The sequence below is a fragment of the Caballeronia telluris genome (assembly GCF_001544495.1).
GTDB lineage: Bacteria > Pseudomonadota > Gammaproteobacteria > Burkholderiales > Burkholderiaceae > Caballeronia > Caballeronia telluris.
The window spans coordinates 113,275-170,548 of sequence record NZ_FCNZ02000012.1; the positions used below are offsets into that span (position 1 = coordinate 113,275).

The 57,274-nt window shown below is 65.2% G+C and carries 51 protein-coding genes and 1 pseudogene (1 of these 52 cut by a window edge); 26 read left to right on the forward strand and 26 right to left on the reverse strand.

Going from position 1 to position 57,274, the window contains the following annotated elements; genetic code table 11:
- The first annotated feature begins 102 nt into the window (after positions 1-102).
- From AWB66_RS17155 to AWB66_RS17165, 3 genes are all read left to right on the forward strand, one after another.
- Entirely contained in the window at positions 103-864 is a 762-nt protein-coding gene (locus AWB66_RS17155) for an SDR family NAD(P)-dependent oxidoreductase (protein ID WP_087631376.1), read from the forward strand.
- A 75-nt stretch (positions 865-939) separates the two neighbouring features.
- On the forward strand, positions 940-2,673 hold the full coding sequence (gene ggt, locus AWB66_RS17160) for a gamma-glutamyltransferase (protein ID WP_087631377.1): 1,734 nt from the start codon (positions 940-942) through the stop codon (positions 2,671-2,673).
- A 319-nt stretch (positions 2,674-2,992) separates the two neighbouring features.
- On the forward strand, positions 2,993-4,396 hold the full coding sequence (locus AWB66_RS17165; RefSeq protein WP_087631378.1) for an NCS2 family permease: 1,404 nt from the start codon (positions 2,993-2,995) through the stop codon (positions 4,394-4,396).
- A gap of 74 nt (positions 4,397-4,470) precedes the next feature.
- Here AWB66_RS17165 and AWB66_RS17170 read toward each other — a convergent pair whose 3' ends face one another.
- The 5 genes from AWB66_RS17170 to AWB66_RS17185 all read right to left on the reverse strand — a co-directional run bounded on the left by AWB66_RS17170 (position 4,471) and on the right by AWB66_RS17185 (position 11,358).
- A complete protein-coding gene (locus AWB66_RS17170; RefSeq protein WP_087631379.1) occupies positions 4,471-5,658 on the reverse strand; it encodes a fumarylacetoacetate hydrolase family protein in 1,188 nt (395 codons plus the stop codon).
- Positions 5,659-5,683: 25 nt separating this feature from the next.
- Positions 5,684-7,480 carry an IlvD/Edd family dehydratase gene (locus AWB66_RS17175; protein WP_087631460.1) on the reverse strand — a complete coding sequence of 599 codons (1,797 nt, stop codon included), beginning with the start codon at positions 7,478-7,480 and terminating at the stop codon, positions 5,684-5,686.
- A gap of 124 nt (positions 7,481-7,604) precedes the next feature.
- On the reverse strand, positions 7,605-8,597 hold the full coding sequence (locus AWB66_RS17180; RefSeq protein ID WP_087631461.1) for a LacI family DNA-binding transcriptional regulator: 993 nt from the start codon (positions 8,595-8,597) through the stop codon (positions 7,605-7,607).
- Between the two features lie 254 nt (positions 8,598-8,851).
- Positions 8,852-9,001, reverse strand: coding sequence for a hypothetical protein (locus AWB66_RS33695; RefSeq protein WP_159462911.1), 150 nt, complete (start codon positions 8,999-9,001; stop codon positions 8,852-8,854).
- A 152-nt stretch (positions 9,002-9,153) separates the two neighbouring features.
- The gene (locus AWB66_RS17185) at positions 9,154-11,358 is read right to left on the reverse strand and encodes a DNA-binding protein (protein WP_087631380.1); all 2,205 of its coding nucleotides are present in this window, start codon (positions 11,356-11,358) and stop codon (positions 9,154-9,156) included.
- A 260-nt stretch (positions 11,359-11,618) separates the two neighbouring features.
- Here AWB66_RS17185 and AWB66_RS17190 point away from each other — a divergent pair, with 260 nt between their 5' ends.
- From AWB66_RS17190 to AWB66_RS17210, 5 genes are all read left to right on the forward strand, one after another.
- Positions 11,619-11,927, forward strand: a complete 309-nt coding sequence (locus AWB66_RS17190; RefSeq protein ID WP_087631381.1) for a DUF4148 domain-containing protein — start codon at positions 11,619-11,621, stop codon at positions 11,925-11,927.
- Positions 11,928-12,290: 363 nt separating this feature from the next.
- Positions 12,291-12,674 carry a nuclear transport factor 2 family protein gene (locus AWB66_RS17195; RefSeq protein ID WP_087631382.1) on the forward strand — a complete coding sequence of 128 codons (384 nt, stop codon included), beginning with the start codon at positions 12,291-12,293 and terminating at the stop codon, positions 12,672-12,674.
- 202 nt (positions 12,675-12,876) lie between these two features.
- Positions 12,877-15,225: a two-partner secretion domain-containing protein gene (locus AWB66_RS17200; protein WP_087631383.1), complete on the forward strand. Its 2,349-nt coding sequence runs from the start codon at positions 12,877-12,879 to the stop codon at positions 15,223-15,225.
- Between the two features lie 332 nt (positions 15,226-15,557).
- Entirely contained in the window at positions 15,558-16,436 is an 879-nt protein-coding gene (locus AWB66_RS17205) for an ATP-grasp fold amidoligase family protein (RefSeq protein ID WP_087631384.1), read from the forward strand.
- Positions 16,437-16,790: 354 nt separating this feature from the next.
- Positions 16,791-17,516, forward strand: coding sequence for a DeoR/GlpR family DNA-binding transcription regulator (locus AWB66_RS17210; protein ID WP_087631385.1), 726 nt, complete (start codon positions 16,791-16,793; stop codon positions 17,514-17,516).
- A 24-nt stretch (positions 17,517-17,540) separates the two neighbouring features.
- On the opposite strand, the gene AWB66_RS17215 is transcribed toward AWB66_RS17210, so the two are convergent.
- The gene (locus AWB66_RS17215; protein WP_087631386.1) at positions 17,541-18,458 is read right to left on the reverse strand and encodes an AraC family transcriptional regulator; all 918 of its coding nucleotides are present in this window, start codon (positions 18,456-18,458) and stop codon (positions 17,541-17,543) included.
- A 375-nt stretch (positions 18,459-18,833) separates the two neighbouring features.
- Between AWB66_RS17215 and AWB66_RS17220 the strand changes: the two genes are divergently transcribed.
- Positions 18,834-19,673: an EAL domain-containing protein gene (locus AWB66_RS17220; protein WP_159462912.1), complete on the forward strand. Its 840-nt coding sequence runs from the start codon at positions 18,834-18,836 to the stop codon at positions 19,671-19,673.
- Between the two features lie 54 nt (positions 19,674-19,727).
- Here AWB66_RS17220 and AWB66_RS17225 read toward each other — a convergent pair whose 3' ends face one another.
- The 10 genes from AWB66_RS17225 to gcvA form a co-directional block, all read right to left on the reverse strand.
- Positions 19,728-20,783, reverse strand: a complete 1,056-nt coding sequence (locus AWB66_RS17225) for an ABC transporter permease (RefSeq protein ID WP_087631388.1) — start codon at positions 20,781-20,783, stop codon at positions 19,728-19,730.
- Entirely contained in the window at positions 20,780-22,309 is a 1,530-nt protein-coding gene (locus tag AWB66_RS17230) for a sugar ABC transporter ATP-binding protein (protein ID WP_087631389.1), read from the reverse strand. Before AWB66_RS17230 ends, AWB66_RS17225 begins: the two co-directional genes overlap by 4 nt.
- Positions 22,310-22,382: 73 nt before the next feature.
- The gene (locus AWB66_RS17235) at positions 22,383-23,387 is read right to left on the reverse strand and encodes an autoinducer 2 ABC transporter substrate-binding protein (protein WP_087631390.1); all 1,005 of its coding nucleotides are present in this window, start codon (positions 23,385-23,387) and stop codon (positions 22,383-22,385) included.
- A 59-nt stretch (positions 23,388-23,446) separates the two neighbouring features.
- Positions 23,447-24,490 carry an ABC transporter permease gene (locus AWB66_RS17240; protein ID WP_087631391.1) on the reverse strand — a complete coding sequence of 348 codons (1,044 nt, stop codon included), beginning with the start codon at positions 24,488-24,490 and terminating at the stop codon, positions 23,447-23,449.
- Between the two features lie 3 nt (positions 24,491-24,493).
- A complete protein-coding gene (rbsK, locus tag AWB66_RS17245) occupies positions 24,494-25,444 on the reverse strand; it encodes a ribokinase (protein ID WP_087631392.1) in 951 nt (316 codons plus the stop codon).
- Positions 25,441-25,911: an RbsD/FucU family protein gene (locus AWB66_RS17250; RefSeq protein ID WP_087631393.1), complete on the reverse strand. Its 471-nt coding sequence runs from the start codon at positions 25,909-25,911 to the stop codon at positions 25,441-25,443. The genes rbsK and AWB66_RS17250 overlap by 4 nt, the downstream gene beginning before the upstream one ends.
- 63 nt (positions 25,912-25,974) lie before the next feature.
- The gene (locus AWB66_RS17255; protein WP_087631394.1) at positions 25,975-28,371 is read right to left on the reverse strand and encodes an aldehyde dehydrogenase family protein; all 2,397 of its coding nucleotides are present in this window, start codon (positions 28,369-28,371) and stop codon (positions 25,975-25,977) included.
- Between the two features lie 43 nt (positions 28,372-28,414).
- Positions 28,415-29,428, reverse strand: a complete 1,014-nt coding sequence (deoC, locus tag AWB66_RS17260; RefSeq protein WP_087631395.1) for a deoxyribose-phosphate aldolase — start codon at positions 29,426-29,428, stop codon at positions 28,415-28,417.
- A gap of 131 nt (positions 29,429-29,559) precedes the next feature.
- Positions 29,560-30,006 (reverse strand): hypothetical protein, encoded by a 447-nt coding sequence (locus tag AWB66_RS17265; protein ID WP_087631396.1) that lies wholly within the window; start codon positions 30,004-30,006, stop codon positions 29,560-29,562.
- A gap of 97 nt (positions 30,007-30,103) precedes the next feature.
- Positions 30,104-31,024: a transcriptional regulator GcvA gene (gene gcvA / locus AWB66_RS17270; protein WP_087631397.1), complete on the reverse strand. Its 921-nt coding sequence runs from the start codon at positions 31,022-31,024 to the stop codon at positions 30,104-30,106.
- Between the two features lie 102 nt (positions 31,025-31,126).
- On the opposite strand from gcvA, the gene AWB66_RS17275 reads away from it, so the two are divergent.
- The gene (locus AWB66_RS17275) at positions 31,127-31,969 is read left to right on the forward strand and encodes a DMT family transporter (RefSeq protein WP_087631398.1); all 843 of its coding nucleotides are present in this window, start codon (positions 31,127-31,129) and stop codon (positions 31,967-31,969) included.
- A 30-nt stretch (positions 31,970-31,999) separates the two neighbouring features.
- On the opposite strand, the gene AWB66_RS17280 is transcribed toward AWB66_RS17275, so the two are convergent.
- The gene (locus AWB66_RS17280; protein ID WP_087631399.1) at positions 32,000-32,680 is read right to left on the reverse strand and encodes a hypothetical protein; all 681 of its coding nucleotides are present in this window, start codon (positions 32,678-32,680) and stop codon (positions 32,000-32,002) included.
- Between the two features lie 182 nt (positions 32,681-32,862).
- Here AWB66_RS17280 and AWB66_RS17285 point away from each other — a divergent pair, with 182 nt between their 5' ends.
- The 8 genes from AWB66_RS17285 to AWB66_RS17320 all read left to right on the forward strand — a co-directional run bounded on the left by AWB66_RS17285 (position 32,863) and on the right by AWB66_RS17320 (position 45,770).
- A complete protein-coding gene (locus AWB66_RS17285; protein WP_087631400.1) occupies positions 32,863-34,284 on the forward strand; it encodes an MFS transporter in 1,422 nt (473 codons plus the stop codon).
- Positions 34,285-34,511: 227 nt separating this feature from the next.
- Positions 34,512-36,206: a TIR domain-containing protein gene (locus AWB66_RS17290; protein WP_159462913.1), complete on the forward strand. Its 1,695-nt coding sequence runs from the start codon at positions 34,512-34,514 to the stop codon at positions 36,204-36,206.
- Positions 36,193-37,047 carry a FecR domain-containing protein gene (locus tag AWB66_RS17295; RefSeq protein ID WP_087631402.1) on the forward strand — a complete coding sequence of 285 codons (855 nt, stop codon included), beginning with the start codon at positions 36,193-36,195 and terminating at the stop codon, positions 37,045-37,047. Before AWB66_RS17290 ends, AWB66_RS17295 begins: the two co-directional genes overlap by 14 nt.
- Positions 37,048-37,300: 253 nt before the next feature.
- Positions 37,301-37,972, forward strand: coding sequence for a glycoside hydrolase family 19 protein (locus AWB66_RS17300; RefSeq protein WP_087631403.1), 672 nt, complete (start codon positions 37,301-37,303; stop codon positions 37,970-37,972).
- Between the two features lie 171 nt (positions 37,973-38,143).
- Positions 38,144-39,796, forward strand: a complete 1,653-nt coding sequence (locus AWB66_RS17305; RefSeq protein ID WP_087631404.1) for an FAD-dependent oxidoreductase — start codon at positions 38,144-38,146, stop codon at positions 39,794-39,796.
- A 133-nt stretch (positions 39,797-39,929) separates the two neighbouring features.
- Entirely contained in the window at positions 39,930-43,115 is a 3,186-nt protein-coding gene (locus AWB66_RS17310) for an efflux RND transporter permease subunit (protein ID WP_087631462.1), read from the forward strand.
- Between the two features lie 22 nt (positions 43,116-43,137).
- Positions 43,138-44,331, forward strand: a complete 1,194-nt coding sequence (locus AWB66_RS17315) for an efflux RND transporter periplasmic adaptor subunit (protein ID WP_087631405.1) — start codon at positions 43,138-43,140, stop codon at positions 44,329-44,331.
- Positions 44,328-45,770, forward strand: coding sequence for an efflux transporter outer membrane subunit (locus AWB66_RS17320; protein WP_087631406.1), 1,443 nt, complete (start codon positions 44,328-44,330; stop codon positions 45,768-45,770). Before AWB66_RS17315 ends, AWB66_RS17320 begins: the two co-directional genes overlap by 4 nt.
- Positions 45,771-45,789: 19 nt before the next feature.
- Here AWB66_RS17320 and AWB66_RS17325 read toward each other — a convergent pair whose 3' ends face one another.
- Entirely contained in the window at positions 45,790-46,185 is a 396-nt protein-coding gene (locus AWB66_RS17325; RefSeq protein WP_125469742.1) for a hypothetical protein, read from the reverse strand.
- Positions 46,186-46,328: 143 nt separating this feature from the next.
- Between AWB66_RS17325 and AWB66_RS17330 the strand changes: the two genes are divergently transcribed.
- From AWB66_RS17330 to AWB66_RS17345, 4 genes are read left to right on the forward strand one after another with little or no spacing between them, the layout of a single operon-like run.
- Positions 46,329-47,108 carry a COG4705 family protein gene (locus AWB66_RS17330; protein ID WP_087631463.1) on the forward strand — a complete coding sequence of 260 codons (780 nt, stop codon included), beginning with the start codon at positions 46,329-46,331 and terminating at the stop codon, positions 47,106-47,108.
- Between the two features lie 19 nt (positions 47,109-47,127).
- Positions 47,128-47,547 carry a histidine kinase gene (locus AWB66_RS17335; protein WP_087631408.1) on the forward strand — a complete coding sequence of 140 codons (420 nt, stop codon included), beginning with the start codon at positions 47,128-47,130 and terminating at the stop codon, positions 47,545-47,547.
- A gap of 17 nt (positions 47,548-47,564) precedes the next feature.
- Positions 47,565-48,227 (forward strand): response regulator, encoded by a 663-nt coding sequence (locus tag AWB66_RS17340; RefSeq protein ID WP_087631409.1) that lies wholly within the window; start codon positions 47,565-47,567, stop codon positions 48,225-48,227.
- On the forward strand, positions 48,224-49,522 hold the full coding sequence (locus AWB66_RS17345; RefSeq protein ID WP_087631410.1) for a sensor histidine kinase: 1,299 nt from the start codon (positions 48,224-48,226) through the stop codon (positions 49,520-49,522). The genes AWB66_RS17340 and AWB66_RS17345 overlap by 4 nt, the downstream gene beginning before the upstream one ends.
- A gap of 30 nt (positions 49,523-49,552) precedes the next feature.
- Here AWB66_RS17345 and AWB66_RS17350 read toward each other — a convergent pair whose 3' ends face one another.
- The 5 genes from AWB66_RS17350 to AWB66_RS33700 form a co-directional block, all read right to left on the reverse strand.
- Positions 49,553-49,834 (reverse strand): DUF4148 domain-containing protein, encoded by a 282-nt coding sequence (locus AWB66_RS17350; protein WP_087631411.1) that lies wholly within the window; start codon positions 49,832-49,834, stop codon positions 49,553-49,555.
- A 61-nt stretch (positions 49,835-49,895) separates the two neighbouring features.
- Positions 49,896-50,291, reverse strand: a complete 396-nt coding sequence (locus AWB66_RS17355) for a DUF4148 domain-containing protein (RefSeq protein WP_327354719.1) — start codon at positions 50,289-50,291, stop codon at positions 49,896-49,898.
- A 108-nt stretch (positions 50,292-50,399) separates the two neighbouring features.
- Positions 50,400-51,803 carry a heavy metal sensor histidine kinase gene (locus AWB66_RS17360; RefSeq protein WP_087631412.1) on the reverse strand — a complete coding sequence of 468 codons (1,404 nt, stop codon included), beginning with the start codon at positions 51,801-51,803 and terminating at the stop codon, positions 50,400-50,402.
- Positions 51,803-52,480, reverse strand: a complete 678-nt coding sequence (locus tag AWB66_RS17365) for a heavy metal response regulator transcription factor (protein WP_087631413.1) — start codon at positions 52,478-52,480, stop codon at positions 51,803-51,805. The genes AWB66_RS17360 and AWB66_RS17365 overlap by 1 nt, the downstream gene beginning before the upstream one ends.
- 76 nt (positions 52,481-52,556) lie before the next feature.
- A complete protein-coding gene (locus AWB66_RS33700) occupies positions 52,557-52,715 on the reverse strand; it encodes a hypothetical protein (protein WP_159462914.1) in 159 nt (52 codons plus the stop codon).
- A gap of 297 nt (positions 52,716-53,012) precedes the next feature.
- Between AWB66_RS33700 and AWB66_RS17370 the strand changes: the two genes are divergently transcribed.
- Positions 53,013-53,849 (forward strand): FTR1 family iron permease, encoded by an 837-nt coding sequence (locus AWB66_RS17370; protein WP_087631414.1) that lies wholly within the window; start codon positions 53,013-53,015, stop codon positions 53,847-53,849.
- 15 nt (positions 53,850-53,864) lie between these two features.
- Here the strand turns inward: AWB66_RS17370 and AWB66_RS17375 are convergent, their stop codons facing one another.
- Entirely contained in the window at positions 53,865-54,656 is a 792-nt protein-coding gene (locus AWB66_RS17375) for a DUF2182 domain-containing protein (RefSeq protein ID WP_087631415.1), read from the reverse strand.
- 83 nt (positions 54,657-54,739) lie between these two features.
- Here AWB66_RS17375 and AWB66_RS17380 point away from each other — a divergent pair, with 83 nt between their 5' ends.
- A complete protein-coding gene (locus AWB66_RS17380; RefSeq protein ID WP_087631416.1) occupies positions 54,740-55,960 on the forward strand; it encodes a helix-turn-helix domain-containing protein in 1,221 nt (406 codons plus the stop codon).
- A 35-nt stretch (positions 55,961-55,995) separates the two neighbouring features.
- Positions 55,996-56,676 carry a Vgb family protein gene (locus AWB66_RS17385; protein ID WP_087631417.1) on the forward strand — a complete coding sequence of 227 codons (681 nt, stop codon included), beginning with the start codon at positions 55,996-55,998 and terminating at the stop codon, positions 56,674-56,676.
- Here the strand turns inward: AWB66_RS17385 and AWB66_RS34400 are convergent.
- A pseudogene (locus tag AWB66_RS34400) lies at positions 56,673-56,828 on the reverse strand (LysR family transcriptional regulator); the annotation flags it as partial. The gene AWB66_RS17385 and the pseudogene AWB66_RS34400 overlap by 4 nt on opposite strands.
- Before the next feature lie 43 nt (positions 56,829-56,871).
- Positions 56,872-57,048, reverse strand: coding sequence for a hypothetical protein (locus AWB66_RS33705; RefSeq protein WP_159462915.1), 177 nt, complete (start codon positions 57,046-57,048; stop codon positions 56,872-56,874).
- A gap of 163 nt (positions 57,049-57,211) precedes the next feature.
- Here AWB66_RS33705 and AWB66_RS17395 point away from each other — a divergent pair, with 163 nt between their 5' ends.
- A protein-coding gene (locus tag AWB66_RS17395; protein WP_087631418.1) for an isocitrate lyase/PEP mutase family protein crosses the window boundary here: on the forward strand, positions 57,212-57,274 show its start. It continues 762 nt past the right edge of the window; only the first 63 of its 825 coding nucleotides appear in the window; the start codon lies at positions 57,212-57,214; its stop codon lies beyond the right edge, outside the window.

The window sequence follows — 57,274 nt, forward strand, 5'->3', positions numbered from 1 at the left end:
GCAGAATAGGCAGCGACGACATTTCTAATCGCTCGTTCGCGCATCTCGGTCCGCTTCTCGCGCGGCGGGCTTCTTCTTCATCCACGCATCTCGGGAGCACTCATGCACGATCTGAAAGGCAAAACGGTTCTGATCACCGGAGCCAGCACCGGCATCGGCGCGGCGGCCGCGCGCGCATTCGGCCGCTACGGCGCGAACGTCGCGATTCACTACAACCAGTCTAAGGAAGCCGCCGACGCCGTCGCGCAGGAAGTGCGCGCGCTCGGCGTGAACGCGATCACCGTCGGCGCGGACGTGCGCGACACGAAGGCAATCGACGCCGCCGTCGCGCAAGTCGCCGACGAATTCGGCAAGCTCGACGTGCTCATCAACAACGCGGGCAGCCTCGTGAAGCGCGAGCCGCTGGAAAGCGTGACCGACGAACTCTTCGACGAAGTCCTGCACATCAACGCGCGCTCGGTCGTGGCATTCACGCGCGCGGCGTTGCCGTCGCTGCGCGCCAACGGCGGCGGTTCGATCATCAATGTGACGTCGGTGGCGGCGCGCAACGGCGGCGGCCCGGGCGCGCTGCTGTACGCGGCGTCGAAAGGCTTTGTCAGCACGCTCACGAAGGGCATGGCGAAGGAACTCATGGCCGACAAGATTCGCGTGAACGGCGTGGCGCCCGGCGTGATCCAGACGCCGTTCCAGGACCGCTTCACGTCGCCCGAGCAGCTCGAAGCGTTCCGCAAGTCGATTCCGATGGGCTTCATCGGCGAGCCCGACGATTGCAGCGGCGCGTTCCTGTATCTCGCCTCCGAGACGATGTCGCGCTACGTGACGGGTCAGATCATCGACGTGAACGGCGGGCAGCTGATGCCATAAGCCTCCCGCTTTTCCGACGGCGGCCGCGATCATGGTATAAGCCCATTTTCACCGCAAGCCAAGGAGACAGAAGGGATGTCGTCGAAACTGGAACAACGCATGCGCTCATCGGTGCTCGGCGCGTTCGCGGCCGCCGCGCTTTTCGTATCGACGGGCTTCGTCGAGAGCACGCCGGCCTACGCGAAAACCGATACCCAGCCGGCGGTACTCACCGCTTCGGCGGTGGCCGTCGCGGATAAATACGCGGCAGCAACCGCCGAGCAGATCTTCAGGCAGGGCGGCAATGCCGTCGATGCGGCCGTCGCCATCGCCTTCACGCTCGCCGTGACGTATCCGGAAGCGGGCAACATCGGCGGCGGCGGCTTCATGACGCTCTACGTGGACCATCGGCCGTACTTTCTCGACTATCGCGAGCGCGCGCCGCTCACCGCGACCAAGAACATGTATCTCGACGACAAGGGCGAGGTCATCAAGGGCATGAGCCTGTACGGCCATCGCGCGGTGGGCGTGCCGGGCACGGTCGCGGGCATGTGGGAGGCGCAGAAGCGCTTCGGCAAGCTGAAGTGGAAGCAGGTGCTCGCGCCCGCGATCGCGTATGCGCAGAACGGCTTCGAAGTGGACGACCAGTTGCAGGACCGGCGCGACAAGGCGTCGAAGGAGTTCGCGGGCAAGACCAACTTCGACCTCTACTTCGGCGGCATGAAACAGGGCGCGGTATTCAAGCAGCCGGATCTGGCGGCGACCTTGCAGCGCGTCGCCGACAACGGCGCGAAGGGCTTCTACGAAGGCCGGACGGCCGAACTGATCGCGGCGTCGATGAAGGGCCACGGCCTCATCACCGAGCGCGACCTGAAGGACTACAAGGCGGTGTGGCGTCAGCCGATTCTCGCGAGCTGGAACGGCTACCGGATCATCACCGCGCCGCCGCCCAGCTCGGGCGGCATCGGCCTCGTGCAGTTGCTGAAGATGAAGGCGGACTTGAAGGACAAGTTCGAGAACGTCCCGCTCGATTCGGCGCAGTACATCCACCTCGTCGCGGAAATCGAGAAGCGCGTGTTCGCCGATCGCGCGCAGTATCTCGGCGATCCCGACTTCTACAAGGTGCCGGTCGCGCAGCTCACCAACGACGACTACATCCTGAAGCGCGCGCAGGAAGTGAATCCCGAGACGCCTTCCGACACCAAGAGCGTGCTGCCGGGGCTCGGCACCACGATGCCCGAGAAGGCCGAGACGACGCACTACTCCGTCGTCGACAAATGGGGCAACGCGGTGTCGAACACGTACACGATCAACGGCTACTTCGGATCGGGCGTCGTCGCGGAAGGCACGGGCATCGTGCTGAACGACGAAATGGACGACTTCTCGTCGAAGCCGGGCGTCGCGAACATGTTCGGCGTGGTCGGCAGCGATGCCAACGCCATCGCGCCGAAGAAGCGCCCGCTCTCGTCGATGACGCCGACCATCCTCACGAAGGACGACAAGGTCGCGATGGTCATCGGCACGCCGGGCGGCTCGCGCATCTTCACGTCGATATTCCAGGTGCTCTCCAACGTGTACGACTTCTCGATGCCGCTGCCGGAAGCCGTCGGCGCGACGCGCTTTCATCATCAGCTCTTGCCGCCGAACACGATCTATCAGGAGCCGTACCACGCGCTCGATCCGGAAGTCGTGAAAGCGCTCGAAGCGAAGGGCTACACGTTCACGATGCAGGGATTCAACGGCGACATCCAGGCGATCCGCATCGACGGCGATACGCCCGAGCCGATGTCCGATCCGCGCGGACGAGGCGTATCGCGCGTGATTCAGTGATTTTGTCCACGTAAACCCCGACGTTTGCAGCAAGGCCAGGCCGCGCGCCTGGCCTTTTTTCATTGGGGTTTGCATCGGGGGCATCAGCCGCTATCGCCCGCCCCGCAAGACTTATAAGGATGCCGGCATGCGCGGCATGCCTTTTTTGAGATTGGATCGTGACTTGTGTTCCCCTAGTCTCTGTCCTGACCGAGTCCAGCCCCGCCGCTGGCGCGGATCGAACCCAAAACTACACAGACGAGACGACCCTGACGACGGCCCCGCGCGCTTGTCTGCGCCCGGAACCAGCCGTTTCAGCGTGCTGATAAAGGAGTAGCTCATGATGGAATCCCCTGCCCGGCCGCTGGCCGACATCACATCAATCGATCGCGAGGAATCCGTGGAGTCCGCCGAACGTGGCGGCTTCATCGACCGGTATTTCGGCATTTCCGCTCGCGGCAGCACGCAACGGCGCGAAGTCGTCGCCGGCGTGACGACGTTTCTCGCGATGGTCTATTCGGTGTTCGTCGTGCCGGGCATGCTCGGCAAGGCGGGTTTCGACACGAGCGCGGTGTTCGTCGCCGTGTGCCTCACGACTGCATTCGGCTCGCTCCTGATGGGCATCTGGGCGCGCCTGCCGATCGCGATTGGCTGCGCGATCTCGCTCACCGCGTTCACGGCGTTCGGCCTCGTGCTCGGCAAGGGACTCTCGCCGGCGGTCGCGCTGGGCGCGGTGTTCCTGATGGGCCTCGTGTTCACCGCGATCTCCGTCACCGGCGTGCGCTCGTGGATCCTGCGCAACCTGCCGACGGGCGTCGCGCATGGCACGGGCATCGGCATCGGCCTGTTCCTGCTGTTGATCGCGTCGAACGAAGTCGGGCTGATCGTCAAGAATCCCGCGCCGGGCATGCCGGTGTCGCTCGGGCACATCAACGCCTTCCCGGTGATGATGTCGATTCTCGGGCTCGCCGCGATCTTCGGTCTGGAGCGCCGGCGCGTGCCGGGCGGCATTCTGCTGGTGGTAGTCGGCCTCTCCGCGATCGGCCTCGCGTTCGATCCGTCCGTGCGCTTTCACGGCATCTTCGCGCTGCCTTCGCTGTCTGCACCGGGCCATGCTTCGCTGATCGGCGCGATGGACATCAAGGGCGCGCTGTCGATGGCGGTGCTGCCGAGCGTGCTCGCCCTCGTGATGACAGCGGTCTTCGATGCCACCGGCACGATCCGCGCGGTCGCGGGCCAGGCGGGCCAGATCGACGAAAACGGCCGCATCGTGAACGGCGGCCGCGCGCTGACGGCGGATTCGATCAGCTCGATCTTCTCGGCGTGCTTCGGCGGTGCGCCGGCGGCGGCTTACATCGAGTCGTCGGTGGGCGTGGCGGCGGGCGCGAAGACGGGGTTGGCGGCCGCGGTGGTCGGCGCGCTCTTTCTGGCGGTGATGTTCCTCTCGCCGCTCGCGGGCCTCGTGCCGTCCTACGCGACGGCGCCCGCGCTGATGTATGTCGGGCTGCTGATGCTCGGCAACGTGAGCAAGCTCCACATGGACGATACCGTCGATGCGATGTCGGGCCTCGTCTGCGCGGTGTTCATCGTGCTTTCGGCGAACATCGTGACGGGCATCATGCTCGGCTTCAGCACGCTCGTGATCGGGCGGATCGTGGCGGGCGAGTATCGCAAGCTGAACGTGGGGACCGTGCTGATCGCGCTCGTGCTCGCGGTGTTCTATCTCGGAGGCTGGGCCATCTAGGTGACGGGGCGCTCGTCGGGTGCGTTTGTTTGCACCTGACGAGCGCCCCATCGAAACGCGGTAAAGAACCCGCTTCACCCCACGCCGAGCAACCCGCGCTTCGCGAGATTTGCGTACAGCGCGCGCACGCCGAAGGTCCACGGTTCGATCTCGGTCGAGAGCCGCACAGTATTGACGAGCGCGCCCAGTTGCGGCGTCGAAATGACGACGCGGTCGCCGAGGTGGTGCGTAAATCCGCCGCCCGCCGTGTCGCGATCCTTGATCGGCGAGAACATCGTGCCGAGGAACAGCATAAATCCGTCCGGGTATTGATGATGAGCGCCGGAGGTCTGCGCGACGAGGTCGGCCGGGTCGCGGCTGATCTCGCTCATGTGGCTCACGCCGTCGAGCACGAAGTCGTCGTCCGTGCCCTCGACGCGCAGCGAAACGCTCGACGCGCGCACGGTATCGAGCGTGAACGCGTCGTCGAAGAGACGCACGAACGGGCCGATCGCGCACGAGCCGTTGTTGTCCTTGCACTTGCCGAGCAACAGCGCCGAGCGGCCTTCGATGTCGCGCAGGTTCACGTCGTTGCCGAGCGTCGCGCCGACGATCTCGCCGCGGCTGTTCACCGCGAGCACGATCTCCGGCTCGGGATTGTTCCAGGTCGACGCCGCGAGCAAACCGACATCGGCGCCGAAGCCGACGGCCGACATCGGCTGCGACTTCGAGAACACCTCGGCGTCCGGGCCGATGCCCACTTCCATGTATTGCGACCACGCGCCGCGCCGCTCCAGTTCGGCCTTGAGCTTCATCGCCGCTTCGGAGCCCGGTTCGATCTTCGAGAGATCAGTGCCGATCGTCGTGGCGATCATGTCGCGCACTTCGCGCGCCTTCGCCGGATCGCCGCCCGCCTGTTCCTCGATCACGCGCTCGATCAGACTCACCGCGAAGGTCACGCCGCACGCCTTGATCGCCTGCACGTCGCAGGGCGCGAGGAGCCGCACGGCGGGCGTCGCGGCGCCGGGCACGTTGGCGGCCATCAATGCGTCGACGCGTCCGAGCGACTCGCCGGGCGCCGTGCGCGCGATAAGTGCCGCATCCGCGCGTTCGAAGAGATCGGCGGTGGTCGGCACGGCCGACGTGATGTCGAACACCTCGCCGCCGCGCACGGCCACGACGCACGGGCCTTCGAAGCGGTCGGTCTTGCGCCATACGCGGCCGACCAAGAGCGCCTGGTCGAGATCATCAGGGAGGAAACCGGGTTCGGATGTCGCGGACATAAAGAGATATTCCGATGAAGTGGGTTCAGTGCGAATGGCGCGGGTTGCCGCGCTCGGCGATCACTTTCAGATAGAGCGTCGCGGGTTCGAGGCAGCCGCCCGTCGAAAGCTGGCCGACCGTCTGCCGGTACAGTTCCTGCCACGGCGTCTGCGCGGGCGGAAACTCGAAGTGCATCGTGGCGCGCCGCGCTGCAAGTTCGTCTTCGTCGATGAGCACGTTCACGCTGCGCGCGTTCAGGTCGACGCGAATGCGGTCGTTCGTGCGCAGCAGCGACAGCCCGCCGCCGACGGCCGCTTCCGGCGACATGTTGAGAATCGACGGACTCGCGGACGTGCCGCTTTGCCGGCCGTCGCCCATCGTCGGCAGCGAGATGATGCCCTGCTTCACGAGCGCGGCGGGCGGCGCCATGTTGACCACTTCCGCGCTGCCCGGATAGCCGACTGTGCCCGCGCCGCGAATCACGAGAATGCAATGCTGGTCGATGTCGAGCGACGGATCGTTGATGCGCGCATGATAGTCCTCGGGGCCGTCGAAGACGATGGCGCGCGCTTCGAAGGTGTTTTCCGCGCCCGGCTCGCTCAGATAAGTCTGCTGGAACGCCTCGCCGACGACCGACATCTTCATGATCGCGCTGTCGAAGAAATTGCCCGACAACACGATGAAACCCGCGCCGTGCTTGAGCGGCTCGGCGGCGGTCATGATGACATCGCCATCCGCCTCGGGCGCCGCGTCGGCAATTTCACCGATGCTTTTGCCCGACACGGTCAGGCAGTCGCGATGCACGAGACCGGCTTTCGCCAGTTCGCGCAGCACGGCGGGCACACCGCCCGCGCGATGGAAGCTTTCGCCGAGATACTCGCCGGCCGGCATGCAGTTCACGATCAGCGGCACGTCGACGCCGACGCGCTGCCAGTCGTCGAGACTCAGTTCGATGCCCATGTGCCGCGCAATCGCGATCAGATGCGGCGGGCAGTTGGTGGACGCACCGAGCGCCGACGCCACCACGATCGCGTTCTCGAAGGCCGCTTTCGTCATGATCCGCGACGGGCGCACGTCCTCGCGCACGAGGTCGACGATGCGCTTGCCGGTCGCGTACGCCATCTGCCCGCGCTCGCGATACGCCGCCGGAATGCTCGCGCATCCGGGCAGCGACATGCCGAGCGCTTCGGCGAGGCTGTTCATCGAGAGCGCGGTGCCCATCGTGTTGCAATGGCCGATGGAAGGCGACGAGGCCGTCGTCAGTTCCATGAAGCCTTCGTAGTCAATTTCGCCCGTCGCCAGCAGATTGCGCGCGTGCCAGATGACCGTGCCGGAGCCGACGCGCTTGCCCTGATGCCAGCCGTCGAGCATCGGACCGCCCGAGAGCACGATGGCCGGCATGTCGACGGTGGCCGCCGCCATCAGGCAGGCGGGCGTGGTCTTGTCGCAGCCGGTGGTCAGCACCACGCCGTCGAGCGGGAAGCCGTGCAGGATCTCCACGAGCCCGAGGTACGCGAGATTGCGATCGAGCGCGGCGGTCGGCCGGCGGCTCTGCTCGGCGAGCGGATGCATCGGGAATTCCATCGGAATGCCGCCCGCGTCGCGGATGCCCGCCTTCGTGCGCGCGGCGAGTTCGATGTGATGGCGGTTGCACGGCGCGAGATCGCTGCCCGTCTGCGCAATGCCGATGATCGGGCGGCCCGACTGCAATTCCTCGCGCGTCAGGCCGTAGTTCATGAAGCGCTCGACGTAGAGCGCGGTCATGTCGGCGTGGGCGGGATCGTCGAACCATTCCTGGCTGCGCAGGCGCCGGGCGCCGCGCGGTGTGCTGGGCTGGGACATCGTGCTCATCTCCATGAGTTGTTTTCCGACGACGCATCGAGTGCGTTCGTTCGACTCCGGCCGCTTTGCGTTACCGGTAACATTTTTCCAATGTTAGCACGCGGCGTCTCGCGGCTTCATCAGTTTAGGCGCTTTCCCGAGCGATCACCGTGTAGGCGATGTTCACTTTCGTGGACGCGCGCGCTTGGGCGCGATCGCCGTTCAGTGCGGCGAGCAGCGTTTCGCCGGTGCGAAAGCCGATGCCGTGCGCGTCCACCGAGACGGTCGTGATCGTCGGTTGCGAGCACGCGGACACTTCGAAGTTGCCGAATCCCGCGACGGCGATGTCGCCGGGCACGGAGAGGCCGCGCCGGTGGCACTGCATGATCGCGCCGAACGCGGACATGTCGCTCACGCACATGACGGCGTCCGTGTCGGGCCACTGGTCGAGGAGCGCATCGAGCGCGGGCGCGCCGTGACTCATCGTGACCGGCGAATCGCCCAGCCGCACGACGCGCGGTTCGCCGAGCGCGAGCGCCCGAATCTCCTGCCGATACCCCTTCAGGCGCTCCAGCCCGCGCCGGTCGAGATCGCCCGCCCCGCCGATGAAGCCGATTCGCCGGTAACCGCGCGCGGCGAGATAGCGCACCATCTCCCGCGCAGCTTTCGCGTTCGAGAAGCCCACGGCCGCGTCGATCGGATCGGCCGGCAGGTCCCACATTTCGACCACCGGAATGCCCGAGCGCACCAGGAGTGCGCGCGTCGCCGCGGTGTGCTGCGCGCCGGTAAGCGCGACGCAGCGCGGCTGATGCCGGAGCATCGAACGCACGAGCCGTTCTTCACGATCGAGGTCGTAATCGGTGTCGCCGAGCAGCAGCTGGAGACCCTTCGGTTCGAGCGCTGCGGTCAGGCCGCGGACGGTATCGGAGAAATTGGAACTGGCAAGCGACGGCACCAGTACGGCGACGAACTCCGAGCGCCCCGAGGAGAGCGCGCCGGCGGCGGCATCGGCGACGTATCCGAGTTCGTCGATGGCTTGCCGCACGCGCTCGCGCGTCGCGAGTGCGACGCTGTGTCCCGCGAGCACGCGCGAGACCGTCATCTTCGAGACGCCGGCGAGACGCGCGACGTCAGACATGCGCGCCGGCGCGCTCGGGACGACGGATTGACGCGCGGCGTCGACGGTGGTGCTGGAGTTGCCCATCGGGGAAATTCGGTCCGGATCGTGAGTGAAGGCCTGCCCGTCATGATACGGCAGGCCTCATTCGCGGCTCCTTCCGGGGTCCGCGCGAGCCAAAAAAAGGGCCGCAACGAACGTTGCCGCCCTTTCACGTCTCTCGACGATTTTTCTCGCGATCCAGCCAGCCAGCAGCGGCGCCAGGCCGCTACGGCTTACTTGCGACGATAAGCGTCGACGAGGATTTCGCAGTTCTGGACATGCAGGTCGAGCGCGCGGTTCCATTCGCGACGCGTGACGGCCATGGCGTTGCGCAGCCAGGAGCCGAAGGAAACGAGAATCGAGGTTTGAGCGGTGGTCTTCATGGCGGTTATCCGGGTAAGTAGCTAAGGGATAACCCTTATAATACACCTTTTATGCTGCAGTGCAACCTATCTTTAAAAAACAACAGTCTGCAATGGGTTGTTTTGCAACGAAATTTTGGGCCTTTCGTCTGCCGAACGAGGGCCGCGAACTCTCACTTCATCTTCAAAATGACCGCCGTCGCCGGGTCGTATCGGTATCCCTTTTGAGCGAGTTGTTGCGCCATCTTCTCGCCGATCAGACTCTGCTGCGCCTCCCGGAACACCAGTTCGTGATCGGGTTTCAGCCGTTCGAGTTCGGAGGAGAGCTTTCGCATGAGCGCGACCTCGCCGACGCTTCGCGCGTTGATGATCAAGTTCTCCTCGTTCGCCTGTTCGAGCCGCTGCTTGAGATCCTTCGCATACGACACCCACTGTTCGGCCTTTGTGCGCAGATTGCCATACGCCTTCTCATGCGCCCTGGCCTGCGCCGTCACCTGACGCTGCAACGCGATGACTTCATCGGCACTCGCGCCGCCGGCCGCCCGAATCTCTACCTCGCGGCCAGGCACGCTTTTAAGCGCGGCATCGGCGTGCTCCTGCTTTGCGAGGCGATGTTCCAGTTCGGCGGCATGAAGCTCCGCCGCATCCGCGCGTTCCCGTGCAGCCGCGACCTCTTGCGCGACAGCCCTCAACTCGGCACCTGCCACCGCGTCGTGGCCGCTCAGCGCCGCGATCTGCTCGCGGGCCTGCCCGAGTTCGCGCGTGACGCGCTCCAGCTCCTCGATCCGAACCGATGCTTCTTCGAGCCGAGACGCGGTGGACTTGCGCTCTTCGGCAAGCGCCTCGCGCGACGCCTGAAGTTCCGCTGCCATTGCGCGATGAGCCGACGCGCGTTCGGTTTCCAGCACGGAGTGTTCGGCGAGTCTCTCTCCCGCCTGCGCGGCCGCCGCTTCCGCGGCTTGCGCGCGCGAAGCAGCCGCGCTTGCCTCGTGGCTCCATCGTTCGACCTCTTCCGACTTCGCCTGACACGCGGCGCCGAGCGCGGCAATTTGCTGCCGCGCCTCGTCGCGCTCCTGAAGGGCCGCTGCCAGTTCGTCATTCCTGCTCGCGGCGACTGCGTTCAATTCCTCATGCGCCCGGGTGAGGCGCGTTGCCGCCTCGTCGATGTGCGCAGCGTGCGCCACGCGTTCGGCTTCAAGCGCGCCGCGCGCGGCTTCCAATTGTGATTCGAGCTCGGAGACTTTCGCGAGTGCCTCGCTGACCTGCGCCGCGGCCGCCTCGGCGGCTTCCGCGCGGGAAATCGCCGCGCGCGCCTCGTGGCTCCATCGCTCGACCTCTTCCGACTTCGCCTGACACGCGGCGCCGAGCGTCGCAACTTCCTGCCGCGCTTCGTCGCGCTCCCGAAGGGCCGCTGCCAGTTCGTGGTTCCTGCTCGCGGCGACGGCGTTCAATTCCTCATACGCCTGCGTGAGGCGCTTTGTCGTTTCGTCGACGTGGGCGGCGTTCGTCACACGTTCGGCTTCAAGCGCGCTGCGTGCAGCGTCCAGTTCCGATTCGAGCGCGCGGATTCTCGCGAGTCCATCGCTCACCTGCGACGCCGCGGCCGCCTCGGCGGCTTCCGCGCGGGAAGTCGCGGCTCGCGCTTCGCGGCTCCATCGCTCGACCTCTTCCGACTTCACCTGACACGCGGCGCCCAGCGTGGCAAGCTCCTGTTGCAGGCGGTCGCATTGCTCGCTGACGCGCGCTACCTCGTCGTTCCTGTTCGAGATTTCGGCGATCAATCCCTCCCGCGCCCGGCCCTGTTCCTCGATCGACGCCCGGGCGGCCTGCAGGCCGTCTTCCGCCGAAACAACGCGCTGGAGCAGTTCAGCCGCCCGTGCCTCGGCGGCTTCTCCGCGCGCGTTGGCCGCCGCAAGCGCGTTTTCGAACGCGTGTACCGAGTCTTCGGAAGCACGCAAGCGCTCCGTCGCGAGGGCGAGATCGTGGCGATCCTTGGCCGCGTCCTCGTGCGTCTTCTGATACTCGCCGAGCGCTTCGTCTCGCTCGGCAAGGATCGACGCGAGTTGATCGCTCAATGCGTGCACGCGCTGATTCAGCACGCGCTCGGCGTCTTCGCGCGAAGCGGCCCACAGGCGTCTCGCGGCCTCCATGAGCGTTCCGGCGATCTCCTCCGGCACCTCGGCCGCCGGTTGGGCCTGCGACGCGGGACGCTGCTTCGCCGCTTGCCATCGCTGCAACGCCGCGGCGATCTCGACGATCGATCCGGTATTGAGTTCCGACCAAACAGTCACGGGCGATACCCGCCGCCCTTCGTCGATCATGCGATCCGCGATCGAAGCGATGTATTCGTCGGTCATGCTGGCTGCGTCTTCGGACATAGGCGCCTCGCAAATCAGTGTGGCAGACTTGAACTGAAGCTGGTCTATACGTTACTACACTGTCCGCACTCCCCGTTGTGCTGCGGGAGACCAGAGGGCGCTGCGCGCGGACGAGCGAAGTCCACGAAGCAGTAAGCATGGTCGGCAGAACGAGAGCGGCTTGCAGGGGCGCCGCACATGCGTCGGCGGTGGACTATGCTTGCACAGGTGCCGCCGGCGCAGGTGGCCGCGCGCGGCGCCTGATTCAGAGGAGAGCTACCATGACTACGCCGCTGAGAATGCGATCGCTGCTGCCCGTGTTCGGATTCCTGCTCGCTGGCTGCGCCGCCGGCGGCATGCAAGAGAGCGCGACGCACTTGAGCCCGACCGAGTGTCGCGACCTGACCGCGCTCAGGAGCAACGCGCCGCCCACGATGGAGCAACACCATAGCGAACTGTCCGCCCTCAGGAAGGCGGGCTACGACCCGTCGAGGTTTTTCGATCCGTATTACCCGGACGATCTGCAAGCGGCGCAGCGGCAAGTCGATCTTTGGTTTCAGGCAGATTGTCAGCCTGCGCGGCCCGGTTGACGGGCGGGGCATCACCGGTTAGTCGAACCGCTGACTACGCGGCACGATCGCGGCAATGGCGTCTCAACGTGGCCGTTTGCACGCACTCGGCCATGACGTCAGAGAAGCGGCCACTAGCCTCCAGGCGTTAGCTACGGCTTGAACGACGCGGTTGGACGTACCGACGTGCAGCGCGAATGGTAAGCCGCTGAAACGCTTGCGCGTAAGACCGATGCGAGCTAAACCTCCACTTTGTCCCGCTTCACGGCCGGCGCAAATTGCGCAGCGACAAGTGGGAAGCTTCGAGTCACCGTGCGGGACAGCCTAGGCTTTACCCCTCAACGAAGATGACGTTGCGTCGCAAACCGTATCCGGAGGCAATCGATGTCGGAACAAGAAATCCGTCAGGCCCTGAACGCGCACTGGGACGCGTCATCAAAGGGCAACCTCGACGCAGAACATGAAATCTACGATGACAATGCCGTCTGCGATTATCCGCAGTCGGGTGAGCGGATCCTCGGGCGAAGCAACTTGCAGGCGCTGCGGGGTCATCATCCGGACAAACCATCGGGCTTCGACGTGAGGCGAATTCTGGGCAAGGGCGAACTCTGGATCACCGAATACACGATCGCATATACGGGGCGCCCGTCGTGCGTCGTGAGCATCATGGAGTTCCGCAACGGCAAAGTCGTTCACGAGACGCAGTACTTTTCGGATCCCTTCGAGGCGCCGAAGTGGCGCAGTCAATGGGTCAACGCCGCCGCGTGATGCGGCGTAGTTCTGTCGTCGATCGCGTTGTCCGAAATTGCAGGTCGTATTCGCGGATCATCTTGGCGGATTTCGCGGACATGCGTCGCGTGCGGCTTTCGAATCGTCTGCTATAACCTTACGTGAGCCCATTGTCCGGCACGCGACGCGACCCGCTTCGCTGGTAAAAGCACCGCCTGCCTCATTCGCGGGAGAATCGAGAATGACGCACGTCCGACCAAATCCGGCACCGACCCGTCGCGCGCACCGTCTGCCCGACGCATCCCACCGGCTCTTCTTTCTCGCTCATTTCACGTTGATCAGCATCGCGGCGACCGCACACGCCGCAGGACCGCTTCCTCAAGATGGCAACTTCGTCGCGGGCGCCGGCACGATTCGCACACAAGGCGGCACGCTCGACATCAAGCAAAGTTCGCCACGCGCCGTCGTCGACTGGCGCAGCTTTTCCATCGGCAAAGGCAACAGCGTGAATGTCGACAACGGCTCGGGCGCCACGCTCAGCCGCGTGAGCGGCGCGGCCGGCTCGGTGATCGACGGCAAGCTCAGCGCGACAGGCAGTTTTTATCTCGTCAATCCGCAAGGCGTGCTCATCGGCCCGAGCGGCATTGTCACGACCGGCGGGCGCTTCGTCGCCTCTGCGCTCGACATCGACGGCAACGCATTCATGAAGGGCGGCGCGCTCATCCTCAACGGCGACGGGTGCGGCGCCGTCGTCAGTCTGGGCGCGATCAGTTCGAGCGGCGGCGACGTGTTCCTCATCTCGCGCACGACGACGGTCAACGCAGGCTCGATCGACGCGCCGCGCGGCACGGCCGAACTTGCCGCGGGCGGCGAAGTGCTGCTGAAGGATTCCGCGAGCGGCCCGCAAGTGTATGTGCAGGCCGGCAGCTACGGCAAAGTGATCGACAAGGGCACGATCGCTGCCGCACAGATCAGCCTGCAGGCCGCCGACGGCAACGTATTCGCGCTCGCAGGGAAGCACGGCGAGCTTCGCGCCACCGGAACGGCGCAACGCGACGGACATGTCTGGCTCGTCGCGGATCAAGGCGAAGTGGGTGCGCACGGGCATATCGTTGCGTCGAATGCGGATGGTGCAGGCGGCACGGTCGTGTTCCGGGCGCGCACACTCGATCTCGACTACGTGTCCGTCGACGCAGCACAGTGGCACTTGCGCACGCCTTCGTTCATCGCGGGTCCACATAAAGCGTCGACGATCGCGCGCAACCTGTCGCGCGGAACGTCGATCACGGTCGACGCCGCCGATCCGCATGGCGACATCGCCGTGCTGTCGGATCTCCGGTGGAGCGGCAACGCGTCTCTCGCGCTCAACGCCGGACACAGCGTGTGGATCGGCCGGGATGTCACGATCGCCAATGCCGGCGGCGGCAACCTGACCTTGCGCGCGGATGCAGCCGGCGCCGACCACGCAGGCAGTGCGATCAATCGTGGCCTGATCGACTGGTCGAAGAGCACGGGCACCGTCGCGGCGCTCTATGACATGAACGGCGGCTACGCGGCCGGCCGCGTACGCGTCAATCCGGACTGGCATGCGGCGCCTTATAGCGGTCTGCGGACGCAACTGACGGCCTACAAGCTGATCAACTCGATCGCCGACCTGAAGCGAATCTCGTCCGACCTCTCCGGCGTCTACGCGCTTGGCAAGGACATCGCGCCGGCCGAGGACGAAAGCGGACGCGTGCGTCTCGCCACGGCGACCGACTCGACGTTCAAGGGACAACTCGACGGCATGGGCCACGAGATCAGCGGGCTTTCGCTACAGCCGCTGCGGGACGACGGATCGCACGACGACTACGGCGCGCTGTTTCCCACGATCGGGAAAAGCGGGATCGTGCGCAACATTGGTATCGTGGATTCGGGCGCGGGTGCGATCAACTCACCGATCGCCCTGCTCGCCGGAGATAACCAGGGGCTGATCGTCAACGTGCATGCGACGGGGTCGGTCATCTCCGACGGCATCGCGACCTCAGGCGGCGGACTCGTGGTGAATAACGACGGCGTCATCGCGCGATCGTCGGTCAGTGCCAGCTTCGGCTATCAGGGATCGTTCGGCGGGATGGCGCAGAGCAACGGCGGGTTGATCGTTCAATCGTTCGCGGACAGCGACATTCTCGGCGGGACGCATTCGTATGGCGGCGGTCTCGTGAACAGCAACTCGGGAACCATCAGGCAATCGTACGCAACCGGTTCGATCGGTACGCTGGAGAACGGCGGCATCGCGGAATACAACTCGGGACGGATCGAGCAGTCGTTCGTCACCGCCAACGTGGGGCCAGGCGGGTATCCGTCGGGCGCCATCGCGGCGGGCAACTACGGAACGATCACCGCCGACGTGTTCTGGGACCGGACGGCAACAGGCCATGACAACGGCGTCGGCCGTGGCACGCTGATGCCCGCCGCCAATGGCTTGACGCCGGCGCAGATGCGCGATCCTGCTTCCTTCGGACCCACCTGGGACTTCGGTCCACATGGCGCCTGGGCCATGCCGGCAGGCGCGACGCATCCCGTCTTGCAATGGCAGCTCGCGCAGTGATCCGAACGGTTCCACGGCGAGACGCGCGTAAAACTCGCCGCCACCATTATTTGAAAGCCATATTCACTTGCCGCATTGCAGCATGGAAAATTCGGATCGACTAGGTACAAATCCGCGTTCGCATGGGTCCGAACTTAGCTATTCTTGTACTGCTTTCTGTATGCTTACATTGACTGTATTCTTCCAGCAGCCTCCTAACGGCCGGAGCCCGGCCAGGAGGCTGGAGAGCGTACGCAGGAAACGTAGCGTCGTCATGTCCGAGGGATTTCGTATGTGCCTACGTTCACTCTGCGCGTTTGCCCTCGCCGAATCGGCGCATAACGGAGTGCTGCATGTCATTATCTAAAACACTTATCGGCGTCGCAAAAGGCTTGTTGCCAGACTATGTTTATCTGAGCATGCATCACCGAAAGAAAGTCGGCCGCTTTCCGAATCTGATGAAGCCCACCACATACAACGAGAAGATCCTTTACCGCTGCCTCCATCCTGATCCGAGATACGCTGATCTAACCGACAAGCTCACTGTTCGCGACTACGTGCGATCCAAGATAGGCGAAGAATATCTGGTACCGCTGATTGCAGAACCCGAGTCGTTGACTAAAGAAATATTCGACGCGCTTCCACCGGCTTTTGTCATGAAGGCGAATCACGGCAGCAGCTTCGTCAAGGTCGTTAAAGACAAGTCGCAGGTCAGCTTCGAAGAATTGTCGGCCCTTGCCACTCAGTGGCTAGCGATCGACTTCTATCGGGTGGCACGCGAGCGGCATTACCGCGCGATCAAACATCGGATTTTTTTCGAAACCTTGCTCCTGGATGAATCCGACGCCGTCCCCGCTGACTACAAGATCTATTTCTTCAAAGATGAAAGCGGTCGCAAGAATGTGTTTATCGCCGTGATTTCGGATCGATTCGGAGAGCAGCCGCGCGGTGATTTCTACGACACTGAATGGAATCCGCTCGATATCGGTCTTGGACGCTTCGCGCGTAGCAAGTCTCCCAATCCGCGGCCTGAGAATCTCCCCATGCTTCTCGATATCGCAGAGCGGCTCGCGGAGGAATTCCAGTTTGTTCGAGTCGACCTGTACGCGCCGAAAGGCAAGATTTATTTCGGCGAGCTCACCTTTACGCCCGGCGCCGGTGTGTCTCGGCTTCGGCCCGATAGCGTCGATTATGAATGGGGCAAGTACCTTCAGGTCGAGCGCGCGCATTGAAGTAACGCTCCTCTTCCGGAGTCGACGGCCGCTCGCAGAGCACATTGGTCCTTCTTGCTCTTGGCCTTGCACGACAGCGCCTCTCTCCAATTGCCAGCGTCTGCTCAAGCCAGACGCATCGGCCTTGTGATTACGGCGGCGCAGGCCCAAGATGCGCCCTCGCGCCTCCGTACGCTTCGTTTCGGCACGGGCTTCTTTCGCAAGAAACCACCAAGACCATCCGACTCGGGATTTACCCCGTAGACGCCCGCTTCCGTCCTCATTCTCAACTTGCGTTGTTATAATTCTTTCATCATCCGACCAGAATCTAACACTGCGCGCGGCGCCTCTTGGTGTTCGACCGCAGACCCTCCGATGGCAAAAACCGATCGTCTGCGACTGCTTGCCAGTGCCCTCGAAAACCAGAGCGTGATGCGCCTGCGCGATGCCGCGGCGCTGCTCGGCGTGTCCGAGATGACCGTGCGGCGCGACATCGCCGCGAGCCCGGCGCAGTTCACGTATCTCGGCGGCTACATCGTGAGCGCCGCGGACGTGCCCAATGCCGCCGGCTACACCATCGAAGAAGAAAAGGACCACTTCGCGCAGGCGAAAGCGGAGGCTTCGGGCGTGGCGGCGCGCTTGCTGGTGGACAGCGAGACGGTTTTCATCGACTGCGGCACGACCCTCACTACGCTCGTGCGCCAGATTCCCGCCGACATGCACCTCACGGTCGTCTGCTATTCGCTGAACGTGGCGGAAATCCTGCGGCGCCGGCCGAACGTGCGGATGATCCTGCTGGGCGGCGTCTACGTGCCGTCGTCGGATTCGTTCGCGAGCGACGAGAGCGTCGAAACACTGCGCCGCATGGGCATCAACAAGGCGTTTCTCTCGGCGGGCGGCGTCGACGAAGCGCGCGGCGTGACCTGCTGGAACTTTCATGAGGTCGCGATCAAGCAGGCGGCGATGGCGAGCGCGGTGGAACGGCATCTCGTCGTCGATTCGAGCAAGTTCGGCAAGGTGAAGGCCGTGCGCTTCTCACAACTCGACGACTTCGATTCGATCATCACCGAGAGCGGGCAAGCCGTGCGACGCGCGAAGTGATGTCGCGCCGCGAGCAACGCCGCGTCACCTCACCCGAAACCGCGCTCTGAACGCACTCGGCAAGACCCCTTCGATACGCCGGAAGAACTTCACGAAGTTAGTGTCCTCCCCGAACCCGACCTCCTGGGCGATCACCTTGATCGAGAGGTCGGTGTGCACGAGCAGCCGCTTCGCTTCCAGCGTGACACGTTTCTCGATCAGCTTTTTGGGCGTCGACTGACTCGCCACCATACACGCGCGCGTCAAGGTTCGCGTGGTATAGCCGAGCGCTGCCGCATAGTCTTCGACGCGCCGCGTGTGCATGTAGCGCTGCTCGAGCGCTTCGATGAAGCGCACATAAGTGCGATGCGCGACATCGGGTACTAAAAGAGCGGCTTCCGCCTGATCCGAAATGCGGACGAGCCGAACAATCAGCGTCTGCAGTTGAAGCTGGAGCACCCTATCCGACAGCGCGGAACCGTCCGCCTCGCGATATTCCTCCGCGAGAAGGTAGATGTCCTCGATCGCCCGCCATTCCGGGCGCCGCGGCGGATGCAGCACCGTAGCGGGCCGCACGCGCCACGTCAGACTGCCGCAAGCGCTCCGGTCCGGCGCGCTCATGTCCGACGCCAGAAACATCGGCGTGAACAGGATGATCTTCGCCTCCATGCCGGGCTGCAGCCTGAACTGCTGCACTTGCCCCGGCCGGATGTGGAAGATCGTGTACGGCGTCCAGTCGTAGCGAACGAAATCGATCCAGTGCTTGCCGCTGCCTTCCAGGCAGAGAATCAGCAAGTGAAATTCGGGCCGCTGCGGATGATCGAAATGATCGGCCGGTACACGCGCGATCAGATCGGATAGCGACAGCACCTCGATCTGCATATCGGGACGATCGCGGTTGCTGTAGCGGATCTCAGGAATCGAGCCGGAATAGGGCAGCGCATCCATGGGATTCCGGCGCATGCTCACCTCCCGGCTTGCCGTGTCCTCATTTGACCATTCATCGGGACCATTTTGACATTTCCTGGACAGGCCAGGAAAGCGAACATAGTGTCGTAGCGTACATTTTTACAATTAAAGCGAGGAAGCCGATATTTTCGATACATCAATCAACGCAACGTTTCGAACTCCGAATTTATGATCGCGCGTGGGTGATACACGAACACGCGCAACTTCGGCAATGGGGTTTGGTATGAGCTTATAGCAAGACCGTTCAACAAAGCCGTACTGCATCGATGCCCGCGACGTAAGCAAATGCTTACGGTCCATGTCGCCTTGCGTTGTTGCGCATCGCGCATGCAGACGATCTCTTCACTTCACCGATTGCAGGGATGTCTCGTGAACGATAATCAACATCCAATGAACGGCAGGGAAAGGGTGGACATCCTGCGCACGATGGCTTCCACACATCCCGGGGGCAGCCTGTCGCCTCAACGCGCGCGTGAGGGATTGCGCAACGGCGAATTCGCGGTCGCCTATCAGCCCGTCGTGAAGGCAAAGACACTCGATCTCCTGGCCGTCGAATGTCTGATCCGGTGGCAACACCCGGAACTCGGCGTGCTGCTTCCCGGCAGCTTCATGACAGCGCTGGAAGACGCCGTTACCGCACGGGCAATCAGCTACTTCGTGCTGGAGACGGCCTGCCGCCAACTCGCCGGCCTGCAGCACAGCGGCGTATCGTCGGCGCGCGCCGCCATCAATATCCAGCCGTCGCAACTCGCTGACAAGGAACTCAGTGAACGCATCGTGGAGGCTTGTTCGCGTAACCAGATCGAGCCCTCGCTCATCGAGTTGGAGTTGCTCGAAACCGAAAATGCGTCACAGGTATTGAATGTCAGCGACTACACGCGCCCGTTCGAAAAGCTGGGCGTGCGCTTCGCACTTGACGATTTCGGCTCAGGGTATTCGTCACTTGCGATGCTGGGGTCCACGCGCATCCAGACGATCAAACTGGACCGCGCGTTCATTGCAGGCGTCCCGGCTTCGACGCGTGCGTGCACGTTGTTGACCAGCATCCTTCAGTTACTGGATCGAATGGGTTTTCTGGTGGTGGTCGAAGGCGTCGAGACGATGGAACAGCTACGCTGGCTTTCGGTGCATCCCGAGGTCTTCGTGCAGGGCTACTACATCGCGCGCCCGCAAACCGCCATTCTGCAGGCAGTGAGGCCCTTCAACTAGACGCCTGCACGCGTCGGCAAACCGTGGCACGTCTCCCGTGCCACGGTCGGGCCGCTAGCTCCTGCGGCCCAGCGCGAACAGCGTTCCCGCGATCAGAATGAACGCGCCGATGATCACTTTCTGCCACGTGCTCGGCACGCCGACGAGAATCAGCACGCTGTTGATGAGCGTCACGAGCACGACGCCGAGCAGCGTCCCCGCGACCGTCCCCGTGCCGCCGGTAATGCGCGCGCCGCCGAGGATCACGGCCGCGATCACATCGAGTTCGGTGCCGACGAGATCGAACGGGTTCGCGAGCCGGTTCGTCGATACATGCAGGATACCGGCGACGCCCGCGAGCATTCCCGTATAGCCGAACACGAAGAGGTGAATCGCGCGCAGGTTGTAGCCGAGCCGCTCGGCGATCGGCAGGCTGCCGCCCATCGCATAGACGCCGCGTCCCATCATCGTCCGGTTGAGTAACCACCAGGTCACGACGGCCGCGATCACGAGCGCGATCACAGAGACCGGTAACACCGCGCGCAAGCCGTCGCCCGTGTGATAGAAGAAGAGCGGCAAGCGCCCGAAGCTATCCATGCTGTGCGGGATGTTCATGAAGAACTGCGTGCCGACGAACGTCAGCAGCAAACCGCGGTAAAGATATTGCGTGCCGATCGTGACGATCAGCGAGGGCGCCTTCAGCCGATGCACGAGCAGCCCGTTGACGATGCCGAGCACGACGCCGCCCAGCGCGCCCGCCACCAGGATCAGCGCGAACGGCGCATCCGGCCACCACGCGAACACGGCCTTGGTGAGCGAATACATCGTGAGCGCGGCGATCGCGGTGAACGACACGTCGATGCCGCCCGATGCCAGCACGACCAGCGTGCCGAGCGCGAAAAGCGACACGGTCGTGCCGGAATGCAGCAGGTCGAAGAGCGTAGCGAACTGGAAGAAGCGCGGATTCAGCGTGCCGACGATCAAACACGTCACGAGAATCAGCGCGACCGTGAACCACTCGGGATTGCGCATCAGCCGTGCGGTCCAGCTCAGTTGCCGCACGCGCGGCGCCAGCTCCTGCACGGATTGCGGCATCGCTTCATGAGATACACGACGGACGGACTCGCTCATGCTGCCTCGGAAAGTAGAGCGTGATAAAGATCGGCTTCCGCCATCTGCTCGGCGCGATATTCGTTCGCGACGCGGCCTTTCTTCATCATCAGGATTCGGTCGCAGTTCTGCAGCAGTTCCGGAAGATCGTCGCTGATCAGGATGATGCCGATACCCGTCTGCGCGAGCCGCTGCATGATGCGATAAATGATGTCCTTCGATCCCACGTCGACGCCGACGGTTGGCCCGTGCAGGATCAGGACACGCGGATCGATCGCGAGCCAGCGGCCGATCAAGACGCGCTGCTGGTTGCCGCCCGAGAGCGATTGCACCGGCTTGTCGACATCGGGTGTCGCGATCTGCAAGTCCTTCACGGTGCTCTCGGCCAGTTCCTGCGCGCGCTTGCGGTCAATCTGTCCGAAGCGGTCGCGCAGACTCGAGATCATCGCGGTGATGACGTTGTCGCGGATCGGCTTGTCGAGGAAGAGCCCTTCGTTCAGGCGGTCTTCGGGCACATAGCCGATGCGCTGCCGCTTGGCATCGGCCGGGGAAGAGAGGCGCACGAGCGAACCGTCGAGCGTCACCGTGCCGTGGTCGGACGGCGCGACGCCAGCCAGCGCACGCGCGAGTTCGTTACGTCCGGAATCGAGCAGTCCCGTCACGCCGAGAATCTCGCCGCGATGCAACGCAAACGACACATCGGCGAACTGGCCCCGGCGACCGAGCGACTTCACGTCCAGCACGATCTCGCGCGCGGCTTCCGCACCCGCCTCGCGATAACGCTCGGTCGAAAGATGCTTGCCGGTCATCAGTTCGCTGATCTGCGCCTTGGTGTAATCCTGGATCGGACCTTGCGCCATTTTCTGGCCGTCGCGCAACACGATCACTTCACCGCCGATCGCGTAGCACTCGTCGAGCTTGTGGCTCACGAACAGCACCGCAACGCCGTCGGCGCGCAGCTTCGCGAGCACGGTGATGAGGTTGTCCACTTCCTTCTGTGTGAGCGAAGTCGTCGGCTCGTCCATGATGACGAATTTCGCCGCGCTCGCAATCGCGCGCGCGATGGCGACGAGCTGACGCGTCGCGAGCGGCAGTTGCTCGACGAGAGTCGCCTGGAAATCGGCGTCGCCGGGCAGGCCCACGGCTTCGAGCGCGCGCGCAGCGGTTGCCGCGAGCGCTCGGCGATCGAACGTGCGCGCGAGGCGCCCCGCGTGTTCCGCAAGTTCGGACGTCAGCGCGACATTCTCCGCGACGCTCATGTTCGGCAGCAGCGACAGGTCCTGATAAACCGTTTCGATACCCGCCGAAAGCGCTTCGAGCGGCGAAAGCCGCGCATGACGACGGCCTTCGATCACGAGTTCGCCTTCATCGGGCGGCTGCGCGCCCGAGATGATCTTGATGAGCGTGCTCTTGCCGCAGCCGTTCTCGCCGAGAAGATGGTAGATCTGCCCGCGCTTGAACGAGAGGCTCACGCCGCGCAGCGCATAGACGCCGGTGAAGCGCTTGTGAATGTCGACGACTTCGAGAAGCGGTGCTGAATTCATCATGGCCTTGCTTTGCTTTTAACGGGCCGGCACGCTTCGCCGTCGATAATTAAAACCGAAGCGTGCCGCCTGCGCATCAGAACGGATACTGCTTGTAGTTCGACTTGTCGACATCGACCCAGCCGGTGCCGCGCACGATCACGCCCTTGCCCGGACCTTTGCTGACCGTGACCTTCGTGTAGCCCGGCACGCCGAGATCGGCACCGTCAGCGACCGTCTTGCCGTCCACCAGCATCTTCGCCACCTTGTTCATCGCGAGGCCGGCGAGCTTCGGGTCCCAGAACGCGATGCCGTTGATCGCGCCGCTTTCGAGGAACTTGCCCGCTTCGGTCGGGAGGCCCGTGCCGTACACGCAGATCTTGCCGACCTTGCCCGCCTCTTCCACCGCGCGGCCGATGCCGATCACATCCAGCGACGACGACCCTTGGAAGCCCGTGAGGTCCGGGTGCTTGCGCAGCACTTCCTTCGCGACCTGATACGCGCGCTCGCCATCGTTATTCGTTTCGAGTTTCGGCTCGACGAGATCCATCTTCGGGTACTTCTGTTTCGCGTTGCCGATACCGCCGTCGGCCCACTGCACCTGCGAGCGGCTGCCGAGCGAGCCCACCAGCACGGCCCACTTGCCCTGCGAGTTCATGCACTTGGCAAGGCGTTCGTTCAGGCCCGCGCCATAAGCCGTGTTATCGAATGCTTCGAGGTCGACCATCGTGTTCTTCGCGTTGTCGGCTTCGTGCGTCACGACCTTGATGCCGCGATCCATCGCCTTCTTGAGCGCGGGTTCGAGCGTCGGCGGATCGTAGGGAACGACCGCGATCGCCGTAACCTTCTTAGCGATCAGGTCTTCGATGATCTTCAATTGCTGCGCGGCATCGGCGCGTCCCGGGCCTGTCTGATAGACGGTTACGCCCGGATTTTCCTTGCCGAATTCCTTCACGCCGTCGTCCATGCGATTGAACCAGTTGATGCCGGTCACCTTCACCACGGTGACGATGGTTTCGTTGGTCGCGGCGTGTGCGGCGGCCATTGCGCCGGCGGCGAGTGCAATCGCGGTGAGCGCGGTTCCGAGTCGTTTGAGTTTCATGCGATGTCTCCTTTATGGTTCGAATGTGCTGCAAATGTGATGAAGATGCAGAGGAAGAACTAGCGTCCCGTCGATGCGGGCGGCGGCGGCACTTTGGGCGAGGGCGCAGCGCCGCCGATACCGAAGATCGCGCGCACGCGCTCGCCGCCTGCGAAGGCGAGCGAAGCGAGCAGCAGGAAGCCCCATGCGCAGTCGCCGAAAAACTGCGAGACGCCGAGCAGGTTGAAGAGGCTCGACAGGAACTGCAACACGGTCGCGGCAAGGAACACGCAGACGATGCGTCCATAACCGCCAGCGGGATTCACGCCGCCCATGACGGCGATCAGGATCGCGATCAGCAGATACGAGTTGCCGTAGTCCCACTTCGCGCTCGATGTGTGTGCCGCGCTGATGAGTCCCGCAAGCGAGGCGAGCACGCCGCACATGCCATAGGTCACGATCAGCATGCGGGCGCGCGGGATGCCCGCGTAGAACGCCGCTTTCGGGTTCGTGCCCATCAGATAGAGGCGCAGCCCGAACGGCGTGCGCTTGAGCACCCAGCCGAGCACGAGCACGGCCGCGATGAAGATCCAGAGCGAGATCGGCACTTGCAGGAAGGTGCCGTTACCGATGTTCGAGAGCGGATCGACGTATTCGACTCGCACCGACGCGCCGTTGCTCAATACCACCGCGATACCCGTAAAGAGCAGTTGCGTGCCGAGCGTGCAAAGGATTGGCGTGAGCCTCAAGCGCGCGATCACGACGCCGTTGAGCAGACCGCCGAGCAAGCCGACGATAAGCACCATGCCTGTAAAAACGGCGGTGTAGAGCGCGGGAGAATCGTCGGCGACGACGAGCTTCGGCAACACCATCGCGGCGACCATGCCGGACAGGTTCGCGAGCCCGACGCCCGACAAGTCGATGCCGCCGTTGCCGGACACCATCGAAAGCATGATGCCGAGCGCGAGCAGACCCAGTTCGGGCAACTGTCCGCCCATCGACTGGAGGTTGTCGATATCGAGGAACTGGCCGTTCGAGAGCCAGGTCGCCGCGATCACGACGAGCAGGTTCACGCCGACCAGAAAGTTGAGCTGGCGATCGGCGAGCCACTTCGACGCTTTCATCGCTCAGTCTCCGTTCACGGCGACGGTTCCGCACTCGGCGAGCACCGCGTTGATCTCGGCGAGCGCCGGCATCGAAGGCGCCGTGCCCGCGCGCGTCACCGAGAGGCTCGCGAGCGCGCAGCCGAAGCGCACCGCATCGAACGCGGATTCGCCGCGCGCAAGCGCCGCCGCGAAGCCGCCGGTGAAGCCATCGCCGGCACCGGCCGTTTCCACCACGCGGCCGCAGTCGAACGCCGGCACCAGCACCGATTCGTGCGCCGAATGCAGCAGCGCGCCCTGCTCGCCGAGCGTCACGATCACCGCGCGCGCGCCTTTAGCGAGCAGCGCATCGGCGGCCCGGCGTGCATCGTCGACCGACGCGATCGCGATGCCCGTCAGCGCCGTCGCCTCGGTTTCGTTCGGCGTGATGTAGTCGCAAAGCGGATAGATGTCGTCGGGCAGCGGCAACGCGGGCGCCGGATTGAACACGGTCGTGACGTCATGCTTGCGCGCGAGTTCGAGGCCGCGCCGCGCGGCCGGAATCGGCTGTTCGAGTTGCGTGACGAACACCGCCGCATCCGCGATGTCGGACTCGATCGCCTCGACGTCCGCGGGACACAGCGTGCCCGCCGCGCCGGCCGCGACGATGATCGCGTTGCCGCCGGTACGCTCGTCGACGAAGATGTGCGCTGCGCCCGTCGACACGTCTTCCAGCACCGTCGCGCGCGACGTGATGCCTTCGGCACGCCAAGTCGATTGCGCGATCTCGCCGAACGCGTCGGCACCGATGCGCGTGCAGAAGATCACGTCCGCCCCCGCGCGCGCCGCCGCCACCGCCTGGTTCGAGCCCTTGCCGCCCGGGCCCATCGCGAAGGCGGAGCCGGGAATCGTCTCGCCGATCAGCGGCATGCGCTCGGCGCGAAACGCGAGGTCCGTCACGTAGATGCCGAGGATCACTACGCTGCGACGGCTCATTGCGCGGACTCCGGCGCGTCCGGCGCGAGTTCGACGCCCTTCTTGAAGATGAAGCAGCCATAGCCGCGCGCTTCGCCCGTCGCGATCACGCAATAGGCTTGCTTCGCGCGCTCGTAGAACGCGAAGCGCTCGACGGAGGCGAACGGCATCGCGCGACCTTCGGCGTCGTCGACTTCGCGTTGCGCTTCGCGTTGAACGGCGGGCAGCGCACTCGCATCGCCGACCACTTCCATGCGCTCGGCGGGATGATCGACGAACGAATCGAGCGGCATCACCGAAAGCACGGCGCGAATTGCACGCGGCGCGCTCGCGCCGTCGATGCGCAGCAGCTTGCCGAGCACGGTCTGTCGCGCGACCGAATCGGCGGGAAAATTGGCATCGCAGATCACGACTTCGTCGCCGTGTCCCATCGCGCACAACGCGTGCAGGATGTCGGCGTTCAACAGCGGATCGATGTTCTTCAGCACAGCGTCTCCTCCATGCATGGGCGCGCTTCGTCGTGAAGTCTTCGCCCTTAAGTTGATTGGGTATCAGTCCCCGTACGGCACCCAGATGTTCTTCACCTGCACCGCCTGACGGAGAAACGGCAGGCCTTCGCTCGCGGCATCGTGCCAGTCGAACGCGCGGCCACGATCCACGAACGTGCGCTTCAGATTGCCGACCGATTCGCGCTCCGCCATCGACGAGAGTTCGGCGCCATTGAAGCACCACAACGCGTCGACATCGTCGTGCTGCGCGAGCGTCTTCGCAAGCGCATGCGATTCGCCCGTCACGATATTGAGCGCGCCGCCCGGCACGTCGGACGTCTCGACGACCTGATAAAAATCCGTCGCCATCAGCGGACAGGTCTCGCTCGGCACGGCCACCACGCGGTTGCCGAGCGCGAGCGCCGGTGCGACGAGCGACACGAAACCGAGCAGCGGCGCTTCATCCGGACACACCACGCCGATCACGCCCAGCGGCTCGTGCATCGCGAGCGCGACGCCTTGCAACGGCGGCGCATGCACCGCGCCGTCGAACTTGTCGGCCCACGCGCCGTAGGTGAAAAGACGCGTGATCGACGCTTCGACTTCGCGCGCGGCATCGCGTTCGCTCGCGCCCGTGCGCGTGACGAGCTGGCGCACGAATTCCGCCGAGCGCGCCGAGAGATTTTCGGCCAGGTAGTACAGCACCTGCGCGCGGTTGTGCGCACTCGCGCTCGACCACTTCTGCGCACCACGCGCCGCCGCGACCGCATTGCGAATGTCCTTGCGATTGCCTTCGCCCACTTCGCCGACGATCGCGCCCGAAGGCGCATGCACGAGCCGCGAATAGCCGCTGTCGGGACGCGCCTGCTTGCCGCCGATGAAGAGCTTCGCGGTACGGTCGAGCGCGCTCACGTTCGCGTCGGAGGGCGCCTGCGTCTCGTTGGGGCGCGCGGCGGCCTTCTTGCGAACCGGAAGTCTGCTCCACGCGCGCGGCTGCAAATATTCGTAGATTCCCTCGCGTCCGCCTTCGCGCCCGAAACCCGATTCGCGATAGCCGCCGAAGCCGACAGCCGCGTCGAAGAGATTGGTCGCGTTGATCCATACGACGCCGCACTGCAAACGCGGCGCGACGTCGAGCGCGCGGCTGATGTTTTCGCTCCATACGCTCGCCGCGAGCCCGTAGCGCGTGTTGTTCGCGAGCGCGACCGCTTCTTCGGGCGTGCGAAAGCTCATCGTCACGAGCACTGGGCCAAAGATCTCTTCTTGCGCGAGCGTCGATGCGGGCGCGACGTTGGTGACGAGCGTCGGCGGGAAAAACGCGCCGCCTTCGGGCAGCCTGAGACTCGCCGGCTGATGAATCGCACAGCCTTCGCTTTCGCCGAGCGCCACGAGCGCGCGGATGCGTTCGAGCTGCACGGTATCGACGATCGCACTCATGTCGATGCCCTTGTCGAGCGACGGCCCGACGCGCAGCGTTTCCATGCGGCGCTTGAGCTTCTCGACGAAGCGCGCCTCGATGCCTTCCTGCACGAGCAGCCGCGAGCCGGCGCAGCACACTTGCCCCTGATTGAACCAGATCGCATCGACGACGCCTTCGACCGCGCTGTCGAGATCGGCGTCATCGAAGACGATGAACGGCGACTTGCCGCCGAGTTCGAGCGTGAGCGACTTGCCCGATCCCGCTGTCGCGACGCGAATCTGCCGCCCGACTTCCGTCGATCCGGTGAACGCGATCTTCGCGACGCGGGCGTGCTCGACCAGCGCCGCGCCCGTGCGGCCGTCGCCCGTCACGACGTTCAGCACGCCCGCAGGCAGACCCGCGCGCGTCGCGAGCTCGGCGAACAGGAGCGCCGTGAGCGGCGTGTATTCGGCGGGCTTGAGCACCACGCAATTGCCCATCGCGAGCGCGGGCGCGATCTTCCACGCGAGCATCAGCAGCGGAAAATTCCACGGCACGATCTGGCCGATCACGCCGAGCGGCGCCCAGTCGGCGAATTCGCGCTCCTGCAACTGCGCCCAGCCCGCGTGATGATAAAAGTGCCGCGAAACAAGGGGAATGTCGATGTCGCGCGTCTCGCGGATCGGCTTGCCGTTGTCGAGCGATTCGACCACCGCGAAAAGCCGGCTGTGACGCTGCACCATGCGCGCGAGCGCATACAGGTGGCGCGCGCGGCCCGGGCCGCCGAGCGCCTGCCATGCGGCGAGCGCGCCCTGCGCGGCGTCGACCGCGGCGGCGACATCGGCGCTGTCGCCTTGTGCGATCGATGCGAGCACGCGGCCGGTTGCCGGCTCCCGCGATTCGAAGCGCTCGGCCTGATCGGCTGCACAAGGCGCGCGCCACGCGCCGCCGATGAAATGGCCGAAGCCGCTCGCATGCTGATCGAGCCATACGCGCGCGGCGCGATCGTCTTCCGGTGCGGGTCCGTATTCCATCGAAGAAAAGTATTCGGCTACGCTCATGAGGATGTCTGGTTGAATCGACGAATCGAGAAAAGGCGCGTGCTCACGCGACGGGATGACGGTTGAACGCCGAGTAGCGGCCGCTCACGTGATGTTCGAGCTGCCGCTCGATGTCGGACAGCAGGCTCGACGCACCGATGCGGAACAGGTCCGCTTCGAGCCAGTCGCGCCCGAGTTCTTCCTTCATGAGGATCTGGTATTCCAGCACCGACTTGGCCGTCGATACGCCGCCCGCCGGCTTGAAGCCGATCGCCACGCCCGTGCGCGCGAGGTACTCGCGGATCATGCGCACCATCACGAGCGAGACGTCGAGTGTCGCGTTGACGCCTTCCTTGCCCGTCGAGGTCTTGATGAAATCGGCGCCGGCCATCATGCAGACCATCGACGCCTTCGCCACGTTCGAGAGCGTGCGGATGTCGCCGGTCGCGAGAATCGCCTTCACATGCGCTTCGCCGCACGCCGCGCGGAAGTCGCGCATCTCGTCGTAGAGCGCCTGCCAGTTGCCGGTTAGAACGTGTTCGCGCGTCACGACGATGTCGATTTCGGCGGCGCCGTCCGCCACCGACGCCTCGATCTCGCGCAGCTTCAACGGATGCGGAATGAGTCCGGCGGGAAAGCCCGTCGATACCGCCGCGACCGGAATGCCGCTGCCGTCGAGCGCGTGGACCGCCGCCTTCACGAAACGGTGATAGACGCATACGGCGCCGGTCTTGATCGAGCCGGGCGCCATGCCGAGCGCTTCGAGCAGGTCGTCGCGCAACGGACGGCGCGCCTTCGCGCAGAGGCGTTCGACGCGCGCGGTGGTGTCGTCGCCGTTGAGCGTCGTGAGGTCGATGCAGGTGATGGCCTTGAGCAACCATGCCGCCTGTGCGTCTTTCTTGACCGCGCGCCGCGTGCCGAGCGTCGAGGCGCGCCGGGCCACGGCCGACTGATTCACGCGCAAGCCGTCGAGCCATGCGAGGTCGAACGGAACGCCGGGATTGCGCGTGAGCGTGTCCGGATGCGGCCGGCTTGAGCCGGGCCACGCGAGAACGGATTTCGAGGCAGCATCGAGCATGAGATCGTTTGGGTTTGTGCGGCGCACAACACCTTTTTGATAGATTGATCTCAGTTTATAACATCGTTGTTACGATCGTAACATAGGGAAAGTGCGGAGGCTTCCGAGGCCACGTTGCGGGTAAGACGATGTCAGGACGCGCCCTTTTCCCGCAGCGTCGTCACATATTGCTTGGCCGCTTCGTTGCCGTGCGCTATCGCCCGTAGCGCAAGAGTAAATCCGACTTGCGTCTCATGAGCGACCGCGCTGCGGTCCGTATCGAAGACCTTGACCGCGCGTCTCAGATGTTGCGCCGCCTGCACATGCAGCTCCGACGCCGCCGCATGATGTTGCGCGGCCGTCAGGTCGCTTTCACCCGATCCGGCCGGTGAAGAAGCGCCCGCATGCTTGACGGCGACGTTAGACTCATCGATGGCATGAAGTGCATGGCCCTGCGCCAATACCGCCTGATGAGCAGCATGATCCTGATCGCTGCCGGCCTCGTAATACTGCGATGCCTCACGATGAAATCGCGCAGCTTGCTCGTGATGCGACGCGGCAGCCTCGAGGTGCACCTTTTTACCTTGCTTGGTATTCACGGTCGCTCCCGCTGCAAAGACATTCCCTCATCATTGACCGATTGCGTGCAACTTGCAACGTACCAGCGAGGCATCGCGCGGCATCTTGGTCCGCTCGTCATCGCTTCGGGCACCGGGATGAAGCCGTCTGCGAGCGCGTTCCCTCGCGTTCGAGCCATGCGCGGAACACCGCGACCAGTTCGTTCGGGGCTTTGTCGTCCGGCACGTAAGTGCAATAGCTTCGCGATGGCAGACGAGGACCGTCGAGCGGCGCGACCAGCCGGCCGGCGGCGAGATCGTCGGCGACGAGCGCTGTGGGTCCCATCGCGACGCCCAGCCCCTCGATGGCGGCTTGCAGCGTCAGATAAAAGTGATCGAAGGTCAGGACGGCGGCGGGCTGGAACGCGGGCATCGATGCTTTCGCGAGCCAGTCCGGCCAGAGCCGCGGAAGGCTCGACGTATGCAGCAGCGTGTGCCGGCGTATGTCGCCGGGCTGCGTGAGCGGCACGCGCTGCAGAAGCGCCGGGCTGCAAACCGGGAGCCGCTCTTCGGACAGGAACGGCCGCATCGAATAACCGTAAAACGTGTCCGGGCCGCCACGGATGACGACGTCGCACGCATCCGTGAGACGCTCGACCGACTCGTTCGATGTCTGAACGTTCACGTCGATGCCGGGGTGTGCCGCGTTAAAGCGCGCGAGTCTCGGCACGAGCCAGCGCAACGTGAACGTCGCGGGCGCGTTCACCGACAGCATTCGCGATACCGTCGCGGGCAAGCCGTATCGCGCGGTGGCCTGTGCGAGTCGCCCGAACAGCGGGCCGATCTCTTCCAGATAAGCCCGCGCCGCCGGGGTGAGCGACACGCGCCGGTTGTGCCGCTCGAACAACGGTGCGCCGAGCCACGTTTCGAGCAGACGCACATGCTGACTCACCGCGCCGTGAGTCACGTGCAATTCGGCTGCCGCGTCCTTGAAACTGCCGAGGCGGCCGGCGGCCTCGAAAGCGCGCAGCGCGTTGAGTGGCGGCAAGGGTCGTTGCATTCGCAGGAGTTTTTCTATTGCGATCGCCCAATTTATCTGGTTTGTCAGGGCATCACAAGATAGTTAAGCTTTCCTTTCGCCCCTTCCCGAACTTCGATACGCATGCTCAGCTATACCGGCGGTCTCGTCCTTTTCGCCGCGCTGCTTCACGCAAGCTGGAACGCGATGCTGCACGGCAACCGCGACCGCTTTCTCTCGATGACGTGGATGAGCATCGCCATCGCGGCGGTATCCACGGGCGTCGTCGCATTCGTGCCGTGGCCGCCCGACGCCGCCTGGCCGTGCATCATCGCGTCGGGGCTCGTACATATCGTCTACAACGTGAGCCTCGTGCGCGCGTATCGACGCGGCGATCTCGCGCAGGCGTATCCGATCGCGCGCGGCTCCTCGCCGCTGCTCGTCGCGCTTGGCGCGGCGCTCTTTGCGCACGAAGCGATCGGGCCGTTGCACGCGCTCGGCATCGCGATGATCTCGGGCGGCATCATTTCGCTCGCGCTCGGAGGCGGGTCCGTGTCGCGCTCGGGGGCGCTCGCCGCTCTGACGGTCGGCGCGACGATCGCCGTCTATACCGTGATCGACGGCATCGGCGTGCGCTCGATGAGCGGCCACGCGCTCGCCTACACCGCGTGGATGTTCATGTTCTATTGGCTGATGCCGGTGCTGTTCGTCGCGATGCGCGGCATCGACGCATTGTTGACGCCGATACGCGCCGCGCCGGTGTCCATCGTTTCGTCGCTCGCAGGCGGACTGGTGTCCATCGCGGCCTACGGCATCGTGATCTGGGCGATGCAATCGGGCGCGATGGGCACGGTGTCGGCGTTGCGGGAGACGAGCGTCGTGTTCGCCGTGCTGATCGGACGGGTGTTTCTGCGGGAAGCCGTCAGCAAGAAACGCTGGCTGGCGTGCGTGGTGGTCGCGGGTGGAGCGATCTGTCTGGGACTATGACCGATGGCGCGGCGCTTTAGTCAGAACCGGCTATTCGAGCGCCACGGATTTAAGCGTCGGCGCATGCGTGGGGGAAAAACCGGACGCGTGACGATCGCGATGCGTCTGTCGCTTTTCTTCCGCGCTCGAAATGTAGTTCACCAGTTCGCGGCTGAGATCAGCGTCCTTCGAACCCGGACGCCACGGCACGCAACCGTGCTTCTTGCGCGTCGTCCGCGCGAGCGCCAGCGCATCTCGTGCGGCCTTCGCGCTTTCCAGGCCCACTTCCTCGCCGATCGCGAGCGGATCGCCGAACTCCGCGAACGAACCCAGGTCTTCCCTGCCCGCATGGACCCGCGCCGGAAAGTCGCGCAATTCGGATACGCTTTTGTGGCCGAGCCGTCGCCATTGCACGCGCTCGGGGAACAGGAAGGCCGGCAGCATGACGCTCGTCAGCGCGTCGCGACTGCCCGTGCGGCTGACTTCGGCGAGCGCCCAGTCCGCGCGGTGCATCATCGCCCGGCACGAGCGCGCGTAGCCTTCGAGCGAGACGGCGATTTCCAGAGCGGCATCGCGACGTTCACGCCGATGCGCAAACCGGTCGCGCAGACCTTGCATCGCCAGGACGACGAAAGCGCTGACGGCGCTCGACGTACCGACGATCGCGAGCCAGCTCGGCCAGTCGATCTGCTTCAGAAAAGCCGGCATCTCGTGCCACTGCGTCTGCCACATGATTCATCCTCAGAGCCGTGGGAGCAGAAAGTATAAGGATTTTCGCCATTCCTCTGAAAAAAGTGACGCGATCCGACGCCATAGTGTGTGGAATACGCGACGGTCCCCGCGCCGAGCGAGGTGAGAGGCAATGCTGGTAGCATGCCTCCCACCCTTCGCATGTCATCGCCATCAGTCAGAGCATGAAAGATCCGACCGCCCGTTCCGCCTCGCTCGGCCCGCTTCCCTACGTCGTGGCCGCGACCTTCTTCATGGAGTACCTCGACACCACCATCATCGCGACCGCGCTGCCGCAGATGGCCCATTCGTTCGGCACGAGTCCGAACGCATTGAGCCTCGGCATGAGCGCCTACATGATCGCGCTCGCCATCTTCATTCCCGCGAGCGGCTGGGTCGCCGACCGCTTCGGCTCGCGCAGCGTGTTCTTCACCGCGATCGTGACGTTCACGCTGGCGTCGCTCCTGTGCGGCATCTCGCAGGACGTGGTGCAGTTCACGGCGGCGCGGGTCCTGCAAGGCATCGGCGGCGCGCTGATGGTGCCGGTCGGCCGCCTGACCGTGGTGCGCAGCATCGACAAGAAGCAGTTGATGCAGGCCATCTCGACGATCACCTGGCCCGGCATCGTCGCGCCTGTGGTCGGGCCGCCGATCGGCGGCTTCATCACCACTTATGCATCGTGGCGCTGGATCTTCCTGTTGAACCTGCCGGTGTGTTTCGCCGTGCTGATCGCGGTGCTCAAGTGGGTGCCGAATCTGCGTAGCGAAGAGCGCCGTCCGTTCGACGTCGGCGGGCTCGTGCTGAGCGGCCTGACGCTCACCGCGATTCTCTACGGCGCGGACCTGGCGAGCCAGCCGGACACCAATCCGTGGATCGGGCTCGCCGTCATCGTCGCGGGTCTCATGATCGGCGTGCTCGCCTACCAGCACGCGCTGCGGCGCCCGCATCCGCTCATCGACGTGACGACGCTTCGAATCCCGACGTTCTCCGTGACGGTGATCACGGGCACGTTCACGCGCATCGGCATCGGCGCCGTGCCCTATCTGATGCCGCTGCTGTTCCAGATCGGCTTCGGCTTGTCCGCGTTTCACTCGGGACTGCTGCTGCTCGCGAGCGCGCTCGGCAACCTCGGCATGAAGGCGCTGACGACCGCCATCCTGAGGCGGCACGGCTTCCGGAACGTCGTGATCATCAATTGCGCCTTCTGCGGCGTCTTCACGATTGCGTGCGGCCTGCTCACGCCCGCAGCGCCGCTCGCGCTCACGCTCTTCGTGGTGTTCGTCTACGGCGTGACCCGCTCGATGCAGTTCTCGTCGCTCGCCACGCTCGCCTATGCGGACGTGCCGCAGCCGCAGATGAGCGCTGCCAACACGATGTGGAACGCGGCGGCTCAGATGAGCATCGGGCTTGGCATCGCGTTCGGTGCGCTCGCGTTGCGCGCGGCTTCGGCCTTCCACGACAACGCCGCCACGCAGGCGCACGTCTTCACGCTCGACGACTTTCGTCTCGCCTTTCTCGGCGCGGGCGTGCTCACGCTGGTGTCGATCTACGGCTACGTGAAGCTCGCGGGCGATGCCGGGCACAAGCTCAGCAACGCATCGCGGTGACGCGCAGAGTCGTTTCCCGGACAAACCGCGAAGGGCGAGAATCCCATTGAATTATCTGCCGCATGTAGTACTGTGCGAGCTAGGGCGCGCGGCATCGGGCGCGCGAGCGTCACCGTTGGAAGTGCTAACCGCAGTGGATGACACGCAGGCCAAAGCATCGACGCGTCGCGTGTACGTGGTCCCGGTCGCGCCTGGGACGGCCTGCTTCGTCGCCTGCCGATCCGACCATGCCCAACATCTTCATCACGTACAGACGCGACGACAGCTCGGCGACCAGCGAACTACTGCACGACCGGCTGGCCGCCCTGTTTCCGCGAAACCGCGTGTTCATCGACATTCAGGACATACCCGCCGGCACGAACTGGCGGAATGTGTTGTCGGAGCGAATCCGGCAATACGACGTGGTACTGGCGGTCGTCGGCACGGCATGGCTCGCGATGCTCAACGAGCGTGCTGCACAGGGCGCGAGCGACTACGTGCGCTGGGAGGTGGCCGAAGCGCTACGCCAGAAGAAGCGCGTCGTTCCCGTGCTGGTCGACGGCACACAGCTTCCCGACGCGCACGAACTGCCCGCTGATATCGCCGAACTGGCGAACCTCCATACCATGCCCCTTCGGCGGGACACACGCGACCGCGACATCGCTGCGATCGCCGCCCAACTGGAAGGCACCGGCCTGATCGAGTCCATCAGGCTCAGCATGCAGAAGCTGCGGATCTTTCGCGCGAGCGCGGCCGTTTCGGTGCTGGTGGGTGCCACGGCGTTCTCGTTCGTCTGGGTCAATGTATTCGATCTCCTCGGCCTCGACACGCGTACCGCGAGCTTCACCATGATGATCGGAGACGTGCTCTTCGAGCCGGCGCTTTCGAAGGACCTGGTGCTCGTCGGCATCGTGCCGAACGCTTCGGAAACGCGCGGCCTCGCGCGTACGCGTCGCGCCGACTACGCACGCCTGATCGCGCTCGCAGCGCAGCAGAAGGCCAGAGCCATCGCCTTCGACATCACCACGGAAGAACCCGGCCCCGCCGACGCCGCCCTGATCGACGCAATACGCGCGGCGCGTCCGAGCGGCACGCGCGTCGTGTTCGGCTTCAAGGCACGGACGCCCGACGGTCGCGCCGTCGCGCTGCCGGGCCTCGGCGAGTCCGGCGCCTTTCTCGGACTGACGTGCATCGGCCAGAAGCTCGACAACGCGGTGTTCGGCACGGTCGCGATGCAGGCGGGCAAGAGCGTCTACGGGTCGTTCGCGCTCTATGCGGTCACCGGCGCGACCGTCATCGAGCGCATCCCTTCGTCGGACACGATCCTGCATGTGAGCAACGGCGCCGAAGATCAAAACGTGCGCTTCTCCTTGCGCGAAGTCGCCGAATGGGCCGACAAGGACTGTCCCGCGCGTCCGGCGGGGGCCGTGCTCGCGCGCATCATCTTTCCGCTGTCGCATCGCGAACGTCTGCGCGATCCGGCGAGGCGGTTCAACGCCGATGCCGTGCTCGCCCTCGGTGCGCCCGCGCCCGCGTGGCAGGGCAAGGTGATCGTCGTCGGTGCCGAGCATCCGCTGGACCTCCTGCAGACGCGGCTCGACGTGGCGGGGCCGGAGCGCTACGGCTTCGAGTTCCAGGCCGGCGCGGTCAATGCCCTCCTGACCGGGGCGATCGTCACGCCGCTCGGATACCTTCAGCAATGGCTTCTCGTGCTCGTGATGGTGGCTGCCGCAATCGCCTATCGCATCTGGCGCGTGGGCAAGTCGCGATGGCTCGACGTCGTCGTCCTGCCTGCGGCCTGTTTCGTCTTTCTCGCGATCGCCGTGCTGCTTTACGCCAGACTTGGCTTGCTCGTCGACAGCCTTTACCACCTCGCCGCCTTTGGCGTGACATGGTGGATGCTGCTGGCACTCGAAAAGAGGTGGTCTCATGGCAGGCGCTGAACGTCGTCCCGATATGCTTGTGGCGCTTGTGCGGTTCGCGCTGTGCGCGGCGCTCCTTGCGGGTTGCGCGGATGCATCGTTCGGCGTCGGTCCGCTCTTCGTGGGCGCGGGGGCGTCGCAAAAGGGCACGCTGCTGTATTCCGACCCCGGCGTAAGCGTCGAGCGCCCGGAGAAGGGCGTGATTCGCGATCCGTCCGGCATGCAACTGCTTCCCGGCGATATCGTCGATACGGCGGGCGGCCAGGCCGTCATCGAATACGACGACGGCAGCACGGTCACGCTCAACCGGCAGACGCGCGTTCAGTTAGGGTCGATCAAGCTGCTCGTCGGCGAACTGTTCGCCAGGATCAAGCGCATTGCGAAGCAAGGCGGCGGCCAAGTGGTCACGAAGGAACTGTCGGCGTCGGTGGAAGGCACGGAGTTCGACGTGCGCCGCAGCGACGGCTATCCGGCGACGGCGCCCGGCAACGTGGCGGTCTTCGTGCGTGAAGGGCGTGTGCTGTGCACGCCGGGAAGCGGCGCAAGCTGGCCGCCGATTCTTTTGACCGAGAACCTCTCGCTTACCGTCGCCGGAAATCGCGGGCCGTCCGCGCCGCAGCGCGTAGAAGCGGGCGCCCTCTCGCGCTGGGCCGACGAAGCCGAATCGCGGCTTCGCAAGCCGCGAGCTTCGCCGGTGACGTGGGGCGTCGCGCCCGGTGTCGAACCGATGGGCGGTCCGCGTTATCCGGGCGGTCCTCAGTCCAGCGAGCGCTCGACGACCGGCACCGGCACGGACCCACGCGCCGGGAATCGCGCGGTTCCATACAATCCGCCGACGACCCCATCGACGCCCATCCGTTAGCGGACGACACGCTCGCTTCGACAATGTTATGCGGCGCTCATAAGACGGCATCCTAAGCAGTGCATGCGCGGGAATACGTGCTAAAACGCTATTCACGTCGCGCTGATCCAATACAGCGATCGCGCGCCGTCTCGATCCCCGCCTGCTAATAAAGCTTCCCCTTCAAACATTCCCGGCGGCATTTCATTTCGGGTACGGCCCGTCCAGCGTGCAACGACGCCCACTCCCGACGAAACACCATGTGGAGAACAGCATGGACCAGTCAACGTTCATGGCGGCAACCGGCGCGTCCCAGACGAGCGCGGCATTCTGGCTCGCGCCGATTTCGTCGGCGATGGAGCGATACCAGATCAATACCCCCGCGCGGCAGGCGGCGTTTCTGGCGCAAATCGCTTACGAAAGCGGAGGCTTTCCGCTGCCGCCCGTCGCCGAGAAGTTCAACTACGCGGCCTCCCGTCTGGATGCCGTTTTCTCTTCGCTGACGCAGACGCAATGCAACGCGCTCGGCCGACAGACCGGCGAGACGTGCGTGCCGCCCGATCGTCAGCAGCAGATCGCGAATCTCGTCTATCAGAACAAGTGCGGCAACGGTCCCGCTGCGAGCGGCGACGGCTGGCGCTATCGTGGCTTGGGTCTGATCCAGCTCACCTTCAAGGGCAATTTCGACGCGGCGGGCAAGGCGATCGGCGTCGATCTGGCTGCCAACCCGGACAGCGTGCGCAACGATGCCGGCGTCGCCGCGCTCGTCGCCGCATGGTTCTGGCAATCGCACGGCTGCAACGAACTCGCCGATCAGGGCAGCTTCCACGCCATCACGGCGAAGATCAATCCGGCGCACGAAGGCGAGCAAGGACGCGACAACGCGTTCGAATTGGCAAGCAACGCGCTCGGCGCGGCGGTGTCCGGGGGCAACGCGATGGCGTGACGGTGCGCTTTATGGCGATGGCGATGGCGATGCAAGATCGAATGCGCCATCGCCGACGCAGCCCATTTCCGTAAGACCAATATCTTCCATCGCAGGTCCTATACTTCGCGTGGACACGCATTCCATCGCGGCCGCCCCTCGACCCCTCGCTTGCCTGCTCTAGACGACGCCATGCTGACCCTTGACGACATTCGGGCAATTCCGCTGTTCTCCACGCTTTCCGACGCCGAACTCGACCATCTCGCGAACACCTCGGCGGACCTCCATCTGTCTCCCGGTGAATTCGCCGTGCACGAAGGCGGCGAGCGAGCGCTCTATGCGGTGCTCTCGGGCAAGATGGAGGTCGTCAAGCTGTTCGACGGCGTCGAGCGCACGCTCGGCTGGCGTCTGCCCGGCACGGTCTTCGGTGAAGTGCCGCTCGCGTTGAGTTCGCCGTTTCCGGGCGCGTACCGGGCCGCGCAGGCGTCGCGCGTGATGCGCGTCGATGCACCGCGCTACTACGCGCTGGCGGCGGCATCGCCGGAGGTCGCGGTGAAGATGGGCGCGCTGGCGCGCGAGCGCATCGGCGGATTGCAGGGCATCGCCGCCGAGCCGCCCAAGCCGCGCGTGACGATGGTCGGCAGCCGGTGGGATACGGCGTGTGCGGGCTTGCGCAAGTTTCTCGCAAGCAACCAGATCAGCTTTGACTGGATGACGCCGGACGCGCCCGAAATGGCGACGCGCTGGCACGCCCCTTGTCCCGCAGAGGAAGACTGTCCCGTGCTGCGCCTCGCCGACGGCACGCTCCTCAACCGCCCCGCGACGCGCGAGCTGGCCGAACTGCTCGGTCTGCAAACGAAACCGCGCCTTGCCGAATACGACACGATGATCATCGGCGGCGGTCCCGCTGGCCTTGCCGCGGCGGTCTACGGCGCGTCCGAGGGCCTGCGCACCATCGTGGTCGAGCGCGAGGCGCCGGGCGGACAGGCCGGCACCTCGTCGCGCATCGAGAACTACCTTGGGTTTCCGAGCGGCGTCTCCGGCGACGAACTCGCGAGCCGGGCCTTGCAGCAGGCGAAGCGCCTTGGCGCGGAGATTCTGGTGACGCGCGCGGTGGAGCGCATCGATGTCGAGTCGCGCTGCGTCCATCTCGACGGCGGCGACGTCGTTCGCGTGCGCACGCTGATCCTCGCGACGGGCGTCACGTGGCGGCGCCTCGCGATCGAAGGCTTCGACCGCTTCATCGGCAAGGGCATCTACTACGGCGCGGCGCGCAGCGAAGCCGGCGCGACGCACGGACTCGACGTGCATCTGATCGGCGGCGGCAATTCGGCCGGCCAGGCGGCGTTGTTCTTCGCGGGCCACGCGCGCGTGGTGACGCTCGTCGTGCGCGGCGACGCGCTCGAAAAGAGCATGTCCCGCTACCTGGTGGAGCAGCTTGCCGGCAAATCGAATGTCGTGGTGAAACTGCGCTCGGAAGTCGTCGGCGCGTATGGCGACACGCATCTCACCGCCATCGACATACTCGACGGCGCCACGGCGACCATCAGCCGTCACGATTGCGGCGGCCTGTTCGTCTTCATCGGCGCCGACGCGCAAACCGCATGGCTGCCGCCCGACATCGCGTGCGACAAGCGCGGCTATGTCCTGACTGGCGACGACGTCATCAAGGCCGGGCGCTGGCCGCACAGCCGCGATCCGTATCTGCTCGAATCGAGCGTGCCCGGCGTGTTCGCCTGCGGGGACGTGAGGCTGAGTCCGGTGAAGCGCGTGGCGTCGGCCGTTGGCGAGGGCAGCATGGCGATCGCCTTCGCGCACAAGTATCTTCAACTCGACGGTCGATAGCGGCGGCTTCGGGACGGTGCCGGCCACATTACAGACTTGTCATCCGCGCGTCAGAAACGGGTAACGCGCGCTCCCGCACACTGGGCTTTTGCATTCGACAGCGCTTCAGGCGCATCAACGCCCGGGAATTCTTGTGTGGATCGTCCGACTGGCCCTTCGCCGGCCCTATACCTTCGTTGTCCTCGCGCTCCTGCTGTTCCTGATCGGCCCGCTTGCGATCATGCGAACGCCGACGGACATCTTTCCGAACATCGACATTCCGGTGGTGAGCATCGTCTGGTCCTACAACGGCTTCTCCGCCGAGGACATGGCGCAGCGCATCACCTCGAACTATGAGCGCGCGCTCACGTCGGATGTCGAGAACATCGAGCACATCGAATCGCAGTCGCTGAACGGCGTCTCGGTCATCAAGATCTTCTTTCACCCGGGCGCCGATATCAACCGCGCGGTCGCCGAGGCCACGTCGAATTCGGCGTCGATCCTGCGCATCCTGCCGCCCGGCACGCTGCCGCCGAACATCATCACCTACAACGCGTCGACGGTGCCGATCCTGCAACTCGGGCTGTCGAGCAACACGCTGCCGGAGCAGACCCTGTACGACCTCGGCAACAGCTTCGTGCGCACGCAGCTCGCGACCGTGCAGGGCGCGGCGGTTCCGTTGCCGTTCGGCGGCAAGATTCGGCAGATCATGGTGGACATCGACCCGCGCAAGCTGCAGGCCAAGGACCTCTCGCCGAGCGACGTGGTGAACGCCGTCAACGCGCAGAACCTGATCCTGCCCGGCGGCACGGCGAAGATCGGCACGCGCGAATACAACGTGCAACTGAACGGCAGCACTGATAGCGTCGCGGCGCTCAACAACCTGCCGGTCAAGGCGATCAATGGCGGTGTCGTGTATCTGCGCGACGTGGCGCAAGTGCGCGACGGCTACGCGCCGCAGACCAACATCGTGCGCAGCGACGGCAAGCGTGCGGCGCTCCTGACCGTCGAGAAGACCGGCAGCACGTCCACGCTCACGATCATCCAGCAGATCAAGGCGATGCTGCCAACGATCTCCGCGGGCCTGCCGAGCGCGCTCAAGATCACGCCGCTCGCCGACCAGTCGGTGTTCGTCAAGTCGTCGATCATGGGCGTCGTGCGCGAGGCGCTGATCGCCGCGTGCCTCACGGCGATGATGATCCTGCTCTTTCTCGGCAGCTGGCGCGCGACGCTGATCATCGCGGTGACGATCCCGCTGTCCGTCATCACGTCGCTGATCGCGCTGTCGGCGCTCGGCGAGACGATCAACATCATGACGCTCGGCGGCCTCGCGCTCGCGGTCGGCATTCTCGTGGACGACGCGACCGTCGCCATCGAGAACATCACGCATCATCTGGAGAACGGTGCCTCGCTTCCGGACGCGATCCTGAACGGATCGGGCGAGATCGCGGTGCCGACCTTCGTCTCCACGCTCTCGATCTGCATCGTATTCGCGCCGATGTTCCTGCTCTCGGGCGTGGCACGCTATCTGTTCGTGCCGCTCGCCGAAGCGGTGGTCTTCGCGATGTGCGCCTCGTATTTCTTCTCGCGCACGCTGATTCCGACACTCGCGATGTATCTGCTCAAGGCCGGCGGCAAGCGCGAGCCGCATGGACGCTTCGCGTTCCTGGCGCGCTGGCAGGCTGCGTTCGAACAGCGTTTCGAGGCCCTTCGCGCACGCTACAAGAACACGCTCGCTCGCGGCATCGACCATCCGCGCAAGGTGATCGCAGCGTTCGCGATCTTCTGCCTCGGGTCGATGACGCTCGTGCCGTTCACCGGCCGCGATTTCTTTCCGAGCGTCGACACGGGCGAAATCCGTCTGCACATGCGCGCGCCGACCGGCATGCGCATCGAAGAGACGGCGCGCCTCGCCGACGAGGTCGAAGCGAAGATCCGCACCGTGATTCCGAAGTCCGAAGAAGCCGCATTGCTCGACAACATCGGCGTGCCGGTGAGCGGCATCAACCTCACGTACTCGTCGTCGGCGCCGATCGGCAGCGAAGACGCGGACATCATGATCTCCCTCACGCCCCGTCACGCGCCGACCGCCGCGTATGTGGCGACGTTGCGCAGCGTGCTCGGCGCGTCGTTTCCCGGCACGACGTTCTCGTTCCTGCCCGCCGACATCGTGAGCCAGATTCTCAACTTCGGCCAGCCCGCGCCCATCGACATACAGATCGTCGGGCGGAATCTCGCGCAAAACCGGGTGGCCGCCAATGCGCTGCTGACGAAGCTTCGCCACGTGCGCGGGCTCGTCGATGCGCGGATTCAGCAGCCGGGCAATGCGCCCGCCATCGATCTCAACGTCGATCGCACGAAGGCGATGCAGGCGGGCCTCACGCAAAAGCAGGTGGCGCAGGACCTCTTGATCGCGCTCTCCGGAAGCTCGCAGACGACGCCCAACTTCTGGCTCGATCCGAAGAACGGCGTGAGCTATCCGCTGATGACCGAAGTGCCGCAAACCGATATCCATTCGCTTCAGACACTCGCCAACCTGCCCCTCACCGTCGGCGCGGCCCAGGGCTCGCAGCAAAGCATTCTCGGCTCGCTCGGCACGATGACGCGCGCATCGCAGCAGGCGGTGGTGTCGCACTACAACGTGCAGCCGGTGCTCGATATCTATGCGTCCGTGCAAGGCCGTGACCTCGGTAGCGTCGCGTCCGATGTCGCGAAGCTCATCAAGGAAACAGAACCGTCGCTTGCGCCCGGATCGTCGATCGTGATGCGCGGCCAGGTGCAATCGATGACGCAATCGTTCAGCGGACTCGCCCTCGGACTCGCATTCGCGATCGTGCTCGTCTATCTGCTGATGGTGGTGAACTTCCAGTCGTGGCTCGACCCGCTCATCATCGTGAGCGGCTTGCCGGCATCGATTGCCGGTATCGCGTGGATGCTGTTCGCGACCGGCACGACGCTCTCCGTGCCCGCGCTCACCGGCACCATTCTTTGCATCGGCATTGCAACGGCCAATAGCATTCTCGTCGTCAATGCGGCCCGCGAGATGCTGCAAGGCGGCGCCGAGCCGCTTCGCGCCGCGCTCGAAGCGGGCTTCAGCCGCTTCCGGCCCGTCCTCATGACGGCTCTCGCGATGCTGATCGGCATGCTGCCGATGGCGCTCGGTCTCGGGGACGGCGGCGAACAGAACGCGCCGCTCGGGCGGGCGGTCATCGGCGGACTGATGCTCGGTACCGTCGCGACGCTGCTCTTCGTGCCGGTCGTGTTCGGCATGGTGCATGCGTGGCTCGCCCGGCGCCGCTCGACCCGCTCTCCCGTTCCGAGCCCCGCCGCCGGCCAGTGACATTCCACTCAGTCCATCGACCATGAACCAGCAAGACGACCAACAACCATCCCGCGCGATGCCTTCGACCCGCAAGACGCGTCGCGTGCTTGCCCCGGTGCTGCTCGCAGGCGTCGTGGCCGCGCTGCTCGCCGCGGGCATCCTGCCGCGGTTGCATGCGCAGACCGCGCTCACCGCGCAGACGGCATCGCTCAGCATGCAGACCGTCTCGGTCATCGTACCGCGCACGGCGCCTTCGACGCAGGAGCTGTTGCTGCCCGGCGCGGTGACCGCCTTCGCCGATGCCGCGATCTACGCCCGCACGAGCGGCTATATCGAGCACTGGTACGCGGATATCGGCGCGCACGTGAAGAAGGGCGACGTGCTGGCGACCATCCAGACCCCCGAGCTCGACGCCCAACTTCTGCAAGCGCGCGCCGACGAAGCCACGGCGCAAGCCAACTTCGATTACGCGAAAGTCACGGCGCAACGCTGGCAGGACATGCTGAAAACGCAATCCGTCTCGCAGCAGGACGCGGACACCAAATCCGGCGACATGCAGGCCAAGCGCGCGATGTTGCAGTCTGCGCAGGCGAACGTGCGCAGGCTCGCGGAACTCGTGTCGTACGAGAAGCTCACCGCGCCCTTCGACGGCGTGGTGACCGCGCGCAATGTCGATGTGGGCGCGCTCGTGACGGCGGGCGGCGCGCCGGGGCTGGCGGCATCGGGCGGCGAGCTTTTCCATGTTGCCCAGCGCGACACGTTGCGCGTGTTCGTCGACGTCCCGCAAAACGACGCGCCTTTCTCGGCGAACACGCGGGCCTATCTCACGGTGCAGCCGTATCCCGGCCGCCGTTTCGCTGCGAACGTCGCGCGCAATGCGGGCGCGATGGACCCGGCGAGCCGCACGTTGCGCGTGGAAGTCGACGTCGCGAACGGCGATGGCGCGCTGCTGCCGGGCGCGTATGCGCAAGTGCATCTCGCGCTTCAGAACAGCAGGCCCGCGCTCGACTTGCCTGTGAGCGCGCTGCTCTTCCGGCCGGACGGCGTGACGGTGGCGACCGTCGATTCCGCGAGCAGGACGCAACTGAAAACAGTCGGTATCGGCCGCGACTTCGGCACGCATGTCGAAGTGACGAGCGGCCTCGATGCAAGCGACCGCGTGATCGACAACCCCGGCGACGCGACCACGAGCGGCGAGACCGTACGCGTCTCGAAGATGGCGAGCGCGTCATGAAAAGCAATCCGATGTTGCTTCGCGTGCTCGTTGCGGGCGTCGGTTGCGCCGTGCTCGGTGCCTGTTCCACCTTGCCGCCTTATTCGCGACCGGACGTCGCGGTGCCGGCCCATTACGCCGCCGCGCCGGGCTGGTCCGACGCCGCTCCCGCCGACCAGACGCCGCGCGGCCCGTGGTGGACCGTCTTCAACGATCCCGAGCTCGACCGGCTGGAAGCACGCGTCGATGTCTCCAACCAGACGCTGAAGAAAGCGGTATCGCAGTTGCAACAGGCCCGCGCACTGGCGGATTATCAGCAAGCAGGCTTCTGGCCGAGCGTGACGGCCGGTGTCGCGCAAAGCCGCGCGCGTACCTCGCAGAACGTGCTGGGCCATTCGCTCGCGGGCAAGACCGTGCCCGATTACTCGGCGGGACTGTCGGCGTCGTGGGAACCGGACCTGTTCGGCCGTATCGGCGACGCCGCCACGAACGCGCAGGCGAATGCCGAAGCCAGCGCGGCCGATGTCGAAGCGGTGCGCCTGTCGGTCACGAGCGAACTCGCCACCGATTACTTCAACCTGCGCTCGCTCGATACGCAAAAGAATCTGCTCGACGACTCCGTGTCTGCCTACGCTGCGGCGCTGCGTCTCCTGAACCAGCAACTCGCGAACGGCGCGATCGATGCATCCGCGGTCGCGCAGGCGCAAGCGCAACTCGAAAGCACCCGCACCCAGGCAACCGACACCGGCGCGCAGCGCGCCCAGCTTCAGCACGCGATCGCGGTGCTGGTGGGCGAACCGGCATCGACGTTCACCGTTGCCGCCCGCGAGCAGGCCCTGTCGGTGCCCGAGGTGCCGCCCGGTGTGCCCTCCCGGTTGCTCGAACGCAGGCCGGATATCGCCGCCGCGGAGCGGCGCGTGTTCGCATCGAATGCGCAGATCGGCGAGGCGCGCGCCGCCTATTTTCCGAATCTCGTGCTGAGTGCGAGCGTGGGGCTCGAAAGCACGTTCTTCGCGCCCTGGCTGAGCGCCCCGAGTCTCTTCTGGTCGCTCGGCCCGCAACTCGCCGCCACGATCTTCGACGGCGGCCAGCGCAATGACACGCTCAAGCGTGCGCGCGCGCAATACGACGGGTCGGTCGCCGATTACCGGCAGACCGTCCTCACCTCGTTTCAGCAAGTGGAGGACGACCTGACCTCGCTGAACGCACTCGCCGACGAAGCGCAGAGCCAGCGTCGCGCATCCGATGCGGCGGCGCTCTCGCTGCGGCTGACGACCAACCGCTATCAGGCGGGCGCGGTGAGCTATCTGGACGTGGTGACCGCGCAGACCATCGCACTCACCAACGAGCGCACGGCCGAACAGATCGACGCGCGGCGGGTGATCGCGTGCGTGCAACTGCTCGTGGCGCTGGGAGGAGGATGGCAGGACACGGCGAGCGCCTTGGCAAGCGCGAAATGAACCGGACCGCCGCGTCGCTTCAAGGGCCTTTGGATGCCAGACGAATGCGCGCGGCGCAGCGTTCGAATGCCGTGGCGAGCTCGTTCAGCGTGGCGCTGTCGGCGCCTGACAGAAGAAGACAGTCGTCCACGAGTGCGGACAAGGATGCGAGCTGCTGATCGACGGCATACCGGCTGCCGTCCGGCCGCGTGTTCCACAACAGATGCGACGCCGGCGGATTCGGCTGAGGCAGATACACGGCGACGCACGCGGGTTCCGCGCCCATGGGCGGCAACAGTTCCATTTCGACGGACTCGAGCAGGCCGCCGTTCGCGTTCGCAATGATCGTCATAAAGGCCGCGTGCGGGTCGCAATGCAATCGCTCATTTTCCGCCAGCAAACTTAGCAGATCCTTAGCTCGGGTCAACGCGCGCATTAAGGGGCTACTAAGCGGCTACTAGACGGCTACTAAGCGACTACTAAGTCACGCTGCCCAAAGTTGCTTCCGACACGACGCGCAGGCCATGCCATCCCGTCCCGGGAAGCGGCTGCGCGCACGCCCTTTCGCGAGGCATGTTCATGGCTAAGAACCGAAGCGCCTATCTGACCCGAGCCATCAACAAGGTGCCGGAGGTGACGCTCGCCTTCTGGATCATCAAGATCATGTCGACAACGGTCGGCGAAACCGGCGCGGACTATCTTGCCGTGAACGTCGGCCTCGGGGCGATCGTCACCGATGCGATCACGGCCGCGCTGCTCATCGTCGCGCTCCTTGCGCAACTGCGCTCGCGCCGCTTCGTGCCGTGGATTTACTGGCTCACGGTCGTGCTGGTGAGCGTGGTAGGCACGCAGATCACCGACGCGCTCACCGACGGCGCCGGCGTCAGCCTCTACGCGAGCACGGCCTGCTTCGGCGTGATGCTCGCGGCAATTTTCTGGTTCTGGTATCGCGCGGAAGGCACGCTGTCGATTCGCGCGATCGATTCCCGCCCTCGCGAACTCTTCTACTGGGGGGCCATCCTCTGCACGTTCGCGCTCGGCACCGCTGCCGGCGACCTCGCGACCGAAGCGCTCGGCCTTGGCTTCTCGCTCGGCGTGGTGATCTTCAGCGCACTGATCGCGCTCACGGCGTTCGCCGCGTACCTCGGACTGAACCGCGTGACGGCCTTCTGGATCGCCTACGTCCTGACCCGTCCGTTGGGCGCGTCGCTCGGCGACCTGCTCTCGCAGTCGCGCACGTATGGCGGCGTCGGCCTCGGGACGATCTACACCAGTGCCATTTTTCTGACGATTATCGTTGCGCTCGTGGCTTACGTGAGCATCGCGAAGCCGAAAGCGGACGAATCGTCGCTTGCCTGACCTCACTAGGGAGAAGAAGATGAAAACGCCACGTCTTGTCACCGTCGCACTGAGCATCGTGTTGGGCGCAGCCACCTTCGGCACCGCATTCACGCCTGACGGATTCGCACTGATCGGCTCGATTCAGGCCGCGACCGCATCGAAGCTCGGCGACCTCGCGCCGTTCAGGGCGATCGTCGTGGATACGGCCGCGCGGGTCGACAAGGGCGACCTCGCTGGCGCGAAGACGCGCATCAAGGATCTGGAGACATCGTGGGACGAAGCGGAGCCGTCGCTCAAGCCGCGCGCGGCGCCGGACTGGCATACGGTCGACAAGGCGATCGACCGTGCGCTCGATGCGCTGCGGGCCAAGGCGCCCGATCAGGCGAACTGCAAGCAGGCGTTAGCGGATTTGCTCGCGACTATGGATCGCATCGGCGCCTGTCACGGCACATGTTGAGCTAATCGGGGCACGGGATGCGAGTGTTGCTGGTAGAAGATGACCGCATGATCGGCGAGGCGGTGCAGGATGCGCTGCGAGACGACAGCTACGCAGCCGACTGGGTGCGCGACGGCAAGCTCGCGCTCAGGAGCTTGGAGACGCACGTCTACGACGCGATACTGCTCGATCTCGGCCTGCCGGGCAAGGACGGACTCGACGTGCTGCGCGCCGTGCGCCAGGCGGGAAGTCTCGTGCCGGTACTGATCATCACCGCGCGCGACTGCATCGACGACCGCATTCTCGGCCTCGATGCGGGCGCCGACGACTATCTGCTCAAACCGTTCCACATGTCGGAGTTGAAAGCCCGCATGCGCGCGGTGATCCGGCGGCGCGGCGGGCAGGCCGCGCCGGTCATGAGCAACGGCCTCATCACGCTCGATCCCGCGACCCGCGAAGCCAGTTCCGGGCCGCACTTCTCGCGCCTGTCGAGCCGCGAGTTCGCGCTGCTGCAGGCGCTCCTGATCCGCCCCGGCGCGATCCTGTCGCGCGCCGAACTGGAAGCGCGCATCTATGGCTGGAACGAGGAAGTCGAGAGCAACGCAGTGGAATTCCTGATCCATTCGTTGCGCAAGAAGCTGGGCACCGCGGCCATCAAGAATGTGCGCGGTGTCGGCTGGATGGTGTCGAAAGCGCCATGACGCAATCGCTTCAGTTCAGGTTGTCGGCGTGGCTGTCGGCGCTCGTGGTGGCGATCGCGGTCGTCGCGGGCGTGATTGCGTTCAAGACGGCCTTTCACGAAGCGAACGAACTGCAGGACGATCAGCTCGAACAAATCGCCCTGCTCATCACGCCGCAGAGCCTCGGCGTGATGGAGCACGAGGCGCTCGCCAACGTCGCGAATCCGGCGGACCTCGAAGCGAAGCTCGTGATCCAGACGACGCTCGAGCACAGGCCGCTCGCGCTCGCCGCCAATCTGCCCGACGGCTTGCAGAACGCGAGCGTGCAAGGCGTGCCGTGGCGGATCGTCGTAAAGACGCTCGCGAGCGGGACGCGCGTCGTGGTCGGCCAGCAGACGGCCGGACGCGACGAGATCGCGCGCAACAGCGCGCTTGCCACCGTCATGCCGTTCGGAACGCTCGCGCTCGTGCTGCTCGTCGTGTTGCATCTCGTGGTGCGCCGCATGTTCAGGCCGCTCGCCTTGCTCGCCACGAGTCTGGACAACCGGCCCGAACACGACCTCTCCGCACTCGCCGGCGATGCGCTCCCGAGCGAGATCGCGCCATTCGTCGTGGCGATCAACCGGCTGCTCGGGCGCGTCGAGACATCGGTGGCCGCGCAGCGCCGCTTCGTTGCCGATGCCGCGCATGAACTACGCTCGCCGCTGACTGCGCTCTCGCTGCAGGCCGAGCGGCTCGATGCCAGCGACATGCCGGACGCGGCGCGCAAGCGGCTCACGTCGATGCGCTGCGGTATCGATCGCACCCGCGTGCTGCTCAACCAGCTTCTGACGCTCGCTCGCCTGCAGGACAAGCCGCGCGCGTCGTCCGCTGCCGAATTACGCGTGCACGCCGTCTTTCGCCATGTCCTCGAAGACCTGATGCCGCTCGCCGAGGAACGGCGCGTCGATATCGGCGTGTCGGGCGACGAAGACGTGCTCGTGCACGCGCCCGAAGCGGACCTCACGATACTGGTGAGGAACCTCGTCGACAACGCAATTCGCTATACGCCGGAAGGGGGATCGGTCGATCTCTCGACCGGCATCGCCGACGGACGGCCGTGGATTTGCGTGACGGATACGGGTCCCGGCATCGCGCCCGAGGAGCGAGCGCGCGTGTTCGATCCGTTCTATCGCGTGCTTGGAAGCGATGTGGATGGCTCGGGGCTGGGCTTGTCGATCGTCGGGAGCATCGCTGCGCGCATCGGCGCGCAGATCGAGTTGTCCGACGGCGAGCCCAGCGGGCTCGTCGCGACGGTGACGCTCGCGCGCGTGTGATCGCGCCGAGGCGTACGCATCACACTCGTTTCAGTTCGACGCATACGCTTCGGTCGCGCCGGCATCGCCCGTGGATTGCGCGAACGAGCCCATCTTCCCTTCATGCCGCGCTTCGAAGATCGCACGGTTGCGGGCAATCGCGCGCTGGCCCGGCGGATAGTCGACAGAGGATGAAGGCGCGAAACCCTTCGCCTCGGCCTGCACGAGTTGCTGCCTGACCTCCGCGCGGGTCAGTCCGCCGGCGTGCGCCGACGCTTGCGTCGCGACGGCAACCGTGATCGATGCAAGCAGAAACAATGCGGTCTTCTTCATGATGATTTCCCTTTTCGACAGTTGAACGAGTGCGCCCGGCGGGCGCGACTCGATTCATGACTCATTGCGCGGCCGCGTGACCTGCGCCTGAAACGCCATTCGAGGCGGCCCCGTCCTGCGCACCGCCGTAAGCGACCGAAGGAGCATGCATCGCCGCGACCTTGGCTTCTGCAACTTGAAGCGCGTTCGGATAGTCCGCGTCGTGCGTGCTCGGCCGATAACCGGCCGCTTCCAGTTGCACGAGATCCGCGCGTACTTGCGCGCGCGTCACGGGGCCGCCCGTCGTCTGGGCAAAAGACGCCAGCGGTGCCAGCATCGCGGTCGCCAGGACCGCGCACAGGATTTTCTTCATGATGATCAACCTCCAGGAATCAATGACAAAGGTCTCATCCGAACCGATGGAACCGGATGAAGCCTGCTTGGACGCCGCTCTTTGAATGATTGGCGTTGAAGTCATTGTGGTGCCCGGAGACCGACACGATACTGACGCGGACGTTACAAGTTTGATAACTTGCACGATAAGTTTCGTCGCGCGCGAAGACGCGATGACGGCGTCGGCCTGCTTCTATTGCGGAGGGAAGGACAGCACGAAACGCGTGTTGCGCGCATCGCTTTCGGCGTGCACGCGGCCGTCATGCAACTCCATGATGCTCCGGACGATCGCCAGCCCGAGACCCGACGAACCGCTCGCAGGACCGCCGGCGCGCGACGGATCGCCACGGTAGAAGCGGTCGAAGATGCGTTCGAGCAAGAGAGGATCGATAGGCGCGCCCTCGTTCTCGACGGTCACCCGCACCCCGGCGGCATCCGCGCAGGCGACGAGCCTGATCGCGCCTTCGCGCGGCGTATGACGCACCGCATTGGCAAGCAGATTGCTCACCGCGCGCCTGAAAAGCTCGACGTCGGCCCGGAGATGACCGGACCCGCTCACGGTCAGATGCACGCCCGCCTCTTCCGCGAGTCCTTCGAAGTATTCGGCGATGCGGTGCAGTTCCCCGGCCACCTCGAACTCGCGCATATGCCGCGAGAACTGCGGATGCTCCGCGCGCGCGAGGAACAACACGTTTTCGATCATCCGCGAGAGACGGTCGCACTCTTCGAGATTCGACGCGAGAAGTGCCTGATATTCGTCGACCGAACGGGGCCGTGCGAGCGCGACTTCCGTCGCACCGCGCATGTTGGCAAGCGGCGTGCGCATGTCGTGAGCGAGATCGGCGGTGAACTGCGAAAGACGCTGGAAACTGCGCTCCAGCCCCGCGAGCATGCCGTTGATCGACACGATGAGCGGCTCCAGTTCGCTCGGCACGCCTTCCACCGCGATGCGCGTGTCGAGCTTGTCGACCGTCACGCCCGCCGCATTCTCGGCCATCTCGCGCAGCGGGCTGAGCGCGCGGCGCACGAGAAAATAACCGATGGCGAACGTCAGCAGAACGCCCGCGACACCGGCCAGATGCAGCCGGTCACGATAGCGGTCGAGCAGCAGCCAGCGGTCGCGCATGTTGCGCACGATCGCGATGGTCGCGACCGTTCCGTCGCCGAGCTTGGCATCGACGGCCAGAATGCGCAGCGGATCGCCGTCCGGTGCCGTGGCCGCAAAGATGGCGTTGTCGGTGATCCGCGCGGCCGCAGGGACGCGTGCGGAAGCGGGCGTCAGCCCCTCGGCGGCGCCGCCGAGATTGTGCTGCAGCAGGAGTTTGCCCGACGCATCCGCGATGCCGATGGAGAGCGCCTCGTTGCCGAGCACCTGGCTCTCCAGCCGCTCGTTGAATCGGCGGATGTCCGCGAAATTCTGCAATTCCTCCGCGAGACGCCGCGTGTGCCGTGCGGCCAGCACGATGTCGAGATCGTCCTGCACGCGCACCTGCCGCTCCAGCGCGAAGTACACGAAGCTGCCGACCATAGCGAATACGGCGAGCGTGGTGGCGGCGAAGGCGAAGGCGAGCGTCGTGGTGAGCGAACGCGCGCGCATCAGTCGGTCTCTTGGGTATTGATCACGTAGCCGACACCGCGCACGGTCTGGATCAGCTTGACGTCGAAGTCGTCGTCGATCTTCGCGCGCAGGCGGCGGATCGCCACTTCCACCACGTTGGTGTCGCTGTCGAAGTTCATGTCCCAGACGTAGGACGCGATCTGCGTGCGGCTCAGCACTTCGCCGTGCCGCCGCGCGAGCAGTTGCAGCAACGCGAATTCGCGCGGCGTGAGCTCGATGCGCCTGCCCGCGCGACGCACCTTGCGACGCGTCACGTCGATCTCCAGATCGCCGAGCGAGATGAGGTCGCTTTCACGCAACGGACCGCGACGCGCAAGCGTCCTCACGCGTGCCAGCAATTCGACGAACGCAAACGGCTTCACGAGATAGTCGTCTGCGCCGAGTTCGAGTCCGCGCACGCGATCGGCGACGTCGTCGCGGGCAGTGAGGAAGATGACCGGCGTGGCCTTCGTCTGACGCAGATTGCGCACGACCGTCCAGCCATCCATGGTCGGGAGCATTACGTCGAGCACGATGACGTCGTAGTTCTCTTCCTGCGCGAGGATCAGCCCTTCGGCGCCATCGCCCACGACGTCGACCAGATAGCCGGCTTCTTCAAGTCCCTTCTTGATGTATGCGCCTGCCTTTTGCTCGTCTTCGACTATCAGAATGCGCATCCGGCGACCTCATCGTGGGCAATTGACCATGCCTGCGATCTTACGCCGCGCCCACCAGCGCGCGATTACAAAAGCGTTATCTACGAGGGCCGCCGTGGAAGTCGCTCAGATCGGCGTAGCGGCCATGACGGCCCGCGCGGCTCAATACATCGCGGGAGAACAGGTCGGAGATCGCGCATGTGCCGAGCGCGCCCGCCGACAGAAGCAGGACCGATTGCATCATCAAGTCGAACATGGAATTTTCTCTCTCAGGTTTGGCGTCAATGAATGCGCGCCCTCCACGCGCTCGCCCCGTTCAAACGTCCGTCTTGTCGTTGTTTGCCCTCAGACCGCACTCTCCGGCTCGCAACTTAGTCGTCAATTAGGGCGCGTCCGGCGACCGAAATACCTTGAGCATAATGCGACTCAATCGTATTCTGACGCACTCAGACGCATGAGTCTGCCGACGTCGAAGGTCTGCTTGCAGGAGGCCCTGTCCGTCGCGGACGTCGCGTCATCCCATTCGATCACCCGTCTTTCCAGGAGTTTCGGCATGTTGTCGACCGCCATCATCGCGTTTCGTGAAGTGCTCGAAGCCGCGCTCGTCATCTCCATCGTGATGGCCGCCACCAAAGGCGTTCCGCGACGCGGTTTCTGGGTGTCGTGCGGTCTCGCTGCGGGGATCGTCGGCGCGGCGCTCGTCGCCGTTTTCGCCGATGTCATCGGCTCGTTCGCGGCAGGCATGGGCCAGGAGGTGTTCAACGCGGCCATCATGTTCCTCGCGGTCGCGATGCTCACCTGGCACAGCGTCTGGATGAGCAAGCACGGTCGCGAGATGGCGCAGCAGTTGAGCGCAGTCGGCAAGGCGGTCGCGAGCGGCACGAAGCCCCTGACGGGGCTCGCCATCGTCGTGGCGGTCGCGGTGCTGCGCGAGGGCTCAGAAACGGTGCTGTTCCTGTACGGCATCGCCGCGGGCGATCCGGGACAGACCTCGCAGATGGCCGTGGGCGGCGCCATCGGCGTTCTCGGCGGCATCGGGCTCGGCGCCTGCATGTACTTCGGCCTGCTGCAAATTCCGGTCAGGCGACTTTTCAGCGTGACGAACTGGCTCATCATGCTGCTCGCGGCGGGGATGGCAAGCCAGTGCGCGGGCTATCTGCTGTCCGCCGGGCTGGTGCCGGCGCTCGGCGAACAAACCTGGGACACCTCGTGGCTGCTCGACGAAACCAGCATCGTCGGGAAGATGCTGCATACGCTCGTCGGCTATACGGCGCGACCGGCGGGCATCCAGCTCATCGTGTACGTGGCGACGCTGGCGGGCACGATCGCGCTGAATCGCTGGGTCTGGCAGGCCGGCACGCGCTCGACGCAACCGAAACAGCCCGCATGAGCGACGCGGCCTGTGTCATCCGGACACGGCGGCCCGCACGATCAGCCAGAGCCCCAGGCCGACCGCCATCGCACCGATGCCTCGCGCAACGCTCTGGCCGGCCGGCGCGATGCGTTCGGCCGTCACGGCGGCCGTCACGACGGCCATCGCGCTTAAGTCCATGACGCCGCTGACGAGGAAGATGGCCGTCAAACCGGCGGAGCAACCGATGCAGTGAAAGCCGAGGTGCAGTCCGTATCGCCATGCCGTCCCGGCGCGGGCCGGCAATACCTGCCCGCGTGCGGGTGCTTCCCGGCAGCAGGCAAGATGACGCGCCTTCCACGCGCTGAACTGCAGCCCGCCCGCGATCACGACGACCACCCCCATCGCAACCGGCGCGGCACGCGCCAGCGCGGGAAACCGCAATTGGACCGCCGCCAGCGCGGCGCCCAGCGCGAAGACCGCCACGCCAGCCGCACTCCACACGATGAAATACCCGACGCCCACCGTAGCGGTCAACCAGCCGAGACGCGTCGCGCCGCTCGCAGCGACGGCCTCGCGATAGCGCCGCAGCATCGGCATCAGCGACGGCAGCATCATCGCGACCATCATGACGGCCCACATGCCGATGAACGAAGCCGCGACGACGAACCACGACTGGCCGCACATCGGTGTCCATGCCATCGACATCGTCCAGCCGCCGGGCATCGGCATCTCGCCCATCGCCGACATCGAGGCGCACCAGACGACCGTCGTCGCAACGCTCGCGGCGAAAAGCAACGCCGACACGCCGATGAAACCCCGCTCGGAAACCGTCCGTCCTGACATCGCTCGCTCCCGGATCGTCGTGCTAGATTAGTACCGGGCTTCGGACGGCGGGAGTGACAAGTGTGGCGGGATTCGACTAGACGATGGACTCGCTGATCACGGCGGCGGCGCGTGCGCTCGCAGCCGGCGATCCGCTCGGCGCGCTGAACCGCGTGGCCTTGCGCGACGACGCGCCCGCGCTCGCACTCCGAGGCATCGCGATGGCGCAGCTCGGCGACCTCGTGCGCGCGAAGGCGCTCGTGCGCAGCGCGGCCCGCGCTTTCGGTTCGAAGGAGGCGGTGGCGCGGGCGCGATGCGTCGTCGCCGAGGCGGAGATCGCCCTCGTCTCGCGCGACCTGAACTGGCCGACGAAAGCGCTCGACGCCGCGCGGGCGACGCTCGAAGCGCACGGCGACCGGCTGAACGCCGCGCATGCGCGCTATCTCGGCGTGCGGCGTCTGCTTCTGATCGGTCGCATCGACGATGCGGAGCGCACGCTCGACGCGCTCGACCCGACGCCATTCCCGCCCGCATTGCGCGCCGCCCACGAACTGGTCGTCGCGGGCATCGCGATGCGGCGCCTGCGGACGAAGCCCGCGCGCGCGGCGCTCGCCCGCGCCGAGCGCGCCGCGCAACAGGCGCGCATCCCCGCGCTCGCGGCCGAAGTCGAAAGCGCTTACCTCGTTTTGAACGCCCCTGCGGCGCGCCTCATCGCACGCGGCGAGGAACGGCTGCTCCTCCTCGACGACGTCGAGGCGCTGCTTGCGTCGGAGGCGCTGGTCGTGGATGCGTGCCGTCTCGTCGTGCGCGATGCGCGCACGCGGGTGCCGCTCGCAAGCCGGCCGGTGCTGTTCGCGCTCGCGCGTGCGCTCGGCGAAGCATGGCCGTCGGACGTGCCGAGAGATGTGCTCATCGCGCGGGCCTTTCGCACCAAGCACGCTGACGAAACGCACCGCGCGCGCTTGCGCGTCGAAATCGGGCGGCTTCGCGCGATGCTCGGGCCGCTCGCCGACGTGAACGCCACGAAGCAAGGCTTTGCGCTCTCGCCACGCGGCGCGCGCGAGGTCGTGGTGATGGCGCGGCCCGTCGAAGAGGCGCATGCGGCGATGCTCGCCTGTCTCGCGGACGGCGAGTCGTGGTCCAGTTCCGCCCTTGCCCTTGCGCTCGGAGCCAGCCAGCGCACCGTGCAGCGGGCGCTCGATTCGCTCGCGACGGCAGGCAAGGTGCAGTCCTTCGGCCGCGGACGGGCGCGCCGCTGGATGACGCCGCCCGTGCCCGGATTCACGACGACCTTGTTACTCCCCGCCTCGCTGTCGGGCGACTAGGATGGGAGCGTGAAACCTATAAACAGGATCCGACCATGAACCGATCAGCGGCTGAAATCGTGCGTGAATATGGGCCCTTTCCGGGCATCGACAAAGTGCATGGCGTCACGTACGACGGCCAGCAAGTGTGGTTCGCCACGGGCGACAAGCTGAACGCGCTCGATCCGGCGAGCGGCGAGACGGTGCGTTCGATCGACGTCGCGGCCCATGCGGGGACGGCCTTCGACGGCGAGCATCTGTATCAGATCGCCGAACAGCGCATCCAGAAGATCGATCCGAAGACCGGCCGCGTGCTCGCCACGATCCCGGCGCCCGGTGGCGGCGGCGATTCGGGACTCGCGTGGGCCGAAGGAACGCTCTGGGTCGGTCAGTATCAGGAGCGGAAAATCCATCAGGTCGATCCGCAGACCGGGGCCGTGCTTCGCACCATCGAATCCAACCGCTTCGTCACCGGCGTCACCTGGGTCGATGGAGAACTCTGGCACGCCACGTTGGAAGCGGGCGAGAGCGAACTGCGGCGGATCGATGCGCGCACGGGCGAGTTGCTGGAGCGTCTCGACATGCCGGCTGGCGTCGGCGTGTCGGGGCTCGAATCCGATGGCGGCGACCGGTTCTACTGCGGCGGCGGAAGCAGCGGGAAGGTGCGGGCCGTCCGACGGCCGAGGCGTCAGGCGGACGACCTCGAAGGCACGAACGATCCGGACGACGCGGCTTAGGTCCGCGCCGCCGTCAATTCGTCCACTCTCGACAGAAATAGTTCGAGCGTGGGCGAAGCATTCGCCCGGCTCACGACCGACCACGGCAGCAGGTTGTTCGCCTACTCCGGCATCAGCGCGAGGCCGCGCGTGGAAGCGACGAGCGACATCGACGTCGTTCTCCCGCGAAGCTCTGGAGACCGAAGGATCGCGCGTTCAAGCGCGCATGCTCCTGCCGCGCAGGTCGTCGAGCACGGAGGCCACGGCGAACACGACGAGGATCGTGGCGAACGGAACCGACGCGACGAAACCGGCGTGCCTGAATCCAAACGCGCCCGCGAGCCAGGCGGTGCGATTGCGGGCAGTCAGGCGGCGAAGGTAGTGGATCGGCATGACGGCGGGAGACCGGCATCGAGCGCCAATTCCATGCCGTGAAAATTTCCCGCATCGATTGTTTTCCGCACGCGGCTAGCCCAGTAGCCAGCTGCGGCTCGCCGGGCTATCCTGCAATGCGTTCCAGTCAATCCGTTGAACACAACTCGAAAGGAATCGATCCATGCCGCGTTCGACCGCAGAAAAGCGCGCAACGTTTCGCGCGTTGCACGATGAGGGCTGCTTC

Bases quoted from the DNA above. Each gene is read 5' to 3' on its own strand.
- AWB66_RS17170 (WP_087631379.1), bottom strand. From the start codon at position 5,658: ATGTCCGCGACATCCGAACCCGGTTTCCTCCCTGATGATCTCGACCAG.
- AWB66_RS17205 (WP_087631384.1), top strand. From the start codon at position 15,558: ATGTCATTATCTAAAACACTTATCGGCGTCGCAAAAGGCTTGTTGCCA.
- AWB66_RS17340 (WP_087631409.1), top strand. From the start codon at position 47,565: ATGCGAGTGTTGCTGGTAGAAGATGACCGCATGATCGGCGAGGCGGTG.
- AWB66_RS17360 (WP_087631412.1), bottom strand. From the start codon at position 51,803: ATGCGCGCGCGTTCGCTCACCACGACGCTCGCCTTCGCCTTCGCCGCC.
- deoC (WP_087631395.1), bottom strand. From the start codon at position 29,428: ATGCTCGATGCTGCCTCGAAATCCGTTCTCGCGTGGCCCGGCTCAAGC.
- AWB66_RS17280 (WP_087631399.1), bottom strand. From the start codon at position 32,680: ATGTGGCAGACGCAGTGGCACGAGATGCCGGCTTTTCTGAAGCAGATC.
- AWB66_RS17335 (WP_087631408.1), top strand. From the start codon at position 47,128: ATGAAAACGCCACGTCTTGTCACCGTCGCACTGAGCATCGTGTTGGGC.
- AWB66_RS17165 (WP_087631378.1), top strand. From the start codon at position 2,993: ATGATGGAATCCCCTGCCCGGCCGCTGGCCGACATCACATCAATCGAT.
- AWB66_RS33700 (WP_159462914.1), bottom strand. From the start codon at position 52,715: ATGTTCGACTTGATGATGCAATCGGTCCTGCTTCTGTCGGCGGGCGCG.
- AWB66_RS17290 (WP_159462913.1), top strand. From the start codon at position 34,512: ATGCCCAACATCTTCATCACGTACAGACGCGACGACAGCTCGGCGACC.
- AWB66_RS17215 (WP_087631386.1), bottom strand. From the start codon at position 18,458: ATGCGCCGGAATCCCATGGATGCGCTGCCCTATTCCGGCTCGATTCCT.
- AWB66_RS17370 (WP_087631414.1), top strand. From the start codon at position 53,013: ATGTTGTCGACCGCCATCATCGCGTTTCGTGAAGTGCTCGAAGCCGCG.
- AWB66_RS17275 (WP_087631398.1), top strand. From the start codon at position 31,127: ATGCTCAGCTATACCGGCGGTCTCGTCCTTTTCGCCGCGCTGCTTCAC.
- AWB66_RS17190 (WP_087631381.1), top strand. From the start codon at position 11,619: ATGACTACGCCGCTGAGAATGCGATCGCTGCTGCCCGTGTTCGGATTC.
- AWB66_RS17195 (WP_087631382.1), top strand. From the start codon at position 12,291: ATGTCGGAACAAGAAATCCGTCAGGCCCTGAACGCGCACTGGGACGCG.
- AWB66_RS17255 (WP_087631394.1), bottom strand. From the start codon at position 28,371: ATGAGCGTAGCCGAATACTTTTCTTCGATGGAATACGGACCCGCACCG.
- AWB66_RS17350 (WP_087631411.1), bottom strand. From the start codon at position 49,834: ATGAAGAAGACCGCATTGTTTCTGCTTGCATCGATCACGGTTGCCGTC.
- AWB66_RS17375 (WP_087631415.1), bottom strand. From the start codon at position 54,656: ATGTCAGGACGGACGGTTTCCGAGCGGGGTTTCATCGGCGTGTCGGCG.
- AWB66_RS17365 (WP_087631413.1), bottom strand. From the start codon at position 52,480: ATGCGCATTCTGATAGTCGAAGACGAGCAAAAGGCAGGCGCATACATC.
- AWB66_RS17180 (WP_087631461.1), bottom strand. From the start codon at position 8,597: ATGTCTGACGTCGCGCGTCTCGCCGGCGTCTCGAAGATGACGGTCTCG.
- AWB66_RS17200 (WP_087631383.1), top strand. From the start codon at position 12,877: ATGACGCACGTCCGACCAAATCCGGCACCGACCCGTCGCGCGCACCGT.
- AWB66_RS17240 (WP_087631391.1), bottom strand. From the start codon at position 24,490: ATGAAAGCGTCGAAGTGGCTCGCCGATCGCCAGCTCAACTTTCTGGTC.
- AWB66_RS17210 (WP_087631385.1), top strand. From the start codon at position 16,791: ATGGCAAAAACCGATCGTCTGCGACTGCTTGCCAGTGCCCTCGAAAAC.
- AWB66_RS17315 (WP_087631405.1), top strand. From the start codon at position 43,138: ATGAACCAGCAAGACGACCAACAACCATCCCGCGCGATGCCTTCGACC.
- AWB66_RS33695 (WP_159462911.1), bottom strand. From the start codon at position 9,001: ATGAAGACCACCGCTCAAACCTCGATTCTCGTTTCCTTCGGCTCCTGG.
- AWB66_RS17300 (WP_087631403.1), top strand. From the start codon at position 37,301: ATGGACCAGTCAACGTTCATGGCGGCAACCGGCGCGTCCCAGACGAGC.
- AWB66_RS17295 (WP_087631402.1), top strand. From the start codon at position 36,193: ATGGCAGGCGCTGAACGTCGTCCCGATATGCTTGTGGCGCTTGTGCGG.
- rbsK (WP_087631392.1), bottom strand. From the start codon at position 25,444: ATGAGCCGTCGCAGCGTAGTGATCCTCGGCATCTACGTGACGGACCTC.
- AWB66_RS17175 (WP_087631460.1), bottom strand. From the start codon at position 7,480: ATGTCCCAGCCCAGCACACCGCGCGGCGCCCGGCGCCTGCGCAGCCAG.
- AWB66_RS17380 (WP_087631416.1), top strand. From the start codon at position 54,740: ATGGACTCGCTGATCACGGCGGCGGCGCGTGCGCTCGCAGCCGGCGAT.
- AWB66_RS17325 (WP_125469742.1), bottom strand. From the start codon at position 46,185: ATGCGCGCGTTGACCCGAGCTAAGGATCTGCTAAGTTTGCTGGCGGAA.
- AWB66_RS17225 (WP_087631388.1), bottom strand. From the start codon at position 20,783: ATGAGCGAGTCCGTCCGTCGTGTATCTCATGAAGCGATGCCGCAATCC.
- AWB66_RS17235 (WP_087631390.1), bottom strand. From the start codon at position 23,387: ATGAAACTCAAACGACTCGGAACCGCGCTCACCGCGATTGCACTCGCC.
- AWB66_RS17185 (WP_087631380.1), bottom strand. From the start codon at position 11,358: ATGTCCGAAGACGCAGCCAGCATGACCGACGAATACATCGCTTCGATC.
- AWB66_RS17330 (WP_087631463.1), top strand. From the start codon at position 46,329: ATGGCTAAGAACCGAAGCGCCTATCTGACCCGAGCCATCAACAAGGTG.
- AWB66_RS17230 (WP_087631389.1), bottom strand. From the start codon at position 22,309: ATGATGAATTCAGCACCGCTTCTCGAAGTCGTCGACATTCACAAGCGC.
- ggt (WP_087631377.1), top strand. From the start codon at position 940: ATGTCGTCGAAACTGGAACAACGCATGCGCTCATCGGTGCTCGGCGCG.
- gcvA (WP_087631397.1), bottom strand. From the start codon at position 31,024: ATGCAACGACCCTTGCCGCCACTCAACGCGCTGCGCGCTTTCGAGGCC.
- AWB66_RS17285 (WP_087631400.1), top strand. From the start codon at position 32,863: ATGAAAGATCCGACCGCCCGTTCCGCCTCGCTCGGCCCGCTTCCCTAC.
- AWB66_RS17355 (WP_327354719.1), bottom strand. From the start codon at position 50,291: ATGACTTCAACGCCAATCATTCAAAGAGCGGCGTCCAAGCAGGCTTCA.
- AWB66_RS17155 (WP_087631376.1), top strand. From the start codon at position 103: ATGCACGATCTGAAAGGCAAAACGGTTCTGATCACCGGAGCCAGCACC.
- AWB66_RS33705 (WP_159462915.1), bottom strand. From the start codon at position 57,048: ATGCCGATCCACTACCTTCGCCGCCTGACTGCCCGCAATCGCACCGCC.
- AWB66_RS17385 (WP_087631417.1), top strand. From the start codon at position 55,996: ATGAACCGATCAGCGGCTGAAATCGTGCGTGAATATGGGCCCTTTCCG.
- AWB66_RS17305 (WP_087631404.1), top strand. From the start codon at position 38,144: ATGCTGACCCTTGACGACATTCGGGCAATTCCGCTGTTCTCCACGCTT.
- AWB66_RS17320 (WP_087631406.1), top strand. From the start codon at position 44,328: ATGAAAAGCAATCCGATGTTGCTTCGCGTGCTCGTTGCGGGCGTCGGT.
- AWB66_RS17345 (WP_087631410.1), top strand. From the start codon at position 48,224: ATGACGCAATCGCTTCAGTTCAGGTTGTCGGCGTGGCTGTCGGCGCTC.